Genomic DNA, 57,671 nt, shown 5'->3' with positions numbered 1-57,671 from the left:
ACCAGCCTGGACAGATAAATGTCTTGGACCATGCCCGTAAAATGGGGCTTGCCGTCTTGGTCAACCGTCCCTTGAACGCCATGGCAGGAGGCCGTTTGGTGAGGCTGGCCCTGGGCCCGGCGGAAACGGCTCCGAGCCGTATACAGGTAATTGAATCCATCATGAATCTGATGGATTCGGAAGATCACCTTAAAATGAGTCTTATCTCCAACCTGGGATTTGATGTTGAAACCGAGGCTTTGGTGCTTAATGATCTGAGCGTGGGCAAGACTTTGGTGACAACCTGGCAGCAGATGAGCGGGCTGGAGCATTTTCAGGCTGTGGAATCCGGTTATCTGGCTCCCAAGGTAAACCAGGCCCTGGGTCTTTTAGCCCGCAGACTTGCCGAATCCAAGGAAGGAATCATGGTTTTGGAGCGGCATGTAAAGATTTTGCGGGCTGCTTTTGATCAGGTGGCTTTGTGGCACAAATTCCAGGATCGGGAGATCTCGGCCAAGGTATGGCAAAATGCAACCGCGGCTGTGCCTGATTGGGCCAAGGCCGGTACGCTGGGGCATATGGCCGTGAGAGCGGCCCGATGCACCAAAGGGGTGACTTCAGTCTTGATAGGCATGCGAAAACCCCAGTATGTAGTGGATGTTATAGGTGAGTTGGCCCAAAAGTGCGGACCGCCCGCCGATGCTCGCACCTGGTCTGATCTGGTGGATCTGGCTCATGATTCCCTGGCTGTGGATCAATGGTGAAATTTAAAGTATTACTTTAATTATTGCGGGGCCGAATTGTGAGCTCAGGGGAATTTACAGGTTTTTCAGATGATTGTTTAAATTTTTTAGCAGACCTGGCTAAGAATAATAACAAAGCCTGGTTCGAGGAAAATAAACCACGTTATCAAGAATCAGTGCTTGAACCCAGTCGCGCTTTTGTCAGGGCACTGTCCAGGCGGTTTCCCGGGGAGTTGAGATCCGGCCTGGTGGCTGACCCCAGGATCAACAAGTCACTCTTTAAAATTTATCGTGACACCCGTTTTTCCAAGGATAAAACGCCGTTTAAAACCCATGTGGGGTTGTGGTTCTGGGAAGGCGACAAAAAACGCATGGAATGGCCGGGGTTTTATTTTCACTTGGAGCCCAACCGGTTTTTTGTTGCCGCAGGCATGCATCATTTTCCCCAAACGATTCTCCCTGTTTACCGCAAGGCAGTGGTCCATGAAAAATTGGGTGCGGCCTTGTCCGAGCTGGACGCGGAGATGAAAAAGAAGGGTCTTGAGTTGTCCGGCAGGCATTACAAGATGACTCCCCGCGGATTTGATAAAGAGCATGTAAACGCAAAATTTCTTTTGTTTAACGGCCTGACCCTGGGCCGGGAAAGCCTGCCTGGACCTCTGGTGAATCAGGCGGGCCTGGTGGATCATTGTCTGAAAATCTGGCAGGAGATGCTTCCTTTGCATAACTGGCTTCTGCAGATGCTTAAAACCGTTTAACCTTATATCCCCTATAAATCGAGATTATCCATGGGGCGTGACCGTCGGCTTTAGGGCGCCCGGCTAGACCAGTCGTGCTCCGCCGTCGACCGCCAAAGATGTTCCGGTGATATAGGCGCTTTTCATGAGATAGATAAAGGCGTCGGCTACCTCATCGGGGGAGGCGATTCTTTTGGCAGGGAAGTTTTGGGCTAATTCCTCCACTTCCGGGGGCTTTGGCGCCACAAATCCGGGGCTTACCAGGTTCACCCTTATTGGAGCAAGCTCAACGGCCAGCGACCGGCAGAGAGCCTCAATTGCACTGTTGATAATGCACATGGTTGAATGGTTTCGGAATATTTTTTCACCGGCAATGCCCGAAGTCAGGATGATGCTGCCATAGGGGTTGATGCGCCCCTTTTGGATAAGCCGGTAGGTTCCCCAAAATTTAGTATTGAATGCTTTTTGGGCCTCTTTGAAGTCTGTTTCGGCAAAGGGACCCGGAATTATTTCAGGCCTGGTGGCCACGGCCAGGTGATCGATATCCCCGATTATTTGCCAGAGCGATTCCGGTTCGGCTGTCACATCAAAAGAACATGTTTCGATCTCATGGCCAATGAGTGATGTCAACTCCTGTTGCTTTTCCGCGGCGCTTCGGGAAGCAATCATGACTTTGCCTCCAGCCTTGCAGGCTTTTTGGGCCACTGCCAGGCCGATCCCGGAACTGCCGCCAACTATGAGTATCTTTTTATTTTGCAGGGAATTGTCCATGTTTAATGCCTGGAAGGGATTAACCCAAATTAGGCCGTTGTCGCCGCTATTGTGAAGACCCATAGGCAGAGTAGACACCATGGCAAGGTCAACGACTTTTTTACTCACTGAGATGGCATGAAAATTCGGGGAAGGAATTTCGCCCCTGACCGGAGCAGTGTAAAATATTTTTTCCCCGGTCAATTTCTTTCGCCTTTTGCCCTTCATGCCAGGTAAAAAGGCCTTGAAGCCTCTCTGATGAGAGGTTACGGCCTTTTTTGGTCTCGATAATGGCCTATAATCAGGCTTTGACCACCTTTTCATGGTCTTTAAACACGCCCCTGCTGTCTACAATGCAGTTGGCGTGTTCCAAAAGAAGGTCATAGTCATAGGCATCATGATCTGTCACCAGAAGCAGGCAGTCATAGCTGCTGATCACCTCGGCAGTGAGATCAACCGAGGTCATATCCCGATACATGCGCCTGGTTTTGGGGAAAGCCGGAATATGCGGGTCTGAATAGTCCAGTGTCGCGCCCTTGGCTTCCAGAAGTTCGATGACTTCCAGGGCAGGGGATTCACGCATATCGTCTACGTTTTTCTTGTAGGCAATACCCAGAATCAGGATTTTGGCCCCTTTCAGGGCCTTGCCCTTTTCGTTTAAGGCAGAAACAGTCTTTTCAACCACATACTGGGGCATATTGTTGTTGATCTGACCGGCCAGCTCAATGAACCTGGTGTGTACGCCGTATTCCTTGGCCTTCCAGGTCAGATAAAAGGGGTCAATGGGAATGCAGTGGCCGCCCAGTCCAGGACCGGGGTAAAAGGCCTTGAACCCAAAAGGTTTGGAAGATGCAGCCTTGATAACTTCATGAATGTCTATATCCATGCGGTCGGCCACCATCTTAAGCTCATTAACCAGTCCTATATTCACGGCCCGATAGATATTTTCCAAAAGTTTGGTCATCTCGGCCGCTCTGGGAGAACTGACCGGCACAACCTTGGCTATGGCCTGCTCATAGAGCTGTTTGCCAACCTCCAGGCAGTTGGGGGTCATTCCTCCCACCACCTTGGGGATAGTCTTGGTTTCGAAGTTGGGGTTGCCCGGATCTTCCCGTTCCGGGGAATAGCCCACGAAAAAGTCCTGGCCCGGAATGAATCCGCGTTCCAGGATATGGGGCAGAATTACTTCTTCCGTGGTTCCGGGATAGGTGGTTGACTCAAGGGAAAGGTACTGGCCTGCCCTGAGATGGGGGGCAAGGCTCTTTATGGTGCTGATTACATAGGAAAGGTCGGGCTCCATATGCTTGTCCAGAGGTGTGGGGACGCAGATCAAAAGAACGTCCGCTTCACCGGCCCTGGAAAAATCATCAGTAGCCTCAAATCCCCCTGTTTTAACAGCCTGGGACAATTTTTCTGAGCCGATATGCTGTATATAGCTTTTGCCTTGGTTCAGGGAATTGATTTTGTTTGCATCAATATCAAAGCCCACCACCTTGAAACCGGCTCGATTAAATGCCAACCCCAAGGGGAGTCCCACATAACCCATACCCACAATACCGATCAGGGCTGACTTGTCATTTATGGCTTTCAGTAACTTTTCCAAATGCATATACAATCCTTGTGTATTGACCAACTTCGGAAATATAAACTAGATACGCAAGAAAAGCCAGTCCCATACAGCAACAGATCGGGAAAATTAAGTCTACTTGAACAGTCTTGTTCCAAAGGAAAGGTCAATCTCATGGAGTTAAAAACAGTTTCCTTGTCGGGGGGGGGCTGTCAAAATTTATATTAAATAATTTAACCCGCCGTTTTTTATTGTTGGCGATGGAACAGATAAGGGGTGTCAAGGCGCTTGTGATAGAAAACGCCTTAAAACCCCTTCTATGAAAAGTTTTTTTCGCTAAGCCGGGCCTTGCAGCTCAAATCACGGTTACTCTTCAAATAACCTTTTATTATTTTCCATGGGTTTGGGCAATGCGTTCAAACATGGTGACCAATCCGGCGGTCAGGAAATACAGACCGTCGGTTATCAGGTTTTCCGTGGCCGAGACATCGAACAGAAGATTCAAGTTGGAATCCAGGCCGTCTTCAGGCTTGCTATATGAAATCAGCACAGGAACCTTGGGCACGGGATATACAATCATGGCCAGGTCGGCGGGGTATTCATCTGTCACATCCCTGGCCTGGAATATGCTCAGCATAAAGCTGATCATATCAAAATAGTTGTCTATGATGTTGTGCAGAGGCTTTTCTCCCCTTTGGTAGAAAAGCCGGTACCAGTCTCCACCACCGGGGAGCTGGCGCAGGGTGACCCATTCGCCCTTTGGCTCCACCCCCTTGCCGTGGCAGGCATAGGCCAAAAGAACCACGGACAGCCAGGGGTTTGTATGGCAATCCGCCGAGATCACGCCCTGTTGATTCACATAAAAAGGTTTGCCCAGCATATCCACTCTTAATTTACCGTCTTTATAGGGCAACCCCAATCGCTTCGCAGCCTGGGCAAGATCAATTTTCTTTATCTCAGCCTGCCATTGTTTAACCACATCCCTGACGTCTTCTTCATTGGCGGAAGATGTCTTTTCTATACCTGCGAATAAATCAGCCGCTTCATCCGATACATAGGGACAGCCGGTAATGGGCCTGGATCCCTGAGACACGGCTACGGCAAATGCAACGCAAGTAGGCAGGCCACACTCTTTACAATTGGTTTTATTCAGATATTTGAATACATCCAGATAAGCAACCTGGGCTGTCATGGTGCGCTCCTTTTTCATTTTTTCACCTGGGTAATTAGATAGCAAAGCCAGAGAAATGGCAAATCCCCCAAACGGGTGAGGTCAAAAAAATACCCGGCCAACCCCTTACCGGCTGACCGGGCAATTAACACGGATTTGTTAGATTAGATATTTACAGTAATAATCCCCGCCGCCTTAACAGCATTAAAGGCAATGGAAATCCCAACCACCATGACCACGCCTGCGCTGAATATGGGCGCCTTCTGAATCCAGGCCTGGGATTCGCTGAAGCGGGCGGTTAGTTTGGAAGCAGTGACCGTGAGGATGCCGATCAGGATCAGCACCGCGGCCAGGCCCAGGCTGAAGAACAGGATCATCAAAAGCCCCAGTGATATGCGGTTAAGGGCAACCGCGGCCAACAAAACCACCAGGGCGGTGGGGCAGGGGACCAGACCGCCTGCCACACCCAGGGACAAAAGGCTTCGCCAGGATACACCCTTTTGATCTTTTGCTGCGCCGGAAAAAGGCGTTTCATGGTGATGGGCCCCGTCTGACCCGGAATGAGGGTGGTGATGGCCGGGGCCGTGATGGTGATGAGTATGGGAGACTGCATGCAAAGCCCTCTGAGCCAGCATCCAATAGCCCACCAGGAAAACCAAGGCCCCGGAAAACACCCCCAACCAGGGGAAAAGATCTTCGGGCAGCACATATTGGGAAAGGAAAAGCGCCACCAAACCCAAAATGATCACGCTGACCACGTGGGTGAAGGTCATTACTCCGCCTAAAAAAACCGCGTCTTTTATGCGTCCCCGGGATCCAATGAGATAGGCCGCCACCATGCCCTTGCCATGACCAGGGCTCAAGGCATGCAAAGCTCCCAACCCGGCGGCCAGCAATAGGGCGACACCTGCCAGAGCAGGGCTAAGGCTGTCTGCCTGGAGGTATTTTTTCAGTGCCGCCCAATCATCCTGGTCATGTTGATCCATACCCTGATGAATCCCCTCAACCCGGTTGCTCAGATCCTCGGCGGATAGAGCGGGGTGGGGCTGCATCAAGCCCATAACGAGCCCCATGCCCAGGAGTACTAAAAAGAATTTTGTTAATATTTTAGGGAAGTTCAATAATGAATGACCGGGACGGTGCTTTCGGCGCAAATCTCCGCCTGTTTTTGCTAAACCCTTCATGGTTTTGCACTCCCTTTCTTAGGAAGCCTTTGAGCACCTTTTCAAGGCGCCGGTTAAGGTTTGAGATTATTCCTGAAAGCCTTCTGGCTTTCCATTTTGTGAACCCTTCTTGGGCCCGATTACTTTAATTTTAGAGGGGTATTCAAGGGAAGTCAATTAAGAAGAGTTAACTGTTTTAAGGGTTTCTTATCTTTGAAATTAAAAGGAAGGAGGCCCGCCGGTATGGGAGGGAACCGACGGGCCTCTGTACTTGGGAGGGTGGAATGCTATTAGCCCGGCATTCCGTCGGGAGATTAAAATCAGCTAGTATTCCAGGGGATAGCCCGGCTTTTCAATCACCCTTTTGGCAATGCGCTTGTTCAGCTCAATTGAGTTCAAGGGCTGATATTTCAAAAGCTTTTTAAGCCCCATCAACTGGGTGCGCAAGTCATCTCCGTCCGCCACATAGGCTACGGCGTTTTTCGCCCAGTTGTCAATCCTGGGTATGGCCTGATCTACATAGGCCTTGACCACATCCAGGTGGAAGGAGGCCTTTTCCTCGCCCAGGGCGGCCACTGCCTTTTTGGCCCGGATAACCGCGGCCTCCATGGCAAAGACTTCAATAATCATATCAGAAACACGGGCCAGCAGTTCCTGTTCGTGAGCCAGTTTTTGCATGTATTTCTGCAGTGCCACACCGGCCACAAAGATAACCGCTTTTTTGCTCATTTCAACCATATGTTCCTGAAGGGCCAAAGGCTCGTCAGGCAACTCAACCATCATGGGCGAGTAATCCATGATTTCGCCCAGAAGTTTCTGACCGGCGGCCATCAGAGGAAGTTTGCCCTTGACAGCTCTTTTGAGAAGCTCGCCGGGAACCAGAAGACGGTTGACTTCGTTGGTTCCTTCGAAGATGCGGTTGATGCGGGCGTCTCTGTAGAAACGCTCGGCTTTGAATTCAGCGGTATAGCCGTATCCGCCATGTATCTGTACAGTCTCATCCACAACGAAATCTAGAATTTCAGAGCCCAAGACCTTGCAGATGGCGCATTCGATGGCAAACTCCCGTATGGCTTCGCTGGCTTGTTCGGCATAGCCCTCGGCGTTCATGTCAACGCCTTTGAGGGAATTTTCGATTAGCCCCACCGTACGGTAGTTCACCGATTCAGTAACATATATCTTTGTGGCCATTTGTGCAAGCTTCTCTTGCATCATGCCAAAGCCGGAAATGGGCCTTCCGAACTGCTGGCGCTCGTTGGCATAGTTAACCGCCAGCTTAAAGGCGCCCTTGCAACCGCCGACCGTGGCTGCGCCGAGTTTATAACGGCCTATGTTAAGGACGTTAAGGGCAATGTGATGACCCTTGCCCTGCTGGTAAAGCAGGTTTTCCACCGGCACCTGGGCGTCTTCCAGAATAATGGTTGTGGTGCTGCTGCCATTGATGCCGAGCTTCTTTTCTTCCGCCCCGGTGGAAACGCCCGGGAAATCGCGCTCCACTATAAAGGCCGAGAAATCCGTGCCATTGATTTTGGCGAATACGATAAAGTAGTCCGCCCAGCCGCCGTTGGTGATGAAGAGCTTCTCACCATTCAAGACATAGTGCTTGCCGTTTTCGCTTAAAACGGCCTTGGTGCGGCAACCGCCGACCGCGTCCGAACCGGCGCCGGACTCGGTGAGCCCATAGGCGCCTATCTTGTTGCCTGCGGCCAAACCGGGCAGGTATTTTTCCTTTTGCTCTTGATTACCGTAGTACACGATAGGCAAGGTGCCGATGCCTGTGTGTGCGCCAAAGGAAACCGCCAGAGATCCGGCGTCACCCATGGCTTCGGTGATCACGCAGGTGGAAACCTTGTCCAGGCCCAGGCCGCCGAAATCTTCGGGCACGTCCGAACCCAGGAGTCCCAGCTCACCTGCCTGGTCGAAGATGCTTCTTACCAGTTCTTCGTTTTTCTGTTCTATAATTTCGTCTTTAGGCCAGATTTCGTTGGTTACAAAGTCCCTGGTTGTCTTGTAGATCATGCGGTGCTCGTCTGAGAGCTCCTCAGGAGTGAAACAATGCGCCTGATCAAGCGGAGTGACAATAAAAGCGCCGCCTTGGGGCTTTTGGGCTTCAGACATGAACATGACTCCCTTCTGTATGAAACCGGCCGGTTTTCAAAGGCGGCCGGTTTTTTTTAGTCTTCTTTTTCAAAAATACCGGCTGCGCCCATACCAAAGCCGATGCACATGGAGACCAGGCCCCAACGGCAGTCCGAGCCTCTGCGCCCCATTTCATAGGCAAGCTGGGTGGTGAGTTTCGCCCCGGTGCAGCCGAGGGGGTGACCCAGGGCAATGGCCCCGCCGTTTACGTTGGTTATATCCATGTTGATGCCCAGCTCGCGCACGCAGTAAATCGCCTGGGAGCCAAAGGCTTCGTTCAACTCGATCAGGTTCATGTCATCCATAGTCACCCCGGCCAGCTTAAGGGCCTTGGGAATGGCGGCAACCGGGCCTATGCCCATGTAGCGGGGATCCACCCCGGCCACTGCATAGGAACGGTAGGTCAAAAGCGGCTTCAACCCCAGCTCCTTGGCCTTTTCCTTGGACATGCAGACCAACATGGACGCGCCGTCGGACATCTGTGAAGAGTTTCCGGCCGTAATGACTCCACCCTGTTTAAAGGCGGGTTTAAGCTTGGCCAGCCCTTCCATGGTGGTGCCCGCCCTGGGGCCTTCGTCTGTGTCGAAGACCTCTTCATAGATCTCAAAATGGCCGTTTTTCTTGGGGCGCTGTTTTTTAATGGTCAAGGGAACGATCTCGTCCTTGAACTTGCCTTCCGCAATCGCCTTGAGGGCCAGTTCATTGGAGCGGACCGAAATTTCGTCCATCTCTTCGCGGCCGATATTAAAATCAGCGGCCACGTTTTCCGCGGTCATGCCCATGCCTTCATAGGCCCAGGGGCGGTCAGAGGCCAGGTCCGGGTCAACGCTCATCATATTGCCACCCATTGGAATCATGCTCATGGATTCCACACCGCCGGCCACTATAACTTCGGCCATGCCGCACATGATGCGCTCGCAGGCAATGGAGATGGTCTGGAGTCCCGAGCAGCAGAAACGGTTCACCGTCATGCCCGGGACTTCATCAGGCAATCCGCTTTTGGAGACCAGCACCCTGCCCAGGTTGAGGCCCTGTTCAGCCTCCGGAAAGGTGCAGCCCACAATAACGTCGTCTATATCCTTGGGGTCAAGGCCCGGAGTGCGGTTCAACACCTCTTTCAGCACCACAGAGCCCATGTATTCTGGCCTGGTCAGGCGCAGGCTCCCCCTGGGGGCCCGGCCCACTGCGGTACGCACGGCCGAAACAATCACGGCTTCTCTCATTTGTATCCTCCCAAGGCTTGGTTAAAGCCTTTTAGCCTCATGGGTGGAAATGGAAGAGGGCCTATGGTTAACTTCCCGCTTCCCATGCCACCATTCGATGGCCCTCTTCCATTTCGTTTCTGGATCAATTGCGCAACGGTTTGCCGGTCTTGAGCATATGGGCCATTCTGGCCTGGGTCTCCCTGGTTCCGCAGAGGCTCAAGAAGGCCTCCCTTTCCAGATCAAGGAGATACTGTTCGCTCACATAGGTATCCGGCAGGACCTTGCCGCCTGTGATCACCTCGGCCACCTTGGTGGCCACGGTTACGTCGTGATCGGTCACAAATCCCGCTTTTTGCAGGTTGTATATGGCGTATTTAAAGACGCCCATGGCATCCTGTCCCATGACCCTTATCTTTTCCAGGGGCTTGGGCGGGGTGTAACCGGCCAGGTTCATGGCCAGGACATTGTCCTTGGCCGCCTTGATGCGGTAATCGCCGTTAATGGAGATTTTGTCCGTATAGCGCAAGATGCCCATCTTCTGGGCTTCCTTGGCGCTGGTGGCCACCTTGGCCATGGCTATGGTCTCAAAGGGCCTGGCCGCAAAAGGCAGAAGGAAGGGCTGCTTGGGATAGAGGCCTCCTCTTTCCACCTTGAATACGCGCTCGTGAGTGTTTCTTATGAGCAGCTCCTTGGTGCCGCCGCCGGCCGGGATCACGCCCACGCCGACCTCCACCAGGCCGATATAGGTCTCGGCCGCGGCCACCACCCGGTCAGAGGCCAGGCAAACCTCGCAACCACCGCCCAAGGCCATCTGATGGGGTGCGGCAACTACGGGTTTTTCAAAGAGTTTCAGCTTCATAAGGGTGTCCTGGAATTTTTTGACCATGAATTCCAGTTCATCCCACTCTTCTTCCTGGGCGGTGAACAAGACCAGCATGAGGTTTGCCCCCACACTGAAGTTTGAGCCGTGGTTGGCCAGAACCAGACCGTCAAAGTCTGTTGCCACCTTTTCCAGACTCTTGTCCATCAAGGTGATGACTTCAGGCCCCAAAGAATTCATCTTGCTGTGGAACTCCAGGCAGGCGACACCGTCTCCCAGATCAATCAGGGAAGCTCCCTTGTTTTCGATAACCGTCTTGTCCTGATCCTTTAAGGATTTAAGGAGGATTATCTTGGGAGACACCTCGACCGGGAGATATGCCTTTTGGGCCTGGTCGTAATAGGAGAGCTTGCCTGCCTTGTACTGATAAAAGGATTCAAATCCGTTTGCCAGCATCTCCTCGACCCAGGAGGGCAGGGCGTAGCCCGCGTTTTTCATAAGATCGGCTGATTTGACGAGCCCCAGGGCGTCCCAGGTCTCAAAGGGGCCAAGTTTCCAGTTAAAGCCCCATTTCATGCCGTTATCTATATTAACTAAATCGTCGCTGATCTCAGGCACCCGGTTGGCCGCATAAATCAGGGTCTCTGCCAAAAGGCGGAACACAAACTCCCCGCCCTTGTCCTTGGCGTAGAACATGGATTTAAGCTTGGCGTTTACGCCGGATTTTTGCTTGGCTTCTTCCAGGGAGCCGAACTTGGCCTTTTGTTTGGGACGGTATTCCAGGGCCTGGTATTCCAGGGCCAGGATTTCCTTTTTACCTTCGGGCGTTTTGGTTTTTTTATAAAACCCGCCCTTGGTCTTGTTGCCCAGCCATCCCTTGGCGATCATTTCCTTTAGCCAGTCAGGAGCCTTGAAAACGTCTCGCTTTTCATCATCAGGGCAGTTTTCATAAACATTGTCCGCAACATGGCTCATGACGTCCAGGCCAACCAAGTCGGCCAGACGGTAAGTGGCCATTTTGGGGCGGCCCAATACCGGACCTGTCAGGGCGTCGACCTGCTCGATACCGAATCCCATCTCCTGCATGAGCTGGTTGGTATAGTTGCCGGCAAAAACACCGATTCTGTTGGCAATGAAGTTTGGGGTGTCCTTGGCGAAAACCACACCCTTGCCCAGGATCTTTTCCGCGAATTCAGCCATGCGTTCCATGGCGTCGCTGGTGGTCTTGGGGCCGCTTATGATCTCAAAGAGTTTCATGTAGCGGGGAGGGTTGAAAAAGTGGGTGCCAAGGAAGTTTTCCTGGAACTCCAGGCTCAAGTGCTCGCTCATGGCGGCCACAGAGATGCCGCTGGTGTTTGTGGTGACCAGGCAGTCCGGCTTTCTGACCGTCTCCAGCTTGGAGAAAAGGTCTTTTTTAATATCCAGCCTTTCCACCACCACCTCAACGATCCAGTCGCAATCCTTTAAGAGATCCAGATCATCTTCCAGGTTGCCGATGGTGATTAGATCAGCGTCTTCAGGCACATAGAATGCGGCAGGCCTGGCCTTCAGAGCGCCGGTCAATCCGTTTTGGGCAAACAGATTCCTGAATTGGGGAGAATCCTCTTTGACTCTTTTTTTTTGCAGCTTTTCGGGCATTTTGGGCGGCACGATATCCAACAGCACAGTGGGCAGACCCACGTTTGCTGTATGGGCGGCAATGGTGGCGCCCATGACACCTGCGCCGATTACGCCCACCTTTTTGATGGGTTGGCTCATATTAAACCTCCTTGGAGCTGTAAGCGGCCCTGGGGGACGAATAAATAAAAATCTTATCCAATTGCGACGTTTGAGTGATAAAAAGGCTTGGCTTGGAAAATTATGAATGAGTTTTCATTCATTTTTAGAGAATCTAGCATGGCCGGGCTTTGAGTGTCAAACTTTTTTTTGGTTTATGAATAGAAAAAATCTTGTTACGGAACCACTAAATATAGTAGAAAAAAAAGGAGGGATACAATCGGTGGTGTTTCTCGCGTGGTTTAAAATTGAAAGCAAGAAACAGATAAACAGTTTGCAAAGAAGCCCGGTTCCACTCCATTGCATACTTGAGGATGCAAAGCTGTCTGATCTCAGGTAAAGTCTCTTTCCTATGTTCTGTACTTAACAGTCACGCTACACATCGGTTGTTAAAGGGCCGCATGATATCGGGCCCAGGGCGATTTCAGCAATAGGCTGACTACAACTTTTGGTTGCCTGTTTTTTATACCCTGGTCATACTGGGACTGTGTTACATGTGGCGATTGTTAAAAATCTTCGGTTGTAACGGAAATGATATGCTCCCAATCTGTTTTTTAGCTGATAATCGCGGTTTGCTAATCAGGGCGATTACTCTTTCTTTTTTAGGGTTCTGTCTTCTTTTTTATCTTTTAATAACTCCCCGTATGGCTCATGCCGTTCAAGAAGATTCCGAACATAAAAACAAATCCCCGATATTTACCTTTTGCTATCAGGGAAAGGTAAGCGACTCCCGTTTTGTGGTGGTGGATAAAAGCAGGCAAAGCTTTATGGTCTTCCGATATTTGGGCGATCTGGAATTGGAATATGAATATCCCTGTTCCACCGGCAGCCGTCCGGGCGATAAACAGAAAGAAGGTGATGAAAGAACTCCCGAGGGGATTTATTTCACCACCCACCGCTATAAGGACAACAAGGTCACCATATTCGGCGACCAGGCTATTCATTTGAATTTTCCCAATCCTTTTGATCGGGAGCAGGGGCACAGCGGTAACGGCATTTATATCCACGGCACCAACCAAAAATTGAAACCGCGGGCCAGTAATGGTTGTATTGTCATGCGGAATCAGGATCTGGATGTTGTGGCTCCTTTAATCAAAGAGCAATTAACGCCTGTGGTGGTGGTTAAGAGTTTTCACCTGGCTGACCTGAAAAAAAGGGTGAGGTCCTGTAATTATCTGTTGGATTTGGAAAAGTGGGTTAAAAATTTTAATCTCGCCCCCAAAGGCCCCTCTCTGGCCCTGCGCAGCAGTAAAGGGCCCAAGCTTCCGGCCAAGCTGGCCTCCCTGGCCCCCAATTTGGCCCATCTGGGTAAAAACAGCAAAATTGAGCTTTCAAACAGGGGCATGATGCTTCTGGGCCTGGATTCGCATTGGATACTGGTGGCTGATCAGGTCATCAAAAAGTCAAGGCGCAAAGAAATACTGGTTACCAGGAGGTTTTTCTTAAACGGAAATGATCCCTCCTCTGCCAGTGCGTTAAAAGGGGACTGGGTGGTGTCCGATCTGACCCAGGCAAAGCGTTTGATTGCCCTGGCTCCCAAGGAGATTGTGCTGGCCACGGCCAAGTCACATGAACCTGCCCAGACCCCCAAAAAACCTGCCGCTATAAAAACTGAGCCAAAGGTTAATGCCAAAAAACAGATTGAAAGGATGCTTAAGTCCTGGATGCATGTCTGGCAGGCCAAGAAATTGAACCTTTACATGGGCTATTATGCCCGTGATTTTAAAAGCGGGAATATAAACAAAACGCAATGGAAAAAGCGTAAACGCTACTTAAATAAGGTTTACAAAGTAATACGGGTTCGGGCCAAGGACCTGAAGATAACGGTTCTAAACCGGAATCAGGCCCGAGTGGAGTTCATACAGCTCTACTCCTCGGATTGGCACAAGGATAGGGGCCTCAAAAAGTTGGAGTTGGTTTACCGCAAGGGTAAATGGCTTATAAAAAACGAGACCTGGACCAAATTATAGAAATTTTTACGCGGAAATCGGCTGATTAGTCCGGGCTGCCGCCCGGTTACACGACCCAATATAACCGATCTGGGAAAGACCAAAGGCAGGAGCATGGGTATTCAGAGAAAAATGCATTCAACTCTTTGTTATTTCTTTAAAAAACCCAACATGGGGGGGAGGACACGTGGGAAAAAAGGGAATGGACGTACTTCTGGTGCGCAAATCAGGACCGGTGCAGGCCGTGACCTTTAGAACCTGGTGGATATATTTTTTGTTCCTGGTGTTGATCCTGATGCTTTTGGGCATGGGGGCGGGCAGCTTTTTGCTTTATGGTCAGCAGGAAGCCTTGAAAAAGCTTGCTGACGACACCAGGTTGATCATGCTGCGCACCGAGAGGCTGGAGGCCCTGGTTCAGGAACAGGAGACCAGAGAAGTTCTGGCCATGCAGGCTGATATGGAAAAGCAGGCGGCGGAGAACGCCAAAAACGATGCCGCCCAGTCGGGAGACGATACTCCCCCTGAAGCCGGTAAATCTCAGCCTGAACCCGAGAAAAAAGCGCTCGATCCTGTTGAACCCAAATCTGCGGATACTGAGCAGATAAAGGACCAGGCCCAAACCACACCGGAGCCCAAGGCAGAGGCGGAGGAAAAGCAGGAAAAAGCCGATGAAATTACAGAGCCCGCTGAGTCTGACCAGGTCGGCATCAGAAATGTCCAGCCGTCGGTCGAGGCAAATGATCTGTTTGTGCTTTTTGATGTGGTGAATAAAACCGAATCTCCCTCATCCGAACCCTTGATGGGCTATGTTTCAGTTATCATGAGGGGGCAGAAAAGAGGCAATCCCTGGGTGGAATCCTGGCCTCCCATGCGTCTGACTCCTCAGGGCAGGCCAATGAACTACAGAAGGGGCGCTCCTTTTTCCATTCACAGGTTCCGCCGCATGAAGGCGAAATATGACGCCCTGGAAAAGAAACCGGAAAAGCTCGAATTTGTGATCTATTCCCGAGAAGGACAATTGCTTTTGGTGAGCTCCGCCGCTATAGATATGGAAACGAGCACACCTAAAGAAACGGAAAAAGAGCCAACCGAAAAAACAACAGAGGGGGCTGGTAATTGAAACCTGGTTTTTGGGTTTTTTTATGCATGTTTATCATGGCCGGGCTGCTGCCTGTAACCGCAACAGCCCAAAAGCGGCCGTGCCTTGAGCATAGGGTCTATTTTGACGGCACACCCAACCAGCTTGACGTTTACCACATAAGGGGAACTCATCCCGGCAAGACCCTGATGATATTAGGCGGCATCCAAGGCGATGAACCCGGTGGTTTTTTATCGGCGGATCTGTATGCCGATATCGCCCTTATCAAAGGCGATTTGATAGTTGTCCCCAGGGCAAACCTGTATTCCATAATTAAAAATCACAGGGGGCCGGACGGTGATATGAATCGCCAGTTCGGCGACCCTGTAACAGCCAGACGCCACAAGGAAATCGTATCTATATTAAAGAAACTCATCGCCCAAAGCGATTGTCTGTTGAATCTGCACGACGGCAGCGGTTTTTTCAGGCCAAAATGGGAAGGGCCCATGGCCAATCCCAAACGCTATGGCCAGTCCCTGATAGCGGATACCGATGTTTTTGTGAACCACAAGGGGAAAAAGCTGGATCTGAAAGGGATGGCCGAAGAGGTGCTGGCCAAGGTCAATCTCCAGATAAAGAACCCCAAGTATCATCTTTTATTTAATAATCATGCCACAGCTTCGCCCCAGACCCTGCATAAGGAGCAGCGCCGCAGCGCAACCTATTACGCCCTTATGAAATGCGGTATACCGGCCTTTGGTGTTGAATCCAGCAAGTCCCTGCCCACAGTGGGCATGAAGGTAAGGCACCATATCCTGGTGATAAACGCCTTTATGGACCTTTTGGGGATAGAGCGGGAAAATCCGGCTTCCATGCTGCCCAAACCGGTTTTGCAGTTTGTGCTTTTAAGCGTGAACGGAAAAGACCCTGTAATGGTCTCTAAAAATCGCACCTTAGCCATACGCCCCGGCGACAAGGTGAAGGTGCTGCATATTGAGGCCAATTATGAAAGGGGTTTAACCTGCGACTTCTTGGGGGTGGGTTCCATAAATGACCTCAGACGGGATGTCAGGATAAACAAATCCACCACCTTGGTGGTGCGTAAGGATAACGCCAGGCTGGGAAATGTGAAGATCAGGGTGCTTAGTGGCGAAGAAACTCTGTTTACCACAGTGCGCTCGCCCATCCTTTATTTTTTAGTTGAAGTGGAGGGGCAAAGACGCGTCCTGGCCAATGGCGAGGAGTTGAAACTCATCAGGGGGGACAACTTTAAAATAGTGGATGTGCTTACCAACCTGCCTTCGCCCAACAGCCTGACAGTGAACCTCAAGGGTTTTGTACCGGCCGTACCCGGCAAAAACCAGGGAGAGGACAGGGGGTATGAAGTCCGGACAGCCCGGGATCTGATGTCACGATTTTCCCATTGTCCGGCATCCTATAATAAGGATTTAAGTTGCCACCGGGTCCTGGCCAAACAGGGCAACCGCATCTTAGGTGAAATTACCGTGGTCTTAAGGCCGGCCAAACTGGATTATCTGGTTCTCAAAAGAAAAAACGGCGGTAAGATGGTTTACCATGACGGTGAATCCGTCAGGGCCCATCCCGGTGAAAAACTGGAAGTGGTGGACCTTAAAACCAATCTTTCCTCTGGTCGGGGATTGACCCTTGCCCTGCATAAAAGCGGAAAAAACGTGAATTTAAAAGGGAGGCTGATTGACACCTCCCGGGATATTTTTAAGAACCCGAGGCCGAAAAAGTCTGACAAAGTTAAACTGGTTGTATTGCGCGCGGATCAGACCATAGGACATATCCGTTTAGATATTGGAGAAAAGTAAATTGGATTCCAATAGTCTCACCCTCCTTGCACCGGGAACCATGGTGCGGGGCGATATCTTCAGTGAAAACATCTTGGTGGTGGAAGGCGGGGTGGAAGGCAACATCAGAGGAAATCGGGTGTTGGTCAAAAGTTCCGGCTGGGTTCATGGCAATCTGGCCTGCCGTTCATTAAGCATTGAACCCGGTGGACTGGTAGACGGCTATATAAAGGTGGCGGAGATGCCTTCTTTACCACCCGGAAAGGCTGGAAATCAGGCTCTTCCCGAATCCAAAGAGGAAAATAATGAGCCGTACAGCCTGCCTTTAATGGATGAAAATGCAGAAGGTCAGGAAAAAGAGCAGTCAAAAAAAGACACCGCTTTAGATGAAAAAGACGCCTTGCCAGACGAATAGGCCGGGCTTCGAAAAATGTATTTCAAGCTGGAGTGGTCACTAAAGACCACTCCATTCTCATTTAGGGAGAGTGAAAATGGCAACTGTTCTAGTTTGTTATTATTCCAAGGGGGGGAACACCCGCAAAATGGCCGAAGCCCTGGAAAAAGGGCTCATTGAAGCGGGGTGCCGGGTGAATCTCAAAAAGGTGGACCAGGTTCAGCTTGAAGACCTTAAAAACGCAGACGGCGTCATGGTCGGCTCCCCCTGCTACTTCGGCAGCGTAGCCGCGGAAGTGAAGAGCTTTTTGGACAAGGCGGTTCAGCTTTTCGGAACAGGCGATCTGGAGGGCAAACCAGGGTCCGCATTTGTGAGCGGCGGCAGTATCGGCGGCGGCGGTGACCTGGCCATGATGACGATCGTGACGGGCCTTTTGGTATACGGCATGGTGGTGCAGGGCTACAGAAAGACCGGGCACCTCGGCACCCTTTCCATCGGCGCTCCGGACGACAGGGTTTTACAGGAGTGCCATGATCAGGCGACCAAGTTTGCCGCCTTGGTCAAGAAATTGGCCGAAAGGTAGCAGTCAGCCTTGACTACAGACAAACAAGCAATCTTGATCAAGGCCAAGGGACTGGTAGGTGTGGAGCCTGATGTAGAGAGCCCCCATGTGTTGATTGAAAACGGGGTTATCAAGGCCCTGGGCAAGGAGGCCCAGGCATGTCCGGCTGAAGAGGTTGATCTTAGCGATCTTTATCTTTCTCCGGCAGCCCTGGATGCGCATGTACACCTTTGGCTTAAAGGCCCGCCCGAAAAAAGCCTGGCAGCCTATCAAGAGGCGGCAGTGGCCGGGGTCAGGGATATGGGCCGGACCAAAAAGGCGGCTGACAAGACCTATGAAAAGCCCCAGGACGGGCCATTGGTCCTGGAGGCGCGCATGGGCCTCGGCGCCAAGGGTGAAGCCAAATACTGGCTGGCCCAGGAATTTAAGGGTGCGGATGAGTTTTACAAAGCCGCCCTTAAACAGGCCCGGGACGGCGCGGATTTGATAAAGGTCTTTGTCACGGGTTTACTGGATTTTGACAATCCGGGCCAGGTGGAGCACCCTCTGGCCGTGACGGAAAAGGAAATGAAGGCCGCGGTCGAGGCGGCTAAAACCCATGGGCTCAGAGTATCTGTGCATGCCAGCGGAAAAGCGGCGGTGGATGCCGCGCTTAATGCGGGGGTGGGTTCTGTGGAACACGGGTTTTTCATGGGATCTGAGAATTTGGCCCGTATGGCGAATGAGGGAGTGTACTGGTCTCCCACCTTGGCGGCCTGCAAGGTTCACGCAGATGACCCGGAAGGACGCCACCCCGAACAGATACGGGAAAATATCGGTAAAATCGTGAAAAGCCAGGTGGATGCCCTGAGAGAGGGGGAAAAACTCGGGGTTCCTCTGGTTCTGGGATCGGATGCAGGCTCCTATGGAGTGCCCCACGGCAAGGCTCTTTTCATGGAGATCGAGGCTTGGCTATGGGCCGGTATTGCAGCAAAAACCGTGTTTGAAGCGGCTACAAAGACCGCTGCCCTTGCCATGGGCCGGGCCGATGAACTTGGTGTGATCAAAAAGGGAGCCCTGGCCAGGCTGGTGGGTTGCGGGGCGTCTCCTCTGGAAGACCCCACCGAGCTGTCCAGGCCCATGTGGCGGTCATTTTAAACTTACAGGGTAAACCCCCTGGGATAATAGAACACATATTCCCGGGCCAGTTTCTCCTGTCTTTCCCTGGCGATTTCGTCCAGGGTTTTGAATAGTGTGTTAAGGCGGTTAAGGGGAGCCACCCTGCGTTTGAAATCCATTAACTGGGCTTGGTCCTCCAAAAGAGGCAGCATGAACCGGTTGGCTCCCCCCCGCCAACTCAAATCAAGGGACTTGGAGAGCTTCTCCACTTCACCATAGACCCGTCGAATAAGGTCTGTGCGCAGGATGTCGCAAGGGGTGTTGACCAGGGTCTCCATTAATGCGGCCAAAAAACCAACCTTGATCAGGTCCTCCTGATTATGGCGATGCCTCAGTACAGCCAGGGCTGTTTCATTGAGCCCGTTTGTACAGGCAATGTGGGCCGGCATTTTTCCGCCGGGCTTACGCCCTTTTTTAATCAGCTCCGCCCGGTAGTCTTCATAACCTGCTGCGCTCCTGACATGCACCTGTAGAATATTGGTGGTGCGCCAATCGCCCCACTTTAGCCTCATGGGCGCATCAGTAATCACATTGTCGGGTTGTTTAGGCTTATTGCCTGGAAAATCGATAATATGGCTCAAGATAGCTCCTGTGAAGCTTGATTATAATCAGGAGTTAGTAGGGTATCAGAATCCACTCTCGGCTTAAAGGGGAAAGGCGGCTCAATTGACTGGTTCGGTTCTAAGGCTCACTCCCACTCATAAACGTTTCTTTTTGTGTTTTGGCCTGTTTTTTTTCGGCAGTTTACTGCACGTGTCTGTTTCTTTTGCCGAAACCGCCATTTTCAATCCCCTGCGCGTTTATTTGCTTGAACAGGGCTTTAAGACAAAACAGGTGGATTGGGTCTTGAGTCATGAAAAGATGCGTTTTGAGGCTAAAATTCTGGCCCGTATGTTGAGCGTCAAGGAAAGCAAGCTCAACTATGGCCGTTTTTTGTCTGAAAAAAGCCTTAAAAGGTCGCGGGATTTTCTGGTTAAACATAAAGGACCTTTAAGCCAAGCCCATAAAACCACAGGCGTGCCTCCGGAAGTAATAGTGGCCATATTGAATGTGGAGACTTCCCTGGGGTCCTACACCGGCACTCACAATACCATGAGCATACTGGCCAGCCAGGCGGTTTTGGATACAAAAGAAGCCAGAAAGCGCCTGGCCGTTTATTGGCCCAAGGACCGTACAAAGGAGATAAGCTCCCGTAAAAACCTTAAGCGCTTTATAAAAAGAGCCCATTGGGCCAAGGGCGAAGTCGCATCCCTGCTGAAATTGTCTCAAAAATGGCGTAAAAACCCCTTTGCCTTTCAGGGGTCGCCTGCCGGAGCCTTTGGCATGAGCCAGTTTGTGCCCACAAGCGCCTTGAAATGGGCCAAAGACGGGGACAATGACGGCCGGGTGGATCTTTTCACCAGCACAGATGCCATTTTCAGCGTGGCCAATTACCTTAAAGCCCACGGCTGGCAACAGGGACTGGGCCAAAGAAAGCAAAAATCGGTTATACTCACCTATAACAAAAGCACTCCCTATGCCCGAACCGTTCTGGAATTGGCCCGGAGGCTTAAATGAGTTCACCTGTAAGTCAGGCTTTTGTTTTCCCCTCAAAAGCCGCCCTGGACCAGACCCTGGCAGAAATGACCCGGGAAAGTCCGGGCGGTTTTTTGCTTAAACCGCCTTTTTACACCTTTGATTCCCTTTTACCCGCTGTATTGGAGCAAACACCTTTACCCGAAGGATGTGCACCGTTATCGCCCCAGGCCGGCCCCATGCTTTTGCAGGCTATTTTGCGCAAGGCCAAGGATCATGAGGATTTGTTTGCGGGCATGGCCAAGGGCAGGCGTTTTCCGGACCGCTTGTGGCGTCTATTGGTTGAGATCAAGGCGGCCGGGCTTTTACCTGAACAGATTCGGGAGCTGGAACAGGCTGACTCGGGCGGCAGGTTCCTGGCCCTGACCGAGTTGTTGGAGCTGTATCAGAAAAGGTTGGATGATCTGGGCCTGGCAGACCAGGCCGATCGTCTGAAGCACCTGGAGGCTTCTCTGGAGAAGGGATTCAGGCCAAAGCTCATTTCCTCCTGGCGGAAATTGGAGGCCCTGGAGGTGCTTTGGTTGCGCACCCTGGACCTGGGGCTTTTACGCGCCCTGTCCAAGGCTATAAAGGTGAGGGTCAATTTCAGCCTGCTGCCGCCTGATGACGAGGGGCCGGTAAGGCTTTTCAAACTTCTCAAGGCAACTGAGCGCCACATAATTGAAAATATGTCCCAGGTGGAGATTAACTGGCACGAGATTGAGGAATTCAAAGGACCCTTGGCTCCCCTGGTTCAGGCGCGGCTTGGGGGGGAAACCGCACCCTTAAGTGAGGACTTTGAGGATTGCCTGGAGGTTTTAAAAGCTCCGGGCAGGTACACTGAAATGGAAGACCTGGTCATAAGGGCAGGGGATCTGCTTAACTCGGGTGTGCCGCCTCAAAAACTTGCCATAGTGCTGACAGACCCTGATATTCAGGGGCAGATGGCCCTAAACGTTGCCCAGAGAATGGGAATTTCCCTTGATTGGTCACCGTCTTTGCCCTTGACAGCTACTCCGGTGTGCCGGGCCTTTCTTTTACTTTTGGAATTGCCCCTAAAGTCCTTTTTACGTAAAAAGCTTATCCAGGCCTTTGAATCTCCTTATCTTTTTCCTGCCCTTGCCCCGCTTATCTGGGAAAATGACCCTCTGCCCGCATCCCGGATCAAGTCTCTTTTATCCAGTGCCGGGTATTTTGACGCAGCGGAAAACGAACCCTTGTTTTATTTGCAATCTGCTTACCACCGCCTGGGAGAAGGTGCCGAAACTGCTGTTTATTTAGGTCAATCCCTGGAAAAACTTAAAGCTTTACTTGAAGAATTTAGTTCTCCGGGCAATCTGCATTCATACCTGCGAGAAGTGCAGGAGCTTTGGCGAAAATTAAAAATAGGCCAACATCTTTTTTTCGGACTCAACCCGGAAAACAAAAAGGAAAGTCAGACTATTATCCAGGATATGGCCGCCTTGGGAGCCATGGACCAGGCCCTGGAGGAGTTGGTTTTAGCCGCTTCTCAGATAGAGGATGTTGATCAGCTCTCAGCTACCAGGCTGTTGGCCGGATTTCGCCATATGCTGGCCCAGTACCAAGTTCACCCCTTGAAAAAAGGCCCCATGGGAATCAGGCTGGTTTCCTTGGATCAGGCAGGCGCCCTTGATCTTGATTACGCCTTTGTGGCCGGACTGAATCTGGGAGATTTTCCCTTAAAACCCCAGGCCAGGCATTTTCTGGGCGGCCAGGACCTGGTCAGATTGGGGATAAAGGCCAAGGCCCCGGTCTGGCGCACCGACGAGGAGGAATACTCCGGCCAGATTCTTAACCTCTTGCGCCTCTTGGCTAAAACCAGGCATAAGGTTATCCTTTCCCATGCCGCAGCCGACGCAAGCGGCCAGGAAAAAGAGCCCGCCCTGGAACTGACAGTCATTGCCTCTTTGGGAGGCGTGGAAATTTCCCGGGCAAATGGCGGGGTCTACGGCTCCTTGCCCGGCCTGGAGCAGTGCCACGATCCTTTGGGGTTGTGGGCCGGTTTGACCAGGGGCCTGTTGAATCCCCTGGCGTTTGAACAGGAAAATCACCTGGCCAGGGAGGTTTTCACCTGCCTGTCTGAGCAGGACCCGTATTTTATACCCAAATGGCGCGATATCCGGGCCAGGGTGATGATAGAGGCCCGCAGAAAAGAGCTCAACCGGCTTGATCTGAAGGAAAGGCCATTAAATTCAGATGCCTATAGTGGAAGCCTGAATTCTTCCCAGATAATCGGACGAATCAGGGAGCTATTGACCGGCTCCCAAAGCCGCCCCCAGTCAGCCAGCAGTTTCGAGCAGTATGCGGCCTGCCCAATGGCCTGGTTTTATGGCCGAATTTTGGGGCTTACCCCTCAGGACGAACCTGAGCTGGATCTCAAACCAAGCGATGAAGGCTCTTGGGTGCATGAGGCTTTAAGGCTTTTCTTTGAACCGGAGGAGTATGACCACAACTGGTCTGATCAAACCCGCAGGCAAAGGATTAATGATTGCCTGGAGCAGGCCAGGGCAGAGCAAAAGGCCGGGGGAAATAAAGGCCATGACCGTTTGGCCGAAGCCAGAAAACCGGTATTGAAAAAAGCCCTCGCAAAGGTGGTTGAGCTGGAATGCCGGGAAATGGGTGAGGCAAGGCCCCGGGGCGTGGAGTTGTCCTTTGGAAGCAAGAAAAATCCCTTTGAGATCAAGGTTCCGGGCTGGCCGGATCTTAGGTTGGCAGGCAGGGTTGATAGGCTGGATAAGGGCCCTGATTTTATACGCATTGTCGATTACAAGCACACAAGCAACGATGCGGGCTTAAGAAATGCGGTTTGCCGGGAAGAGTGGGGTGTAAGCGCCTTTCAGTTGCCGATTTACCTGGCTTTCGCCGCCTGTCAAGCCCCGGAACCGGCTTTGCGTTTACTGGCCCGGCTAACGCCAACCAGAAAATGGTTTGAATCGGAAAAGCTCAGAAAACCAGTGGAGCTTTTGGCAGATGATCCTTTTTTAAATAGGGAGCCCGTTCTCTCTGATCAGGAAGAACAGCCGATCAATCTGTACCAGGCCTTGGCCGGTTTGTGGAAAAACATGCTGAATGGGCGATTTTTTGCCCTGCCGGATAAACAAACCTGCCTTTATTGCGATTTCAAGAGGATTTGCAGGGCTGAATCTCATGCGGGGGAAGACAACAATGGCTGATTATCCAGTCCTGGAAAACAGGTTGTGTATAACAGCCGGGGCAGGCGCAGGCAAGACCAGACGCCTGGTGGAGACCTATCTGGGGCTTTTAACCGGAGCGGGTGAGCACCAGGCCCTGCAACCCAACCAGGTGGTGGCCATAACCTTCACCGAAAAAGCGGCCAATGAAATGCGGGCCAGGGTGGCCTCTCAACTAGCCGAATTGGCAGCGAAATCTCAAGGAAAGCCCCATAACCCGGACTGGCAGGGCATGCTGGCCCAGGTGGAATGGGCGCCTATCAGCACTATCCACAGTTTTTGCCGCAGGCTTTTAATGGAGTTTGGTGCGGCCATGGGCCTGGACCCTGATTTCAGGATTCTGGATCAAAACGAGTTTGCGGAGCTTTTGGAAGAAGTCATCCAGGAGGTGCTGCGCACGGAATTGGTTGCTCCCGAAGGGCTTCTCGACAGGCTGCTGGCCCAGAAATCCCTTAACGGGTCTTATGGACTCTCCGGGTTGTTGGCGGAGTTTTATCATCATCTGACTACCTTGGGGGTACGCCCCCGTCAGGCTTTGGATGCCACCCAACAGGCCCATGCGGATGAGGAAACCAGACAACAGGAGCTTGGCAGGCAATTTTGCCTGAGCATAAATGAATTGGCCGACGCCCGCATCGGCGAGTTGGCCAAGAGTAAGGCCAAGTTTTTGGTTAAGCTGGATAAACTGCTGGCCAGATGCAGGGAGCTAGGCCTGGATAAGGACGCATCGGTCCTTAACCTGAACAGGCTTAACGAGCTGGAACCCCTGCTCAAGGGAAACTGGGGCAAGACAAATGAACTGCGCAGACCGGCCATTGAAGCTCTGCAGGAACTGAAACTTTTGATTGCAGTGCCCATGTCGGCCCAGTTGACCGGAAACGCACTTGAGCTGCTTGCCAAGGTGGACCTTGCCCTGGAAAAAGAGTTGGCCGGCAGGGCGGCCCTTTCCTTTGATCATCTTCTGCTGAAAGCCAAGACCCTGCTTGAGACCAGGCCGGAGGTGCTTTTTATTCTAAGGCAGCGTTTCCAGGCGCTTTTGGTCGATGAATTTCAGGATGTAAACCCGGTTCAGGGCGATCTTATGCGGTTTCTGGCTGGTCTTGAAGAGCCTTTGGATCCTGATAGCGCGGATCAGGACGCCCCCTTGCCCAGGTTGCTGGTTGTGGGAGACCGTAAGCAATCCATCTATGCCTTTAGGGGGGCGGATGTGGGGCAGTTCAGCCAGACCATGACCGAATTTGAGGCAGGGGTCGGAAAAGTGGAAGCCCTGCCTAATAATTATCGCACCTGCCATGAGCTGGTCTATTTCTTTAACCGCCTGTTTGAAAAGGTTTTTTCTGCCCATTCCTTGGATGACCCGGAACTTCTGAGACTCTACCTTAACTTTAGGCCGGATGACGCCCAAAACCCGGCCAGGCAAAAGCAAGAGGGGCTGGATCACCCTCTGGAGGTAGTAAAAATAACAGCTCCCCCTGAGGCAAAGGCGGATAAATGGCGCACCCTGGAGGCCGGGGCCCTGGCATTATATCTTAAGGATTTGGTTTTAAATCAAGGTGTAAACCCCGGTAATATTGCGGTATTGTTAACTAAACTAACCTCTGTCAATGTGTATGAAGACGCCTTGCGCAAACAGGGGGTTGGATTCTATACGGTCAAGGGCAGGGGCTTTTTTGCTTGCCAGGAAATTTCAGATATTTACCTGGCCCTGCAAAGCCTGCTTCACCCGGAAGACGATTTGGCGCTCTGTGGATTTCTGCGCTCAGGGCTTCTAGGGTTGAGCGACGAGGCTTTGGTTGCCTTGCGGGCCGGGTCGGCTAAGCAAGGCTGCCTGATGCCGCAGGCCATGAAATCGGGTTTGAACCTGAGCTCCACCCTGGAGGGAGAACAAGCTGACCGCTGGGACAAGGCCTTAAATATATTTAAGAAATGGTCTCCTCTAATCAGGCGTATGTCGCCTTATGCCATAATGGAAAACATCCTGGCTGAAACGGATGTTATTCCCCTATTGGCTGCAGACCCGGATGGTGAGCAAAAAATAGCCAATATCCGTAAATTATTGGAAATGGCCAGGGAGGCGCAATCAGGTCCGACCGGTTGTGTGGAAGATTTTCTGGTCTGGCTGGGTGAACGCCTGGAAAATCCCGGCCAAGAGCCCCAGGCCCCATTGATGGGAGAAGAGGCCCAAGTGGTGCGGTTCATGACCGTGCATCAGGCCAAGGGACTTGAGTTTGATGTGGTGATTCTGGCGGACCTGGACTCCACCATAAACCAGGGGAACAGTCTGCCGAGCCCCTTGCCCCAAGGAATTTTCGCAATTAACCCCCTGGATTTTGACACTGGTGAAGTAATCAAATCGTCTATATATGCTAAATTGGCCAATAGACAAAAGGCTGTTTATGAGGCGGAATCGGCTCGTCTTTTCTATGTGGCCTGCACCAGGGCCATGGAAAAACTGGTTTTTTTGTTCCGGGAAAAGGAAAAGGGCAGGTCCGGTCTGTGGAGCAAATGGGTCTCGGAATTTGTGCTTGCAGACGAACTGACCCGGCAGGTGTCTGTGGATGACCTGGAAATCTTATTTGAGGATAAAGATCCCGGCCATATGATCGATTCGGGAGATACACCGATGGATCCGGCCGGGGAATGCACGGGACATGCAGTTGAAATAATTGATCATTGCCTGCAAGATAACCAGCCCGCCCCCAACCTGATTACTGAATCCGTCTCCAGCCTGGAAAATTTTCTCCATTGTCAAAGGCTGTATTTTTTTACCAGAAGATGGGGGCTTGATACTGCCCAATTAGCTGTAAATATTAATGGAAACGGAGAACCTTCCCAGGGGGCCCGTATTGGCAGCCTGGTGCACAAATTGCTTGAAAACGCCCGTTTTTCCAACGGGCCGGATTCATTGAAACAGGCGGCTGATCAGATGGCCCTGTGCGGACAGGCGTCAGAGCTGGAAGTTCAGCGGGCCAAGGATTTGGCTTTAAAGGCTTGGGAAACAGATCTTCCGGATATTATTAATGAATTTCCGGAAGAACACCTCTTCAGGGAGCAAGGGTTCAGGCTTTACTTAAAAGGTAATGGCGCATGCCCGGACCTGGAGGTGATAGGGGAGTTTGACCTGGTCCTGGTGCGGCCCGGCCGACACCTTATTGTGGATTACAAGGTGAGCGAGGCGGTGCATCCGGAGAACTATCAGACCCAGCTGGGTATTTATGCCCTGGCTCTGGGCAGGACAGATCCTTCCAACCCGCCTGAAACCAGGCTTTGTTATTTGAACTCCAAGGGGGGAACCCTGCTTTCCCTTGATTGCAATGAGGCTTATCTTAAAAAACTGGAACAGAATCTCCTGGCAGCCGCTTCAGGCATCAGCCGCATTCCCTTAAACGCAGACCCCTGGACCTTGCCGGTTTCTCCTCTTTGTTCTGCTGCCTGTCCTTTGCAAAAAAGTGGTTTTTGCCGGGGCAAGGGGGCGGAATAAATGCAAAACCAGCTCACCAGCCTTACCGGAACCGTAAAAAGGATTACCTTTCATAATCCTGAAAACGGTTATACCGTGGCGCGGCTTGATACTACCCAGGGGCTTTTCACGGTAGTGGGCATTATGCCCGGGCTGGATCAGGGCCAGGAAATAACCGTAAAAGGCAAATCCATCTTACATCCCAAATTCGGCCCCCAGGTGGAGGTCGAGAGTGTTTCCGTGAGTTTGCCCACAGACGAGGAGGGTGTGAAAAACTACCTCGCTTCCGGCCTGGTAAAGGGAGTGGGACCCAAGTTGGCCGAGCGCATTGTGGAGCACCTCGGCCCCAAGGCAGTTGAAGTAATACTTGAAGAACCGGAAATGTTGGCCCAAGTGCCTGGTATTGGTGATAAAAAGGCAGAATCCATAACCAAGGCGGTTCAGGACCACGGTGTATTAAGAGATGCCATGGTGTTTTTACAGGGTCACGGCATTGGGGCCTCGACCGCCTTGAGGATTTACAAACATTACAAGGGAAACACCCTGGCTATAATGAAAACTCAGCCCCATCGTCTGGCCGCTGATGTGCGGGGCATTGGTTTTGCCACAGCCGACCAAATTGCTTCCCGCCTGGGCATTGCCCAAGACGATCCCTCCCGTCTGGAGGCGGGGATTCTGCACACCCTTTCCCAGGCCCTGGACCAGGGACATCTTTTTTTACCCTATGAGGAACTCATGGAAAACGCGGCCAACATTCTCAAGGTTGACCGGGGGCTTTTGGGCCCGAGTTTTGTGAAACTTCATGTAGGGCTCAAATTAACTGTTGAAGAAGATGAAAAGGCTAAGAGGGTTTACTTAAGCTCCATCTACAGCCTGGAGCAAAGAGCCGCTCACACCTTGGCCGGCCTCGCTAAAAATTCGGGCCTTTTGTCTGAACAAAGGGCGGCCAAGGCAGTGGATTGGGTGTCTGGACAGCTTAAGGTCAAGCCCTCTTTGCCCCAGCAAAAAGCACTTTCAAAGTTGCTCACCGCAGGCCTTGCCGTACTCACCGGAGGCCCGGGCACCGGTAAAACCACTTTGCTCAAGGCCTTGATAACCATTGCCAAGCGCATGGAACTCAGCGTGGCCCTGGCCGCGCCCACTGGCCGGGCGGCCAAGAGGCTCAGCGAATCAACCGGTCAAACCGCCTTGACTTTGCATCGATTACTGGAGTTTAGCCCTAAAGAGAATCGTTTTGCCCGAAATGCCAACCGACCTGTGGAGGCTGAACTTTTAGTTGTCGATGAGTCTTCCATGATAGATATCTGGTTAATGGCCAACCTGGCCGAGGCGGTTGGGCCGGAATGCAGGCTGATACTGGTGGGAGACGCTGACCAGTTGCCAAGCGTGGGACCGGGTTTGGTGCTGCGCCAGATCATTGATTCCAAGGTGATAAAAACCGCTCGCATAACCGAGATTTTCCGTCAGGATCAGGCTGGCCTCTTGGTCAAAAACGCCCACCTTATCCTGAACGGCAAAATGCCTGAATTGCCTCGTCAGGGCGCGGAATCGGATTTTTATTTTATAGACCAAAAAGATCCGGAAAAAAATTCCCGTTTGGTGAAAGACCTGGTCTGCCAAAGGTTGCCCGGCCACTACGGCTTTGATCCGGCCAGGGATATCCAGGTGTTGGCTCCCATGCACAAGGGAACCCTAGGTTGCCGTAATCTAAACCAGATTCTGCGAGAGCAACTTAACCCCGCCTCCCGGGGAGCGGTTGGATTTCAAGCTGGGGACAAGGTTATGCAGGTGCGTAATAACTACGACCTGGAAGTCTTTAACGGAGATCTGGGTTTTGTGCTTAAAAGCGAGGACGCCGGTTGCGTTGTGGCCATGGGCGACAGGGAGGTCGAGTATTCCCAGGCTGAACTGGATGACCTGATCCTGGCCTATTGTGTGACCATTCATAAATCCCAGGGAAGCGAATATCCGGCTGTGGTGGTGGTCTTGGGCATGGAGCATTTCATCATGCTGAATCGGCCTCTGCTTTACACCGCCGTGACCAGGGGTAAAAAGCTGGTTTTGGTGGTGGGGGATGCCAAGGCCCTGAAAAGAGCCATAAGGGAAAACCAGCCGATTCATCGCAATGCCCGCTTGGATGTGGCCCTGGGCAAGCTTTATCAGGCAAGTTTAAAGTAAATTTATCTTAATATTAAAGTAATCTTATGGCAGAGCCTTTTATCGGATAAAGCTCTTTACCAAAAAGGAAAGCGGACAAGGCTAGAGAATAAGCCTTGCCCGCTCGTTCTGGGGGGTGACGGTCATATGAGCCTGGTTATATAAACTACCGACCGTCTATGGTTTGGATGGTCCAGCGTCCCGGACCAGGGAACCCGATTTTGCTAAAGGCCTGGTATAAGCCTTTCAGGCATAGGTTTCAGGAATCAAATTACTTTCCACCACAGCCTGCAGTTCAGAGAGTTTCCAGGACGGCGCCTGGGCAATCATGGGGGCCAGCTTTGTGATCAACCCCCTGGCCTCAGTAAGATTGAGATCACTTTCGCCCCCGGTTTTGACAAAGGCAGTGGCAAACATAAGGCTGCCCATGATGAACCAGGTCGCATCAGACCAGTAAAGCGATGCCACGGTTTTTCTGGTGACTATTCCGGTGCAGATAGCGATCAGGCCGATACAAAAAGCGACCATGGGAAGGGGAATTGCCTCGGTTAAAAAACAAAGCACCACAAAGGCCACCGTGGCGATTGCGGCCTTTACATGAAAGCCGGCTCTGTCTGCCTTTTTCCTTTCCAAAGGAGTCAGTTGATCATAATTTATACCTTTTGTCTTTATTTCATGGGCTCGGCTTAGAAGCTGCTCGAACTTCTTGGAATCAATATTTTTTACATGTTCTTTGATGGTCTGTAGCTGCCCTTGGGAGAGCTTGATTTTATTGGTGTGCGCCCACTTCAAATTTCTCTTTAAAAAAGCCTTCTTGCTGTAGGCCGATTTGCTTTCACTGGCCACCATCAATTGGACCAGGTACATCTGCCACTGGGTTAATCCATCGAATTCATTATTAAAAAGTTCTTTGGCCAGGTAGGTTTTCTCATATCCCGGCCCCAGTGAATATTCTATACCCACCTGGAGCATTGAATCCGGCGTGGGTATTATTATTATCAAAATAAACAGAACAAGTGGTATGCTGAACAGCTTCCAGTTGACATATCTGTCGTAACCGGTTGGTTTTTGCGGAGCATTGTCCCGGGTCATACTCGCACCTCGCCTTTTCTAACGTGTTGGACATCTTTTTTTTTACCCACAAACAAGCTTTCTCAAAAATTAAAGTGCTCAAGTAAAGTGCTCAGGACAGCCATAGCCAAGGCAGCGAAAAAAAAGAACTTTCTTTCAGCCTTGGCACTGTAGCGCCATATCCATTTTTTGTTTTTCAAGTGTTTCTCAGCCATTTTCAAGGCCTTGTTAGGGTGAACGGTCAGGGCTCTTCTACCTGTTGTCTCCCTCGTGATTTTCTCTCCAAGGCAAATTCAATTTTTTCCAATAAGGTTTCCAAGGGGCACGGTTTGATCAGGAAATCAAAGGCGCCCTGTCTGAGACCTGCCAAGGCCGAATCCACGGTGGCATGCCCGGTGAGCATGATCACCGGAATCCCCGGCCAGGTCTGTTTAATGGTCTGCAAAAGTTCCAGTCCGCCCATGCCCGGCATTTTTATATCCAGCACAACCACATCGATCTGCCGTGCCTGCAAAACAACCAGGGCCTCTTGACTGTCCGGGGCTGAATGCACTTCATAACCTTGACGCTCCAGCAGCTTGGCAAAGGTTTTCAGCAAGCGTTTTTCATCATCAACCAAAAGGATCTTTGGGCTTGTCACCTTAAACCTCTTTTCCCCAAAGAGTGTTTTCTCAGTCTATGAGGGGCAGGGTGATAATAAAGGTGCTTCCTTTGCCCAAGGTACTTTGCACCTTGATGCTTCCACCCATTTTTTCCACGATCCCGTAGCACACCGGCAGGCCAAGGCCAGTGCCTTGCCCCACGGGCTTGGTGGTGAAAAATGGGGTGAATATACGTTTTAAATCTTCGGAATTAATCCCCTTTCCATTATCTTTAATACTTAAAAGAGCCTGGGCTTCTAAAGCCTCCACATTTACGGTGACCAGTCCTTCTCCCTGGCCTCCGTATTTTGCCTCCACTGCGTCAAAGGCATTGTTCAAAAGGTTTAGGACCACCTGTTGCAACTGACCGGGATCGGCGTTAACCCAACAGGGCTGACTGGTATTTTTAAGCTCCAACGAAACCCCGCTGACTTGGGCCTTTTTACTGAAAAGTAAAGAGGCCTGGCCCACAAAGTCAGCCAGGTTCAACCTCTGGGGATTGGGGTCTGTTTTGCGGGCAAATTTGAGCACTGACTGAGTAATTTGGGCGCAACGATCGATCTGTATCTGGATTTGATTAAGGGATTCAATCAGTTCGTTAAGGTCTTCACCTTGAAGTAAATCCCCCTTTTGAACCATCTCCTGCATGATGGTTTCCATGAGCTTTTGCTCGGCGCGGATAACCTGGAGGGGGTTATTGATCTCATGGGCAAACCCGGCGGACATCTCACCTATCTCCGCCAGCCTGCCTGCCACAATAAGTTGTTGATCCAGTTTTTCCTTGTCGGTTTCGGCTTTTTCAATCTGGGTGATAAGCCGATTTGTTATATAAAAGGCAAGCCCTATAATGAAGACTATGCCCAAGATGCAGATCAGGATAACCTGGATCGAGGCATCGTTAAGTGCCTGAAATGCATCTTCTTTGCCTTGACGCACAATCAGAAGCCAATTGTCGTCGTTCAGCCAGCAGGTTGCGTAGAGATATTCCTCGCCTTTTGTGTCTGCCTTAAGCAGGCTTATGGTTCCCTGATGAGGTTTCAAAAGGCTGTCGTCATCCGGGCTTTTGGTGAGTAACTCACCGCCGGAACGACGTAGGGTCTGGAATATACCTTCATTATTAAGGATATAAGCTTCACCGCTTTTACCTATGCGGACCTTGCGAACCATTTCGCTGAACAGGTATGTGTCAATGGTTGCCCTGAGAACCCAGGTGTGGCCGTTTTTCTTTTGGGTTATGGCGATTATGAAGTGAGGTATCCTGCGAAATCCCAGGAACACGTCGCTGATAAAATATTGTGAGGTTACGGCCTTCTTAAACCATTGTTCTTTGGCATAATTTTTACCGCTTAATTTATAGGGCCCCTTATAGGCAAGATGGTTGCCTTTTTCATCAAAAAGCCCCAGATCCACAAAAGCACCTGATTTTTCCTTGAGGAGTAAAAGTGCGGCCCCCAGGTTATCCGGTTGAATCAGTTCCTGGTAACTATATGTTTCTGCAATTAAATTCAGATCACTCTTACGTTCGTCCAAGAACATCTGAATCATGGCGCGATGGTCTTCGGCGATCCTTTTAATCTTGTCGACATTATTATTTTCCAGGGATTTTGTGAAATAGGAGTAACCAATAGCCAGGGCGACTATAAAGGGAATCAGGGGAACAATAATTAATAGAGCCAGAACCTTATTGCGCAATACCTGGTAGTGGTTTTTCTTTTCCTGCATAGTTTTTCCCTGGTTTTATTCATTTTTGCTGTCTATGCATGGTACTTGGAATTAAAAACCAGGAAAATAGAGGCAAAGGCTCAATAATCTGAGTTTAGCTCCCTAAAACAAAACAGTTATTACACCCCAAGGATTTTAGTGGTTCACCCCTTTTCCCGGAGACAAACCACCTATAGTTGAGTCGGATAATCCCCCCCCAAAGAGTTACCTTTGTGATATCCTGGCGATTTATTTAGATAACTATTTAAAATTAAACATTTTTTTAAAAGGATCGGTTCTGGAAGGCCGTTTTGGGAAAGGGCGGAAGGGGACGAAAAAACCGGCCCAGGTTTTGAAATCCCGGGCCGGTTTAAAGTCCAGCTTTAAATTAAGATAAAACGATATAACCGATTGCAATATAACAGATTTTTTCTGGTGTCGTTTAATCCCAAAACACGGTTTCGTTTTTCTGGGGGCCCTTTTTCTCTATTTTCATCCAGCGGATATCAATACCGCCTGTTGCCGCGTTGGTGGTGTTGACAATGATCCTTTGATAGGTCTCCCCGGTTTGGGTGTCCACCATCAAAAGGCCGCCATAGGGCTTGGGTGCTTGAAAAATCTGGAAGCGGGGAGGGGCGCAGCAGTTGCACGCGCTACCGCGCATGGGAGCCTGTACAGGTCCCTTTGCCCAGGCATATCCCGCCAGGGTCAAAAGGGTCAGGGCAAGCAAGGGAATAATGATTTTTTTCATTTTCACTTCCTCCGGATGATCTGCGGTTGCAATGACCTTGGAACGTTCATCAGGCGTCTTTGCCAAGGCCTGTTTCAATGGGACTCCCACCAATCCCTGAAGCGATTTAGACCTACCTCGCTTTTCAAATCAATGATTTTGCCTTGTCTGCACCAGGCAAGTGCCTGATCAAGACTGAGAAAACACAGATCCGCCCCTTCTTCCATGGGGTGGCCGTCTCCTTCCGGCGGCTGTGCTGCCGCCGGGTCCACCCGGGCGGTGAAAAAATGCAGCCTTTCAGTGCACAAGGCCGGGGCTGAAAAGGGGGGCTCGCCCAAGGAAACCAGATCTTCATCCTTAACCCTAAAGCCGCCTTCTTCCCAGGCCTCTAAAACCGCCCTGCCGGAAACACCGGCACCGTTATTCTCCAGATCGGCGGGCTCAACCCCGCCGGCGGGTAGTTCCCACATTACGCCGTTTAAGTTTTCACCATCCAAATCCCGCAACCTGGGTTCCAGGGATCTGAAAAAGGCCGCCGGCCGGGCTGCCTTGCGCAAAAGAATCCTGGGAGGCTGATCAGTATCAGGCGCGGCATACAAAACCAGGACAACTGCATCCAAAAAAGGCGGGGCGGCTGTTTCAACGTCGTACCAGACACTGGTATCGCCGTTTGCGTATATGTTTCGCACCTGTCTTTTATTTAGAGTGAGAAAATTCCCTTTGCCGACAAGGGTGGGGGCCTGCCTGGTTTCCAGACGGTTCAGTATCTTTGTTTTTTGGCTCAAATTTCGTTTCGTTTCTATTCTGATTCCGATTCGGAACTAACACTCATTGCAACGCCTGTAATCAATGAAGCCGCCAAGAGGCCGATCAGCAGGCTGACATCTGAAATCTGCGCTGCGCCGTGGAAAAAAGAAATCACCACCGTTAAACCAAGGCCTAAGGCAAAGGAAAGGTTGATTCTGTTCATCTGGCAACTACCTTTCACTGTGTGTGATTTGCCTAATGGTAACAGTATAGAGGGTTAGTGGTCCAAGACTATTTATGAAAGCAACAAGGCATAAGCTTAATTTCTTGGTTCTTATAGTCGCGCCCGGTACGAAACAAGCCGGACATATTTGCAAAAAATTGGGAGAAGGGCCTTGAAAGGGGATTTGACTAGTTCTAAGTATGGGTTGAGCAGGTTGATTGTTAAAAGCCTGGCAGAGGGGTTTTCCGGGGGATTTTATTTTTAAAGTAAAGGCTTAAGTTTTTTTGTCCAAAAGGGTGCCCAACATCTCGTCATAAGTCTGCACCGCCTTCAGGTTTGCTTCAAAGGATCTTTGGTTGACTATCTGGGTGGTAATTTCGGTCAGATAGTCAGTGCCGGAAGCCTGGATCATGCCTGAGGCCAGGTTGCCGTGCCCCTCGACACCGGGATTGGCGTTAACCGGCGGGCCGGAGGCTTGGGACTCCCTGTAGGCATTGCCCCCCAGCGCTTCCAGGCCGCCGGGATTGGCAAAAGTCGTAGTCTGAATCTGTCCCTGGGCCAGGACCTCTCCATTATTATCCAGCGCCTCTATGCGACCGTCTGACGTGACAGAGATATTGGTTGCATTATCCGGTAGTTGGAAAGGAGGACGCAGGGTTCTGCCCTGGTTGTCCACAACCTGCCCCTGGTCGTTGAGCATGAACTTGCCGTTCCTGGAATAGACTACACCGCCGTCGCCATCGTCCAAGGCAAAAAAGCCGCCGCCGTTTACGGCAAGGTCCAATGACCTGCCTGTGCTCACCAGGGGGCCGCCGGACATCTGAGTGGATCCGGTTATCTGGGCTCCGCCTCCGGCCGTATCTGCCTGTTCAAGGCGTCGGGGTTGAAAACCGGATGTGGAAGCATTCGCCACATTATGAGCCGAATTGGCTATTTTTTTCTGGGCCACTCGCATGCCGGATACTGAGGCCCAAATTCCTTGGATGGCCACTCTATGCTCTCCTATGTGGAGCCCCTAAGGGAAATACTTGCACCGTAATGGTAATTATACAAATAAACGATCGAATACGCCATTGGGGCAGGTTTTAAAGAACCAAAGGGGCGAGAAGGGTGAGAATAACTCGGCGATCAAGCTTGGAATGTAAATCCCCCACTGCCTGACCCATGGCCGGAAGATCCGCCTTCAGCCTGGCCAGGGCCTCTTCGGCTTCCTCTGTAGTGGGAGGCAGGCTGTCCAGGGCTGGACGGTTTTCATTGGATATAAGATCCACCATATCGGTCGGCTGTTTAAAGGACTTGGAGGAAACAGGTGCCGCCCCGGGCGCAGTGGTTTCCCGGCCTGTAGCTGAGGCCTGTTCCGTGGGAGCAGAGGGCTTGACCTGTTTTTTGGTGCGCTGGGGCGCATCTTTGTCATGCCCGTCCACCCGTTTGGCGGCGTTGTTTACAACCAGCCTGACATATGGGGGGAATTCGACCATAATCCAGAAAATTACCTTTTTCTTGTTAAGTTACATTTCTTCTATTACATGTATCGACCATCAGGGCCTTAAACTTTAAAAAAAAACCTTTCCAAAAAATTTTATTTGTCTTTAGCTGTGGAAACAGGGGGTTACATGAATAATAGAAGAGGGTGGAATTCAGGTAGCTCATAGAAATTATTAAATAAACACTTCAAATAAAAGTATAACGATAGAATTTTATTGACAAATAAAAATACTGTAATCAGAAGGTGCTGATTTGCCAGAACCTAAAAAATAATACGAAAGTGCCAAGAAAAGAAAAAAGTATCACCAGTATTTTTGTAAGACGTTTTAATGTTCTTGTTGGTGATTCTGGCGGGCCGCCTAGGCCGGACACTAAAAAACTTGTGTATTTAGGTAGTTATCCGGAATAAACGGCCCGAGCTTTCTCCTAGCGCCAGGTAATGACAGGGGGTTTTCGCAAAGGAAGCCGCTGGTATCCGATTTTGGGATAGCCCACCATCTGCGCACCTTGACTGACATGTCCCTCGGGAAGGTTCAGGCGATCCATTAAGGGTTGCCATAAGTTGGCAGCAGTATTAAAGAAACCCGCCCAACATGAACCCAGGCCCAGGCTGGGGGCAAATAGTTCCAAATAGGCCAGGGCAATGGTGCAGGCTGCGGGCGCGGTTCGTTCATCTTTATGGGCATGGGCCACAATCAAGTGCGGCGCTCCTCTCAAGATGCGGTCGACTCCCTTATCCCACAGCTCAATTATCTTATCCATCGACAGGGTTCTTGCTATTTTAGGTTTATTTTCAACCATATAGCGCATCCAGTCACATACCAGACCACCTATGGCGTGCATTTCGTCCGCATCTTGAATGACCAGCCATCTAGCAGGTTGGATGTTATGGCCACTTGGCGCGTACCTGGCTACATCTATAAGCTTTTCCAGCTTTTCTTTTTCAATCGGCTCATTTTTATAGACCCTTATGGAACGTCTCTTGCGCAAAAACTCCTCAGCCTGGTCCTGATCCCAATTCGCATTTTTTTCCAAGGGTGGACAGTCGTCAGGCGACATGGTCCGCTGGGTTATGGCGGTTGTGGGACAGACCGCCACGCAATGGCCGCAGTCAATGCAGATATCTTCGCCGCCGGAGACTGTCTGGGGGAGATCCTTGGGTTTTCCCAGAATAATGCCCATGGGACAGACCGCTGCGCAAAAACCATCTTTTTGGCATAGCTCCTGGTCGATCTCAATATAAGCCATCGTTTAAAGCCTCCTTGGAAAAATTTGCCTGTTTTGCGGAAAGGGAGTCATGGCCGGTCACCAATGACTCGGGATAAACTTAAAAAGATAGTGTACCTGGTTTTACCTGTCTTTTGCACCAAAGGTCTTTAACTTCCAGATCAATCCGGTTTCAGCCCAAACAGGGTGGTTTGCCCCGAATTTGTCTTTTTCTTAATATTAAGTCGCATAAGATATATTATGTAAACCTAAATATCAAAATAACAGTAATTACTGGTTTGCCGGGCGGTTTAATTGGGTTTAAGTGGCGCTTTTTTATTTAGGACAGGCTATTGACTGGCCTGTAACACAAAGGCTACAGTGTTGATGTGTTGGTGTTGACTTGGCTGTACCTTGCGTTATTTCTCAAGCTTTTTGAGGTGTTACTAACGTGAGACCTGGCCGGTTTTCACCTCGTTTAAAGGCGTGTGGAGCAAAACTGGACTCAAGGCGCCGGTTTAAACGGCCAGAACCGAAGGATCGGGCCGCCTGCCTTAACTATTTCGACAGGAAGAACCGATTGCTTTGATCCAAAGAAGAGGGTCAGAAACGGAAGAATTCGCTTTCTCCAGGGGTGAGGTCTCGTTTTCATTCCCCTCTCCCCTGGTGAAACAACAAGGGGCGGTCAGGCATGACCGCATAAGCATGGATAGGAGTTCCCATGTTCGAATTGAAAAAAGGCATCGATATCACTACGGACATCGGCGGAATTAAAACCGACGCCGAGGTGGTGGAAATCTTCAAACAGAAGATGGAAGCCTCTGAATTTGACAAAATCCAAAAAATCAAGTCCCAAGAAGCCCGCCTGAAGATAGCCAATGCTATTGCCTTGGGGCAGCCTGACAAAGTCTTCATAAATACCGGCGATGAAAAAGACAAGGCCCGCATACGTCAGATGTGCCTGGACCTTGGCGAAGAAAGCGCGCTTGCGATCAATGGCCACACCCTGCATTATGACTTGGCCGAAGAGCAGGCCCGTATTGTGGACCGCACATATTATATAGCCAATGACGACGAGACCGTAAGCTCCCTGGCCCAGCGCATCAGCCGTGAAGACGCCTATGACTACGTAAAAAAATACATGGTCGGCTGCATGAAAGGCATGACCCTGGTGGTGGGATTCTATTCCAGGGGTCCTGTGGGCGCCAAGGCCGCCATCCCGGCGATTGAGGCCACCACAAGCCTTTATGTGTGCCACTCGGCGGAACTCCTTTACCGCAACTGCTTTGAGGACTTTAACGCCGAAGTTGACCGTGTCGGCCACTTTTTCACCAATATCCATTGCCAGGGCCCCAACCGTCCCGAAGACCTGCCGAACGCCAGGGTTTTCATGGACCGCGCCCATCAGACAACCTTTGCCACCTTCTGCACCTATGCCGGCAACACCCTTTTGCTGAAAAAAGGCAACCATCGCTTTGCCGTGGACCGGGCCACTTATTATCGCCGAGGCGAAGAGTTGAGCGAGCATATGTTTATCACCGGGCTTAAAGGTCCCGGCGGCAGGGTGACGTTTTTTGCCGGAGCGGCCCCTTCGGGCTGCGGAAAAACCACCACAGCCATGGTGGGAGACGAATTTATCAGCGACGACCTGGCCCAGATCTGGATCGCGGACGACGGCACCATCCGAAGCATCAACCCGGAGACCGGAATATTCGGCATCATCGAGGATGTCAACTGGACCGACGACCCGGATATCATGAGCATTCTGCGGGAGGAAAAGGCCGAGGTCATTTTCTCCAACGTGCTGGTGGACGACGAGAAAAAACCCCATTGGATCGGCAACGGCGAATCCCATCCGGACAAGGGGTTCAACTTCCAGGGCGACTGGTTCGAGGGTAAGACCGATGCCAACGGCAAGGCCGTCCCCCTCTCCCACCCCAATGCCCGGTTCACGGTCCGGGCCGAATCTTTGGCCAACTACAGCCCCAAACTCACCGACCCGGCCGGTGTGGTGACCAAGGTCTTCACCTATAACGGCAGGGATGCGGACACCATGCCTCCCATCCGCGTAGCCAAAGACCCGGACGAAGGTGTGGTGATCGGCGCTTCCATTGTGAGCAAAGCCACTGCCACCGAGGTGGGCGCCACGGGCGTAAAACGTCAGCCCTGGGCCAACCAGCCCTTTATTCCCGGCGCTTTGGGCGACAACATGGTGGCCCAGTTCGAGTTCTTTAACAGTGAGAAAATCAAACCGGAAAACCGTCCCATAATGGCCGGCCTCAACTACTTCCTCACCCATGAAGCCAGAGGCGGCGCGGGTCAGGGCCTTTTGGGCGAAAAACGCGATGTCAAGGTCTGGATGGGCTGGCTGGACAGGCTGGTCTACAATGAAGTCGAGGCCATAGACACGCCCATCGGTCTTTTGCCCAAATATGAAGACTTGAAAAACATGTTCAAGGATATCCTGGGCAAGGAGTATCCCAAGGAACTTTACGAAAAACAGTTTGCCCTCTATACGGACAAGATCATCGCGCGTATAGACATGCAATACGAGGCATTTAAAAAAGAAGACAACATGCCTAAACGCCTTTTTGAAATCTATGAAGAGCAGAAAAAGGCTATGCAGGAACTTAAGGAAAAATTTGGCGCGGTGATTATGCCCGATCAACTTTAAACTGATTAATGACCCCTCAAAAAAGGCAGCTTCGGTCACCTGTGGGCGAAGCTGCCTTTCCCTATTTCTGTTTTGCTTGACTTTCCAAAATATAAGTGATATCAATACTTTTTTCCTCGCAAACAGTTCAAGTACCTGATTGCTGCGGCCGGTCCTTGATCTGGATTTTTCTAGAGTTACTGTGGGAGGATATCATGGGAAAGCCTGCAAACCCGCAAGGGGTTAAAATCCTGAATACCAACCAGATTGCCAAGGCAATCGACAAAATCGCCCTTCAGATACTGGAAAAACACCCGGATCCCAGAGACCTTTGCCTGGTGGGGGTGCACTCGGGCGGGGATCTTTTGATCCGCAGGGTCGAAAAGGCGCTTAGTGAAAAAAGCGGGGTTAAGGACCTGGATCTGCCCAAGGGTATGGTGGAGATCAGTTTTTACCGGGATGATTTCACCCGCCTTTCCCAGGTGCCGGTGCACCAGGCCACCAATATTCCCTTTGACCCGGATGATCGCACCATCATCTTAATAGACGACGTGCTTTTTACCGGTCGCACCATCAGGGCCGCCCTGGAAGGTCTTTTCAGCCAGGGGCGACCGGGCAAAGTGGAGCTTGCCGTTTTAATCGAACGGGCTCATCGGGAATTCCCCATTGCCGCCGATTATGTGGGGCTTCCCCTTAAAACCGACCGCCACCAATCGGTTAATGTTTACCTGCACTTGGACCCCCGTGAAGACCACGCCATCCTGGAAGATCACAAATACCGCACCAGTCGGGCTTCTTAAAGTTTTTACCTTTAAATTTCAAAAAGTTATCAACACCCTGGGAAAATATCCCTCTCGGGGTGTTGATCGGCCCTTCTGCCTTTGGGCGGCGCTCACTTCCAGGCAAGCTCCTCAATATCTTTGATAAATGCGCCTGCACCGATTTCAATCCGATTTGTTAGGGCATCCGTGTCACTGAGGTTAAAACTGGAGGCCAGATCACACTCAATAATTGAATCTACTCCTCTACCTGGTGTGACTATGCGATATGACGGCCAATTTTGATCCTTAAACAGTTCCCAATATTGTTGGTTTACTTTCTTGTTTCTTCCTGCGAGCCAAACTTCAAAACGAAAAGCCTCATAATTAAAAACAATGGCAACCTTTAGATCACGTTTTTTGAACGACTGAGGAGAAATTGCGAAATAGGTCATATCCATATATCCCTGATAGAGGGCCGATACTGAATAATCCGGATAGGTGTTTTTGAAATGGGTTCGCAATTCCATCATGTAAAATACCAGCGCCCTGTAAGCCCTTTGGATAGCCCCATTTTTGAGCTGCTCATGCAATTTTTCCAGATCTTTCTGCAATGAGTGCATAATTCCCCCTTTTTCAAAGTAACTCAACACGTATTTTACAACTAATTCAAAGAACAGAGGGCATCCTATTAGCGTTCTCGCCACCGGGGTCCCCAAAAAACGCAGTTTTTTAGGGGTGGTCTCCGGGGTCCCCTAAAAACGCAATTTTTTAGGGGGCAGAGTAGTGCTTGGGTGTCCATTTTTGCCGCCTCGACACTCAGGGAATGGAAAGCATTTCCCAGCAGGACTGCGGCAAGAATACCCCCTTGCCCTGCCCTTACTGCCCTGCCCTCCCTATCTATTAGAAATAATTGCTTATTTATTATTTTTTACATTTCCTTTGCAGATGGCATGCATGTTGCTGTATAGGCTGGTGACTCCCAGGTGGAGAAGAAAGAATGAAGATATACAGCGATTTCAGGTTGGGCGAAGTAAGTCTGCCCACAAAAAACAATCAGCCAGACCCAGGCAGCAAGGCCGGGAGTTTTGCCAAGTTCCTGGAACAGGCAGTGGAGAAAAACGGTTTGGCCACACCTCAGGCCGGGGAAGTCACCCCCAATGAGGCGGCTACTTCCGCTGCCCAGAAACCATTGCCGGTGATGTGGCACCAGGTCAATGGCTTATTGGATACTCTGGAGCGTTACGGCCAGGCACTGGGCGATGAAAACTGTTCCCTGCGGCAGATCGAACCCTTGATCCAAAGCATGGAACGCCAGAGTCAGGCCCTTAAAAATCAGGCAGGTTTGAATACAGATGAATCCCTGGCCGGGGTGGCTGAAGAAACCATGGCCCAGGCCCAGGTTGAGATCATCAAATTCAGGCGCGGCGATTTTGTCTGATCATCTGCTGATTGGCGGTTAGGGTATGAATATTATAAACATAGCCGGTCTTAACAGTCTTGCCTCGGACTATTACTCACGCCTGTCCGACAAACAGGTGGATAAGCCTGATGCGGACAAAGAAAAAGACCAGGCCGAAAAAGAGCAGCTGACCCTGGAAAAGCTGCACAATGCCAGGATTTTAAGCCGCAATCTCTTACAGGTGGACCGCCGCATCGCCCTCATGATGTTCGGCAAGCTCAAGTCACCGAGCTTGAAATCGGTTACTCTCATCATTATTTTGATTATTTCTCCCCTCACCATGTTCATGTCCGACCACGCACTGGCGGCCATGTTTTTACCCATAGGCATTGTGTTGTATAAGACTTCCACTGCGGCCACGGGTAAGGATGACCCTGAACTGGCCAAAATTCTTATGATAACCATTGCCATGGCCTGTAACTTGGGTGGTTCGCTCTCCCCTTCCGGCGCTGCCCGAAACATCATCATGATGAGCTACACAGAAGACATGTTCGGCATATCCATGGGCTTTGGCCAGTGGATGATTTACTGTGTGCCTATGCTCATATTCACTATTCCGATAACCTGGCTGGTAATCAACTGGCGCTTCAAACCGGCCGTAACCGACCTTGGCCCCTCCATCAACATAGTCAAGCAGGAAGTAACCAAAGACGGAAACGGCTGGACACGCAAACAAAAAGTATCTGTGGCCATCTTTTTAGTTATGCTTTTTTGCTGGATCACGGAGAAAAACCTCATCCTTGAGCTCACCGGCATTCGCTTTGGCATAGGTGTAATTGCGGTGATGGGCGCCTTGGCGTATGTCCTTGCCGGAATCGTGAACTGGCGGGATTATCAGACCAAGGTTGACTGGGGCGTGGTCTGGCTTTATGCCGGAGCTATAATCTTTGGCAGAATCCTTATCCAGACCGGCGGAGCCTATTGGCTGGCCAAAACCATTGTGGAATGGACCATACCCCTGGGTCTGGGAGAGGGATATGGCCTTTTGTTAAGCGGAAATATTATAACCGGCCTGTTGACTCAGCTCATGGCCGATGGTCCTGCTTGTGCCGCGGTGGGTCCGGTAACCCTGGCCATGGCCGGTCTGGTGCATCCGGGGACCAGCATAATTCCCTTTACCGCCATGAGCACCTCCATTGCCTCCTCTTTGGCCTATTGTCTGGTTATCGGAACTCCGCCCAATGCCATTGTATATGCCAGCGGATACCTGGAGCCCAAGGATTATATCCGCGCAGGCGCCATTCTCTGGTTTACCAACATGGCTGTATTGCTTTTATTATCTTATAGTTATTGGCGTTGGCTCGGTTGGGAAGGACTGCCCGCCTTTTAAGGCGCGCCTAAAGCGGGAGGCTATGCAAAATGATGCAAAAAATTAAGGTGTTAATGGTGGATGATGAAAAACAGTTTCGCACCACCACCAAAAAAATATTGAACCGCAAGGGCTTTGAGGTGTTGCAGGCCGCCGACGGCGAGCAGGCCCTGGCCATGATGGAAGAAATGCCCCAGGTTGTGGTTTTGGATATCAAAATGCCGGGCATGGACGGGCTAAGTGTCTTGGAAAAGATTAAAAAACTGGCCCCTGATATTCCGGTGATCATGCTTACGGGCCACGCCTCCCAGGTTTCGGCCCAGGAAGCCCACTGGCAAGGGGCTTTTGATTACCTGGCCAAGCCCTGCGATATTGATCTCCTGGCCGGGAAGATCAACGAAGCTTTTCACAGCAGGTCCCATGAGGATCCGCGGGCGGAAAAGCTGGTAAAGGATGTCATGGTGCCCCTGGAGGAATACACCCAGGTGAACACAGATAATACGGTTGGTGAGGCTGTGGCCGCCTTGAGAAAGTCTTTTGAGGCCAAGTTGAGCACCGACACCCTTATGGAGACCGGACACCGCTCCATGCTGGTGATGGACAGCCAAAAAAGAGTGCAAGGAATCCTTTGCATTATGGATTTAGTGCGCGCCACCATGCCGGTTTACCTAAATGCGCCCAAACCCTTTTTGGCGGATGCCATTCAATATTCCCCCATGTTTTGGCGAGGACTTTTCACTAAAGAAATCTTGAGCTTAAAAGACAAAACAGTGGGCGAAATTATGAGTGAGCCACCTAAACGGATCAAGTATACGGCTAATCTTGCACAGGCTTCTCACGGCATGCTTCAGGAAAACTGCCGTCGCATGCTTGTGGTAAAGGAAAATACACCTGTCGGGATTTTGAGGGAACAGGATCTGTTCTTTGAAATGGTCTCAATTATCAGGGAAAGTGAATAAAATCCACCAAATAGACTGGGCCGGGGCTTGTCTCCGGCTCAGTCTGCCGCCTTAAAGCTAAGGTTTAAGTTCTTCCTGAAATCTTTTTTATCCAGCAAATCAATACGCAATCTGTTTGCCATTTCCAAATGCAAAAAACGCCCTTGCCCGGACTGGTTAAGGGCCCGGCCAATTGTGTTTTGGGTGCCGCCCAACTCACCCACTTCTTTGGGAAAAGCCTTAACTACATATCCGGGCAAGGCTTTTTTGATTGCGTCCGCCTGCTTGGAAAACCATTTTTCAGGTTCACGAAGCCCGGAACTGAGGATCAAATCAGCCTTTTCTCCTTGAGAGGTTTTGCGAAAGCCATTCACGAAACTATGCAGCTGGATGACTTTTCCCTGCGGGTTCACCTGGCTGTAAGCCAAGGCCAAAGCTGTGAAAAAACTATTTTCAAGATGGGCCAGATCGCATGGCTCGGTCTGTTTTCTGGTCCGGCGGGGATAGGTGTTCCAAGAAACCACCGAGAAAGATCCCTCCAAGGCCAGATACAAGCCCAGCTCGCCGGTGTACCAATCCTTGAAGCTGTGGGGCAATTGCAGACAGGGAGCTTGCAATGCTTCCATATTAAACAGAAAAAAGCCCTTACCACAGGCTTTACCCTTTGTTTCCGTTATGATTAGCCAGACGCCCTGTTTTGTTTCAAGGCGTTGGCAGGAAAAACCCAATTCTTTGGCAGTTAATTCAAGTAAAGGTTTAAATTCACCTGCAAGTATTTGTTTAAAAAGGTCTTTTGCCTGTAAAACCTGAATTGCCTCCGGAGCCCTGAAAACATCTGTCTGTTGGGATTCATAGAGCAGATGCGGCAATACCTTGGCCAAATCAGACCAGACATAGGCATCTTTAGTCTTACAGACCTCATCTGCCATGGTTCTGGTAATTTTCCAGGGCCTTTCCGGAATGAGCATTTAAATTATACAGCTCCGGCGGTTTTAAGCAGAGTTCCCTTTTCCGGCCACCAACGCTCAAGCAGTCTGGCCGCGGCTATTGAACCGGCCAGGTTACAGGTGCCGCCTTTGTATTCCACACTGAAAAGCCCTTGGTAGCCGTTTCTGCGCAAAGCCGCCAGGGCCAAGGGGTAACCCAGCTTTACAGCCTTGGGCGCGGGATGGGGGTCATGGGTGGAAAAATGCACATGAACAGCCTTGGGCGCCAGCATGGTGCAGGCCTTTTGACATTCTTTTTTGTGATGAAAATTACCAATATCCAAACAAACTCCCATATTGTGACCAGTCAGCTCCACCAGGGACAACAGGTCACCGGGATGGGTGGTAAGCCCAAAATGGTTCTCTATGCCCATAGTTATACCCATTGAACTGGCGCACTTTGCCAAGGGTTGTAGTAATTTGGCTGCGATTTTTAATTTATCGGGGTTTGCCAGGGATGATTGGACGGCTTTTTTCCGGTTCATAACCAGGCAGGCCATGAGATAGGCCGCCTTGCCCGCCCTGCCTAATGGACGAAGGCTCCTGCGTTTGGCGCTGGAAAGACGGTCCACAAAAAGCAGCGCCCTGCTTACGCTTAAGGGCCCATTGCCTCCCACAGAGACCCTGACGGCTTTTACATTCAAAACCCTGCTTAATTCCAGGATCTTAATGGCCCGTTTTACCTGTTCTGCGCTGGTTGCCTTATCACCTGTCAACTCCAGGCTAAGACTCATGGCGGAATGTTTGAGCCCTGCCCCTTTCTGTGCATCTGCCAGGCTCTGCCATTTGGAAAGGTCAAAGCAAGGCATATGGCGGTCCAGCCATTCCACCCCGCTAAAACCCGCCCGGACAGCCAAGGCGGGAAGCTCGGCCAATTTTAAAGAACCGGTTAAAAGGGCTCGATTTACACTGACGGCATGTAAAAGGATCTCCATTATTCAGACCCATTCCAGCCCAAATAGCGCATTACTGAAAAGAGATCCGAAAAAACCGCCTTGGCGCTGCCAAGGTGACTGGAGCTTAAGGTTGTTGTAACAGCCAGACATTGTGCACCGGCGGCCAGGGCGCTTTGTATTCCGGCCGGCGCGTTTTCCAATACAATACAGTCCCCGGGGTTGAAACCCAATGCGTTCGCGCCTGCCAGATAAGGATCAGGATAAGGTTTATGCCTGGCCACATCTTCCGCGGTCACCACGGCGCTGAAACCGGCTAGAATATCCGGGGCAAGGCACCTTTCAACCAATGGTCTCCTACTGCTGGTAACCAGAGCCGTTTTCTTGCCGGATTCGGATAAGAAGCTTAAAAAACGGCGAATACCCGGATAAACACTCACCCCGTAGGCATACTCATCCAGATAAAGCCGGGCCTGGGTGTCTAAAAGCCTTTTCATGGCCTGTTTGGCTTCTGAAGAGGGCAATATCTTGTTATTCTTGGCAAAAATTTCAATTAAGGTCTCTTCGCCGAGGGATCCTTCATTTTCGAAAATAAATTCCAGGGAAACCTCCACCCCTTCTTTTTTAAAAAGACGCTCCCAACTGGCCGCATGTTGACGCATGGAGTTGAGAACCACGCCGTCCATATCAAACAAAACCGCCTCATAGGCAGATAGGTTCATTAATCAGATCTCCCGGGGTGGCTTAAATGCCATCCCCTGCAACACACCATGGCAACGACAGGCCGAAGCGATCAGCCATTTGCCTGGGTGTGCAATTATTTTTGCTCGTATTTCAAGAAGTTTTTCCGCCTTGAAACCGCCAACCCCAGGAGCCAGTTGATGACTGCGCAGGGTGGCGTTTTGCCAACCAGGCGAATTTATTGCGGCCAGGCGCTCAAAAAGCTGAAATTTTCTCTTCCGGCCCGTGTGAAAACAATGATCAAGAGGCTCCGGGCAATCATCGGGACACAAAAAATCAGCCATACTAAAATATAGCTGATTTTCCTTCCCATTGATAACGCTGGTTATATCGGCCAGGTCCATTTCAGGCAAAGGCATGATTTCAGGTTGTAAAAAATCCAGCTCCAGGAAGAGCCACTTAGCCAGAAAATGAACCGGTACAGCCGGAACCAGCCATTTGGGAAGAGAATCCTCCCTTAAAAGCGATACCGCGGTTTCCACAGCATCGGCCTCAATAACCTTTACATCCTTTTTATATAAATACGGCGTGGAACTCTTTTCCACCACCATGGCCACTCTTTTGCCCAATCTGTCCACCGCCAGGCAACCAAAACGGCCGCCTCCCAGCACAACCACATCCGGCTTTTGCTGTTTGCTTTTTTGCATCATTTGATTAACCCAAAACCTGCCAGCCAGATAGACAAAATTGCACACTTAAAGGGGCATGCGGCTCCTTAAAGATTGAACTATGATTGATTATGCGCGTAAGCCTTGAATCGGGCAAGGCCAGCCTGATTTTCTATTTATTTAGATTGTGATGGAACTTCTGAAAAGTTGTCGAAAGGCTTTCTGCATATGCCATGTAAATTAAGGTCATGTTTGCCTGTGCAAAAAAGCCGCAGACGCATTTTTACTAAATTATCTTGTAATTTCAATGAGTTATTAGTTTATATAGGCTGTTTTTTTAAAACGCGCACTTTTTAAACAACAGAATAAACCGGAAAGGATAAATATAATCCGCTAACTCAAGTGAATCGCTCGGTCAAATGTTTTTATTCTCATCAGGCTCGGCCGATTTTTCGACTTTTCTTTCAAAGGGCTGACCGGTAAAGGTGAGCACTCTTTGGGGGAAGGGTATTTCGATTCCGGCCTTGGCAAATTTTTGATGTATGTTTCGATTGACCAGGTGCTCAATCCTTCCCTTATCCGCAGGTTGCCTTATCCAAAAAAGCAGCTCGAATTCCAGGGCGGAATCGCCAAATGAACGAAAGCGCACTCTGGGCGGGGGATTTTGTATTATCTCGCTTATGCTCCGGCAGGCGGCTAGAAGCTCCTCTTCCACCTGGTCCAGGTTGCTTTCATAGGCAACTCCAATTTTTATTCGCAGTCTAAAACGGTTTATGTGTCCGCTTTGATTGACTATTTTGGAGTTAGCCATAATGGCGTTCGGTAAAGTTATCAACACATCATCCCTGGTTAGTATTCTGGTGGAGCGGATACCAATGTTGACCACCTCCCCTCTTTCCCCGCTTTCCAAAATGATGTAGTCGTTGATCTTGTAGGGGCGGTCCACAAAAATACTTACACCGCCGAAAAAGTTGGCCAGGGTGTCTTTTGAAGCCAGGGCCACTGCGGCGGTGACAATTCCGGCAGAAGCGACCAGGGGGGTGACGTTTATCTCCCACAAGTGCATAACCCAATAGGCTCCATGCACCAGGAGAACAATCATGATCAGATTGTTAACCAGGGGGAGAGTCTGAACCAGGGCTGAGTCTCCCCTTCTTTTTTGAATCACCAGGTTGAAAAAGGTGCGGGAAGCCCTGATGGCCACCCAGGTCCATAGGCAAACCAACAGGGTGAAAAGCCCTGAAGATGCGTAGTTTTGATATGTGTCATCCTCTATAAGGGCGGAAAGGGCCAAGAGGGCTCCCAAACTGACAACAGAGATCTGAACCGGCCTGTGGATCTGATTTATGAGCTGGTTGTCCAGGTCGGTCTTGGTGCGGGCCGCTATGGATTTTAAGACCTTCGCGAAGAAATGGTCCAGCAGCTTGGCCATGATCAGCGAAAGAACCATGATGCCGATGGCGAACACATAGGCATGGCCATAGGCCCAATCCCACGCTTGCGTCAGGTTCTGTGTATTCATGTAAGTTTCCACCCGGTTAGTTTTTTGGCAGCTAAGTGCGTTTTTAAAGTAAATCCAGCAAGATTGCCTATAAGAAATTCCGTAAAAGCCAAATTCAGGCAGGGAAAGGCCCAGGCAGCCTTTTTAAAATACCCTGATAGTTTATCACCAAAATCAATGGGATCATATTTAGCCTTTGCATAGGTGTCAACCATCCGGCTTGTGTTTTGACTTTTTATTGCGATAATGTTCAACTGTCATTGAAAAGAGGCCGTTATCGAAAGTGGAATATACAACAAGATGGGCAATTGCCGTCCGGCGACCTGCCCAAGGCGGCGGTGATGAAGAGCAAAAAAAAGCGGACAACTGGCAAAAATACCGGATCTTTTTTATTTTTTTCTATTTTCGCTCTACTTGCATTATGTTACGTCCTGGGTTGCTCCCCCAAGACCGTCCCGCCTCCCTCTGGCCATTCCAAAACCGCAGCCAAAGGCACATTTAAACCTTACACTATAAAAGGCAAAACCTATCACCCTTTAAATTCGTCAGTTGGCTTTGAAGAGGTGGGATATGCCTCCTGGTATGGGCCTAATTTTCATGGCCGCAAGACCAGCAACGGCGAGGTGTATAATATGGAAGCCATGACAGCGGCCCACAAAACCTTGCCCATGAACACCTGGGTTTCAGTAACCAATCTTCGAAACGATCTCAAGGCTGTTGTAAGGATTAACGATAGGGGACCTTTTGTGGACGGCAGGGTTATAGATCTCTCCAAGGCCGCGGCCCGCAGTTTGGGAGTTTTGGGGCCCGGAACGGCGAAAGTCCGGCTGGTGGCCTTGGGGTATAAAAAGGCAGGCACCGGTCAGGGGAATAAACCGGCCAGATATATTCCCCCCGCTTCTTATCAAAAAGGGCCCTTTGCTGTTCAGGTGGGGGCTTTTACCAGCGAAAGCAATGCCTGGCGCCTGGCCGCGTCCTTGCGGGTTAAATGGCAAACCGTGCAGGTGATTCGTTTTGACAGGGGGGACAGGGTGTTTTTCCGGGTTTGGGTGGGCAAAACGACAAATTTGGTTCAGGCCAGGGAAATGCAGGCCAAACTGAGAGAACAAGGCTTTCACAAGGCCTTTGCAGTGGCCTGGTAGCAATAGAAAACAAAAAACCGGCAAAGGTTCGGAAAATTATTCCGAACCTTTGCCGGTTAAGCATTCACACCAAGGGCCAATGGCCCTACTTTTTTGATTTATCCTTTACCTGATATATAACCGGAATATTTTCAAGGCTGTAATTCCGGTCCGGTTAACCGGCATAATGTCCATTATTTATGTTAGTCCGCAGCACGCCGGATACCTTAAATACTACCACTTTCCTGGCTCTTAGTTGAATATCCTGTTTGGTTTGCGGATTGCGGCCCCTTCTGGGTTGTTTGCGTTTAACCACAAACTTGCCAAAGCCGCTGAGTAATACATCTTCACCTGACTCCAAGGCTGACTTTATGATTTCCAGAGTGTTTTCAACTAGTCTGCGAGATTCACTTTTTGGGATGTCAATCTCTTCAAACAAAGCCTCTATTATTTTTTCCTTGGTAAGCGCCAACTCCAACACTCCTTTAGACAACGGTTGACAGTTCTTTATATCTGCTTATGGTTTTTCATAACTACGGTCAACCCAGGTGAGAATGCGTATGTTTGCAGGCGTATTGGATAAACATATACCATTACCATTATCTTAAGATATTATGTGTATCCCCACGTTCTTTGGCGTGGTCTTGTCCCTACATCCCCCCTGATTTTCAAGCATTTTAATTTATATTCGTTTTTTGAGAATGCCAGGCAATTATATTAATGAACCTGAGTGCTTCTTGCAAGAAAACAATTAAACTACCTGTAAAAAAAATCTTTTTAACTATTTGGTTAAAACCATTTACCTATAAGTAATTGGCATTTTGACAAGTTATTGATTTCACATGCAGCGCCCCTTCAAGTGAATAGAATCACATATGCCCACCTAGGGTCTAGACCCTAAGGTGATTAGGGGGGCGGTGATCATCTTTTGAAATCGAGCCCTTATACCCGTATGCACAAACTCGGATAAATTTTGGTAAAAGGCGGTATGTCGCCATTTGTCGGGTGAATTGAGGAGGCCATTCAGCGAGGTATGAATGGACCCGCATTTGTGAAATTTTGCTCAGCTGTATGACAACCTACATGCATCTGAACTGAAACACCTATGAGGAGTTATGACCATGGCAAAGAATCATGAAGTTAACGGCGCCAACGTATCCAGACGCGGCTTTTTAAAGAAAGCCGGCGGCGCCGCCGCGGGTGTGGGACTGGCAGCAAGCGGTCTTATGTTCTCCGGGAAACCGGCCCAGGCGGCTGAAGTCCCCAAAAAGTGGGACAAAGAATACGACGTTGTAGTCATCGGTTCCGGTTTTGCCGGTCTGGCGGCTGCAATTGATGCCAAAACCGCAGGCGCAAGCGTAATCGTATTGGAAAAAATGCCGGTGCCTGGTGGTAACTCCATCATCAACGGCGGCCTTATGGCTGCCGCCGGCACCCCTCTGCAGAAAAAAGAAGGCATTAAGGACTCTCCTGAACTGATGATGAAAGACACCCTCAAGGCCGGTCTTTACATGAACCATCCCGAGTTGGCCCGCATTTTCGTGGACGATTCCGCCGCGGCCGTGGAATGGACTATCAAGCTCGGCGCCAAGTACAAAGATAGGGTCACCCACTTGGGTGGTCACACCGTGCCCCGTTCCTACTACACCACCAACAGCTCCGGTGCAGGTATTGTGCGCCCCATGCTGAAGAAGGTTAAGGAAATGGGCATCCCCCTGCAGAAGAAAACTTTATTGGAAAACCTGATCATAGACGGCGACAAGGGCGTGGTCGGTGTCAAGGTCCGCGAAAAGTACGCCTTCCCCAAAAAGGACAGCGGCAAGGTCGTTTACATCAAGGCCAAAAAGGGCGTGGTCATGGCTTCCGGTGGTTTTGCCAACGACGTGGCCTTCCGCACCATCCAGGACCCCAAGCTCGATAAGAGCGTGGACTGCACCAACCATCCCGGCGCAACTGCCGAGAGTCTGTTGGAAGCCTTCCGCTGCGGCGCCACTCCCGTACAGGTTTCCTGGATCCAGCTTGGCCCCTGGGGCTGCCCGGATGAAAAGGGCATGGGCATCGGCTACATCTTCGCCATTTCCGGCGCATTCCCCTTCGGCGTGATGGTGGATCCCAAAGACGGCAAGCGTTTTGTGAACGAGCTGGCCAACAGAAAGATCCGCGCAGATGCAATCTTGAAGACCGGTCACTATGCCATCGGCGTTGCCGATCAGAACGGCGTGAAATATACTGCCAAGTTGGACAAGATGCTTGAGCGCGGCATCGTCAAGAAATTCAATACCCTGGATGAATTGGCCGCCTACTATAAGATCGACAAGAAGGGCCTGGAAAAGACCGTCAAGGACTACAATTCCTATGTCAAGAACGGCAATGACAAGGAATTCGGCAAGCCCCTGCGCAAGTCAGCCAAGCCCATTGCAACTGCTCCGTTCTACGGTATGAGGCTGTGGCCCAAGGCCCACCACACCATGGGCGGCCTGCAGATTAACCCGAAGGCCCAGGTTCTGGACTTAACCGGCGAGCCCATCAAGGGTCTGTACGCTGCCGGCGAGATCACCGGTGGTGTGCACGGAGCCGTGCGCCTTGGTTCCAACGCCACCACAGACTGCATTGTGTTTGGCCGTATCGCGGGACAGAATGCGGCTAAAGGTTAAATAACACAAATCCGTGGATTGGCTGCATAGATCCACTTAAGGGCAAAAGGGGGGAATTTTATCCTTCCTCCTTTTGCCCTTTCATAGAAAAATCAGGGGAGAAGACGCCTCCCCTACATGGCAAAAGAAAACGCTCGAAAGGCTAATGATCGATATGGAACCAATCCGGAGAAAAAGGCCGCAAAACTTCGTTAATTTCCTTGCCTTTCTGGCTTTGGCCGCTTTTTTGGGACTGGTCATGGCTTCCTCCACCCTGGCGAAGCAAACCTCTGAGCCTAAAAGGCTGACCAACGCCAAAGGCGGAGACTGTGTGGCCTGTCACGGCCAGGCCCAGGTGATGCCGGAAGGTCATGATGACACCAAGGACATGACCTATGAAGATTGCCTTGCCTGTCATGACGGCAAAGAAACAGCAAGCCTGCGCACCAATATACCCCTGGGGCATATCCACCATTTGCAGGGCGTTTCATGTCAGGATTGCCATGGCGATTCGGGCGAATATAATGCCCTGGAAACTGACGAATGCTTTGCCTGCCATGATTCGGGCGAAGGCGTGGCCAAGCTGACCGAAGGCCATGGAGAAGAAAACCCACATAATTCGCCTCACTACGCTACAGATCTGGATTGCGAGCTGTGTCACCACGTTCATGAGAAATCGGAAAACTACTGCGCCCAGTGCCATGACTGGGCCTTAGTCGTGCCCTGAGCCTCTTAGTTGGATTGAATTTGAGATTACCTGTCTTGTTGTCGGGCGGGTCGGTGAAAAATCGCCGGCCCGCCCTTCCCTCTTTATCTCTTCACGTGATTCAGTTAATCGTGTTGGGGACTTGCCCCCAATGCCCAAAGGCTATATATTTCACTTAGCAAGATGAACAAACCGAAAGGGGGCGACAAGGTTTCGACGGGGATAGTTGAGATTTAAGTGGCATGTCGGGATCCTGCTGGCCCGTTATCCGGCGGGAAATTAAAGTAATCGCAGACGATTACGCATACGCTGCGGCAGCTTAATGCCGTTGTCCGCCCAGCCTAAGCCTGCGGGGTTGGGATCGGGCATCGATTAGCGGGCTAGGAAACGAATCTCGCCTTGTGGATTCGGGACCGAAACTTAAGCAAGGCTGGCTTGGAAGAAACCCTGTTCGTGGGGGCTCGGCCAGGCGAGATTTAAAACACGAACTAAGCATGTAGAGGCTTAGGTTGAAGATTTCCGGACGGGGGTTCGATTCCCCCCGCCTCCACCAGGAAAACAAACAAGAACAGGGAGTTACTTCGGTAATTCCCTGTTTCTATTTGTCCCCAAATTGTCCCGCCCTATAGACTGTTTTTCCCTTATAGATGTAGCCAGCCTAAGTTAAAACCCCATGATAGTATCCAGAATTTCTCGCCTTTATTTTTAGTAGCAAGTCACTTACACGTTTAACTGGAAAGAGATTCGGGCTTTTCTTGTATAATTACAATTCCTCAAGGTTTCGTTGCAATTGTTTCGACTGCGGCAAGGCGGGAAGGTTCAATGCACCTAAAATCCCAGGTGGGGTATGGCTCTCTCTCCTTGAAAACTTATCGCAAAGTTCCACAAGCGGAGCCTTGTCTTCAATGCCAAGAGCGACCTTCATTTTTTTGAAATATGATGATGATTGAGAGCGAGCAAATACTTCAAAGGGAGCCCCCCTATCTGTTGCGTAAAGTGTTGTGACCGGAAACCAGTTATCAAAATAATCGTCAGTACTATGCAGGAAGCTGTATATAAAAAGAAAAAAGTCAGCCTGCATGACATGCTCAAAGTCGATATATTGTGAGACCTCAGCTCTTTGTTTCAACATGTCGGCATGTAGTGAATGCCTTCTCAACTTTAGGCGTTGATTTCGAGTTCCATCTATCGAGTTAAGGTATTTTCGGTATGCAGTATATGGCTTCATGGGAGGAGATGAGTCATGGGGGCTCACATAATAAAAATCTTGCAGCAATTCAGGCACTGCTGTGAATTTTTCTTCTTTCAAGGCAATAGCGACTGCGTACAAAAATAACTCATGGAGAAAAAAGTCGATAATTATCGGCAGAAGCCGCCAGCCATTGATTTATTCCCTCGGGGCACTGGGTATATAAGGGTATATTTTCTCCCAAAAGCGGCAAAGTGTTTCACCGGCCTGCTGTGGGGGAAAGTACCGGATCAGCGCCGTGAAGAGCTGCGCCAGCTCATTTTTAGGCTCCTCCAGCATTTCAATGCTCTGAACGATGCGGTCATCCAACTCGCCTTCCCCGTCGGCCTCCACTCGAAAACACTTCAGGTTTTCAACCACCGTGTCAAAGTAATCCCTGCATGCGCCCGGGGCATTGGCCTTGCCTTCTTGGATCGCATGCAATGCCATCCTGTGCTTTGAAGAACTCCCAAGAGTGATGACTTCATCCTTTAAAATAAACGCCGGGGCCTTGCCCAATTCAGGTTTCTTAAACACGGGCTTGTTGTATATGGTTCGCAGGAGCTGTTCGAATCCTTTGCCGAAAAGTTCGGGGCTGGACATGTCTATGTGGTTTCTGCCGGAAAGGAAGGTTGGGCAGCACGCTTGATCATGCTCATCACACTCCATGAGCACCGGGACAAACTGTTGCTCCTTGCCGGCAGGGTCTGCCTACCTATATAATTCGGGGGGATAATTAACGTCTCCGTCCCTACTCCACCTTTGCGATTATCCGCTTTCTCAGCGTATGCCTTGTCGCACAGTATCAAGACCTTACTGATGGACTTGTCCGTGACCATTTTCTCCATGTAGGCATTGATCTCGGCCCCTTCGACCAAGTCCCACTTATCCATGACCACATCAACGCCCATTTCAACGAGCTTTTCAGCAAGAGCAACTACCTTCTCCCCATATTCATGGGTCGTCCAACTGTAAGAGATAAATACTTTGGGATGCTCAACAGTTTCGTTACTCATGCTTGACTCCTTTAAGACGGCACCTTGCCGGTCAGAAATTGCTGCACGAGGCCTTTCTTGAGCTGCCCTTTGGCCGCAATGAGAGCTTTGTTTTTTATTATGGCGCGGTCCCAGTTTTTTGTGCTGCAACCTCAATGCCAGGGAATTGTATTGGACAAATGTTTCATCTATGAAGCAGTTCTATACCTGAGTTGTTTTCACCCACGAGATGTACCTCTCCAGTACTCAGAAACCTCACGTGAGGGGGCCCCCAGAGTTTAGAGTTGCCAATTGACCAAGTCGTATTGTGGGTTTATTCATTCCCCACTTTCCTTTTTATTCTCAATCGCCTTCACGGCTTTGGCAAAGTCCGACTCAATGCGCTGGGTTTTGTTGAACCTTTCGTACTCGGAGTGGGCCTTGGCGTCGGCCTGTTTGCGGGAGACGAATCCATATCCTTCCAATATCTTGTATTCGTTGAAGTCCAGAAAGCGGTTCACGCTGTCGGCGAAGGCCTGCATGGTGAAGGAGTTGCGGCTCTCAATGATCCGCTCAATCTAGTCAAAGAAGCTTGAGACGGTGCGTTCCAGCTGTTTGATCTCGTCCTCGGCCAGGTAGTTCTTTCCTATCTTCGTGTCCGAGAGTAGCACCCGCCCGTCCGGTGCGTTTTTGTAGGTTTGCATCCCCATAAGCGGCTTGTCCGCATCAGCCCTCTGATGGATCAGCTCGCTGGCGGTCTGGCCGGTAATGGCGAAGTGAAACTTGTCCTGCACATGGGCGTTGAATTGCAATGTGACCTCCGAATGATCTTCCCCCTATTTTGTGGACACGTAGTTAAGCAGCCATGCGGTTGTAAAAGACCTCTGTATATTCAAAGATATCGGCTTTAGCCTGCGTTTTTGTTTGATAATCTCTATGCATCACCAATTCAGTTTTCATGGAATGAAACCAGCTTTCCATGGGGGAATTATCCCAACAATTACCTCTCCGGCTCATGCTGCCTATCATGCCGTATGACTTAAGCTTTTGCTGATAATTATTACTTGCATATTGACAGCCTTGATCTGAATGATGAATCAGCCCAGGTTGTGGATGGCGTCGGCCTACAGCCATTTGAAGCGCATTTAAAACCAGCTTTTCGGTCATGCGGCTTGACATTGACCAGCCTACAATCATCTTGGAATAAAGATCCAAAATGGCAGCCAGATACAGCCAGCCTTCACGGGTGGGGATAAAGGTAATATCTGCAAGCCATTTTTGGTTGGGAGCTTCTGCTCCAAAGTTACGCTGCAAAAGATTGGGGCTCACCGGGTGATTGTGCTTGGAATTTGTAGTGGCCTTGTATTTTCTTTTCTGCTTGGCCTTAATGTTGTTTTTACTCATTAAACGGGCCACCCGATTTTTGCTCACCTGCTTTTTACGGTCCTTGAGTTCCGCGTGTATCCGGGGACTGCCATAAACCCCACGATTTTGTTTGTGTATGGCTTTGATCTCACAAACAAGCTTTCGGTTCTCGCGTGCCCTTTGGCTCTCAGGCCGATGAAGCCAAGCGTAATAGCCGCTAGGTGACACCTCCAAAACTCGACACATAAGCCTGATCTGGAATTTCTTGTTATTATCCTTAATAAACTGAAATTTCATTTGGGCACCCGCGAGAAGATGCCGATGGCCAACTCCCGTCTGAGACGGGCCAATTCTTCATTTTCCGGTTTTAGCTTCCCCTTTCCGGGAAATGCATGCTCTGAATTATCCTCAAATTGCTTTTTCCAACGGCCAAGCACTGTTTTGTCTATCCCAAGGTCCCTGGCTGCTTGAGAAATGCTAAGCCCTCCCTCAAAAATCAAGGATACCGCTTCCAGTTTGAATTCACGGCTATAACTTCTGCGTTTCTTGCCCATAAAACACCTCCAAGCAATTCATATCATGCTTTTTAAGGTGTTCTCTAAT

49 protein-coding genes, 1 other RNA gene and 1 pseudogene (1 of these 51 running past the window's edge) are annotated in these 57,671 nt (G+C 50.5%); 21 read left to right on the top strand and 30 right to left on the bottom strand.

Annotated features, from left to right (window positions below):
* On the top strand, positions 1 to 743 hold the final stretch of the coding sequence (locus X474_RS09605) for an aldo/keto reductase (protein WP_082464278.1). It extends 784 nt beyond the left edge of the window; only the last 743 of its 1,527 coding nucleotides appear in the window; the start codon falls outside the window, past its left edge; its stop codon occupies positions 741 to 743.
* Positions 744 to 781: 38 nt separating this feature from the next.
* Positions 782 to 1,480, top strand: a complete 699-nt coding sequence (locus X474_RS09600) for a DUF2461 domain-containing protein (protein WP_052515059.1) — start codon at positions 782 to 784, stop codon at positions 1,478 to 1,480.
* Between the two features lie 63 nt (positions 1,481 to 1,543).
* On the opposite strand, the gene X474_RS09595 is transcribed toward X474_RS09600, so the two are convergent.
* The 7 genes from X474_RS09595 to X474_RS09560 all read right to left on the bottom strand — a co-directional run bounded on the left by X474_RS09595 (position 1,544) and on the right by X474_RS09560 (position 12,032).
* Positions 1,544 to 2,230, bottom strand: a complete 687-nt coding sequence (locus X474_RS09595) for an SDR family oxidoreductase (protein ID WP_044348540.1) — start codon at positions 2,228 to 2,230, stop codon at positions 1,544 to 1,546.
* 280 nt (positions 2,231 to 2,510) lie between these two features.
* On the bottom strand, positions 2,511 to 3,818 hold the full coding sequence (locus X474_RS09590; protein WP_044348505.1) for a nucleotide sugar dehydrogenase: 1,308 nt from the start codon (positions 3,816 to 3,818) through the stop codon (positions 2,511 to 2,513).
* Positions 3,819 to 4,164: 346 nt separating this feature from the next.
* Positions 4,165 to 4,986, bottom strand: a complete 822-nt coding sequence (locus X474_RS09585; protein WP_052515058.1) for a DUF3786 domain-containing protein — start codon at positions 4,984 to 4,986, stop codon at positions 4,165 to 4,167.
* Between the two features lie 125 nt (positions 4,987 to 5,111).
* Positions 5,112 to 6,131 (bottom strand): nickel/cobalt transporter, encoded by a 1,020-nt coding sequence (locus X474_RS09580; RefSeq protein WP_197282049.1) that lies wholly within the window; start codon positions 6,129 to 6,131, stop codon positions 5,112 to 5,114.
* Between the two features lie 303 nt (positions 6,132 to 6,434).
* Positions 6,435 to 8,228: an acyl-CoA dehydrogenase FadE gene (locus tag X474_RS09570; RefSeq protein ID WP_044348500.1), complete on the bottom strand. Its 1,794-nt coding sequence runs from the start codon at positions 8,226 to 8,228 to the stop codon at positions 6,435 to 6,437.
* 56 nt (positions 8,229 to 8,284) lie between these two features.
* Entirely contained in the window at positions 8,285 to 9,472 is a 1,188-nt protein-coding gene (locus X474_RS09565) for a thiolase family protein (protein ID WP_044348498.1), read from the bottom strand.
* Positions 9,473 to 9,596: 124 nt separating this feature from the next.
* Positions 9,597 to 12,032: a 3-hydroxyacyl-CoA dehydrogenase/enoyl-CoA hydratase family protein gene (locus tag X474_RS09560; RefSeq protein ID WP_044348497.1), complete on the bottom strand. Its 2,436-nt coding sequence runs from the start codon at positions 12,030 to 12,032 to the stop codon at positions 9,597 to 9,599.
* 662 nt (positions 12,033 to 12,694) lie between these two features.
* Here X474_RS09560 and X474_RS09550 point away from each other — a divergent pair.
* The 6 genes from X474_RS09550 (at position 12,695) to X474_RS09525 (ending at position 18,984) form a co-directional block, all read left to right on the top strand.
* On the top strand, positions 12,695 to 14,020 hold the full coding sequence (locus tag X474_RS09550; RefSeq protein WP_231688315.1) for a L,D-transpeptidase family protein: 1,326 nt from the start codon (positions 12,695 to 12,697) through the stop codon (positions 14,018 to 14,020).
* Positions 14,021 to 14,186: 166 nt separating this feature from the next.
* Positions 14,187 to 15,119: a cell envelope integrity TolA family protein gene (locus X474_RS09545; protein ID WP_044348493.1), complete on the top strand. Its 933-nt coding sequence runs from the start codon at positions 14,187 to 14,189 to the stop codon at positions 15,117 to 15,119.
* Positions 15,116 to 16,912, top strand: coding sequence for a M14/M99 family metallopeptidase (locus X474_RS09540; RefSeq protein ID WP_052515055.1), 1,797 nt, complete (start codon positions 15,116 to 15,118; stop codon positions 16,910 to 16,912). Before X474_RS09545 ends, X474_RS09540 begins: the two co-directional genes overlap by 4 nt.
* Before the next feature lies 1 nt (position 16,913).
* Positions 16,914 to 17,306 (top strand): bactofilin family protein, encoded by a 393-nt coding sequence (locus tag X474_RS09535; protein WP_044348491.1) that lies wholly within the window; start codon positions 16,914 to 16,916, stop codon positions 17,304 to 17,306.
* Between the two features lie 76 nt (positions 17,307 to 17,382).
* Positions 17,383 to 17,868, top strand: a complete 486-nt coding sequence (locus X474_RS09530; RefSeq protein WP_044348489.1) for a flavodoxin family protein — start codon at positions 17,383 to 17,385, stop codon at positions 17,866 to 17,868.
* 9 nt (positions 17,869 to 17,877) lie between these two features.
* Entirely contained in the window at positions 17,878 to 18,984 is a 1,107-nt protein-coding gene (locus tag X474_RS09525; RefSeq protein ID WP_082464275.1) for an amidohydrolase family protein, read from the top strand.
* A gap of 2 nt (positions 18,985 to 18,986) precedes the next feature.
* On the opposite strand, the gene X474_RS09520 is transcribed toward X474_RS09525, so the two are convergent.
* Entirely contained in the window at positions 18,987 to 19,586 is a 600-nt protein-coding gene (locus X474_RS09520; RefSeq protein WP_044348487.1) for a hypothetical protein, read from the bottom strand.
* 85 nt (positions 19,587 to 19,671) lie between these two features.
* Here X474_RS09520 and X474_RS09515 point away from each other — a divergent pair, with 85 nt between their 5' ends.
* From X474_RS09515 to recD2, 4 genes are read left to right on the top strand one after another with little or no spacing between them, the layout of a single operon-like run.
* The gene (locus tag X474_RS09515) at positions 19,672 to 20,562 is read left to right on the top strand and encodes a lytic murein transglycosylase (RefSeq protein ID WP_052515054.1); all 891 of its coding nucleotides are present in this window, start codon (positions 19,672 to 19,674) and stop codon (positions 20,560 to 20,562) included.
* Positions 20,559 to 23,753 carry a PD-(D/E)XK nuclease family protein gene (locus X474_RS09510; RefSeq protein ID WP_044348486.1) on the top strand — a complete coding sequence of 1,065 codons (3,195 nt, stop codon included), beginning with the start codon at positions 20,559 to 20,561 and terminating at the stop codon, positions 23,751 to 23,753. The genes X474_RS09515 and X474_RS09510 overlap by 4 nt, the downstream gene beginning before the upstream one ends.
* Positions 23,746 to 27,252 carry a UvrD-helicase domain-containing protein gene (locus X474_RS09505; protein ID WP_044348484.1) on the top strand — a complete coding sequence of 1,169 codons (3,507 nt, stop codon included), beginning with the start codon at positions 23,746 to 23,748 and terminating at the stop codon, positions 27,250 to 27,252. The genes X474_RS09510 and X474_RS09505 overlap by 8 nt, the downstream gene beginning before the upstream one ends.
* The gene (recD2, locus tag X474_RS09500) at positions 27,253 to 29,409 is read left to right on the top strand and encodes an SF1B family DNA helicase RecD2 (RefSeq protein ID WP_044348482.1); all 2,157 of its coding nucleotides are present in this window, start codon (positions 27,253 to 27,255) and stop codon (positions 29,407 to 29,409) included.
* Between the two features lie 225 nt (positions 29,410 to 29,634).
* Here the strand turns inward: recD2 and X474_RS09495 are convergent, their stop codons facing one another.
* The 9 genes from X474_RS09495 to X474_RS09460 all read right to left on the bottom strand — a co-directional run bounded on the left by X474_RS09495 (position 29,635) and on the right by X474_RS09460 (position 37,234).
* Complete coding sequence (locus tag X474_RS09495) at positions 29,635 to 30,480, bottom strand: anion permease (protein WP_052515053.1); 846 nt, start codon at positions 30,478 to 30,480, stop codon at positions 29,635 to 29,637.
* A gap of 220 nt (positions 30,481 to 30,700) precedes the next feature.
* Entirely contained in the window at positions 30,701 to 31,099 is a 399-nt protein-coding gene (locus X474_RS09490) for a sigma-54-dependent transcriptional regulator (RefSeq protein ID WP_044348480.1), read from the bottom strand.
* Positions 31,100 to 31,130: 31 nt separating this feature from the next.
* Positions 31,131 to 32,822, bottom strand: a complete 1,692-nt coding sequence (locus tag X474_RS09485) for a sensor histidine kinase (RefSeq protein WP_044348479.1) — start codon at positions 32,820 to 32,822, stop codon at positions 31,131 to 31,133.
* Positions 32,823 to 33,243: 421 nt separating this feature from the next.
* A complete protein-coding gene (locus X474_RS09480) occupies positions 33,244 to 33,552 on the bottom strand; it encodes a hypothetical protein (RefSeq protein WP_156360709.1) in 309 nt (102 codons plus the stop codon).
* Between the two features lie 74 nt (positions 33,553 to 33,626).
* Positions 33,627 to 34,316 (bottom strand): NUDIX hydrolase, encoded by a 690-nt coding sequence (locus tag X474_RS09475; RefSeq protein WP_044348475.1) that lies wholly within the window; start codon positions 34,314 to 34,316, stop codon positions 33,627 to 33,629.
* 14 nt (positions 34,317 to 34,330) lie between these two features.
* Positions 34,331 to 34,501 (bottom strand): hypothetical protein, encoded by a 171-nt coding sequence (locus X474_RS26095; RefSeq protein ID WP_156360708.1) that lies wholly within the window; start codon positions 34,499 to 34,501, stop codon positions 34,331 to 34,333.
* Positions 34,502 to 34,775: 274 nt separating this feature from the next.
* Positions 34,776 to 35,492, bottom strand: coding sequence for a flagellar hook-basal body protein (locus tag X474_RS09470; protein WP_052515052.1), 717 nt, complete (start codon positions 35,490 to 35,492; stop codon positions 34,776 to 34,778).
* A gap of 94 nt (positions 35,493 to 35,586) precedes the next feature.
* Positions 35,587 to 35,979: a hypothetical protein gene (locus tag X474_RS09465; RefSeq protein ID WP_044348473.1), complete on the bottom strand. Its 393-nt coding sequence runs from the start codon at positions 35,977 to 35,979 to the stop codon at positions 35,587 to 35,589.
* A 433-nt stretch (positions 35,980 to 36,412) separates the two neighbouring features.
* The gene (locus X474_RS09460; protein ID WP_044348471.1) at positions 36,413 to 37,234 is read right to left on the bottom strand and encodes a nitroreductase family protein; all 822 of its coding nucleotides are present in this window, start codon (positions 37,232 to 37,234) and stop codon (positions 36,413 to 36,415) included.
* A 679-nt stretch (positions 37,235 to 37,913) separates the two neighbouring features.
* Here X474_RS09460 and X474_RS09455 point away from each other — a divergent pair.
* Positions 37,914 to 39,866 (top strand): phosphoenolpyruvate carboxykinase (GTP), encoded by a 1,953-nt coding sequence (locus X474_RS09455; RefSeq protein WP_044348469.1) that lies wholly within the window; start codon positions 37,914 to 37,916, stop codon positions 39,864 to 39,866.
* 194 nt (positions 39,867 to 40,060) lie between these two features.
* The gene (pyrR, locus tag X474_RS09450) at positions 40,061 to 40,645 is read left to right on the top strand and encodes a bifunctional pyr operon transcriptional regulator/uracil phosphoribosyltransferase PyrR (RefSeq protein WP_044348468.1); all 585 of its coding nucleotides are present in this window, start codon (positions 40,061 to 40,063) and stop codon (positions 40,643 to 40,645) included.
* A 92-nt stretch (positions 40,646 to 40,737) separates the two neighbouring features.
* Here the strand turns inward: pyrR and X474_RS09445 are convergent, their stop codons facing one another.
* A complete protein-coding gene (locus X474_RS09445) occupies positions 40,738 to 41,226 on the bottom strand; it encodes a DUF7000 family protein (protein ID WP_044348467.1) in 489 nt (162 codons plus the stop codon).
* Positions 41,227 to 41,603: 377 nt separating this feature from the next.
* On the opposite strand from X474_RS09445, the gene X474_RS09440 reads away from it, so the two are divergent.
* The 3 genes from X474_RS09440 to X474_RS09430 are packed head-to-tail and all read left to right on the top strand — an operon-like array spanning position 41,604 to position 44,333.
* A complete protein-coding gene (locus tag X474_RS09440) occupies positions 41,604 to 42,044 on the top strand; it encodes a hypothetical protein (RefSeq protein ID WP_044348466.1) in 441 nt (146 codons plus the stop codon).
* Positions 42,045 to 42,069: 25 nt separating this feature from the next.
* The gene (locus X474_RS09435; protein ID WP_082464273.1) at positions 42,070 to 43,395 is read left to right on the top strand and encodes an SLC13 family permease; all 1,326 of its coding nucleotides are present in this window, start codon (positions 42,070 to 42,072) and stop codon (positions 43,393 to 43,395) included.
* Between the two features lie 29 nt (positions 43,396 to 43,424).
* On the top strand, positions 43,425 to 44,333 hold the full coding sequence (locus tag X474_RS09430; RefSeq protein WP_044348465.1) for a response regulator: 909 nt from the start codon (positions 43,425 to 43,427) through the stop codon (positions 44,331 to 44,333).
* A gap of 38 nt (positions 44,334 to 44,371) precedes the next feature.
* Here the strand turns inward: X474_RS09430 and X474_RS09425 are convergent, their stop codons facing one another.
* The 5 genes from X474_RS09425 to X474_RS09405 form a co-directional block, all read right to left on the bottom strand.
* Positions 44,372 to 45,280: a hypothetical protein gene (locus X474_RS09425; protein WP_044348464.1), complete on the bottom strand. Its 909-nt coding sequence runs from the start codon at positions 45,278 to 45,280 to the stop codon at positions 44,372 to 44,374.
* Positions 45,281 to 45,285: 5 nt separating this feature from the next.
* Positions 45,286 to 46,233: a sugar phosphate isomerase/epimerase family protein gene (locus tag X474_RS09420; protein ID WP_044348462.1), complete on the bottom strand. Its 948-nt coding sequence runs from the start codon at positions 46,231 to 46,233 to the stop codon at positions 45,286 to 45,288.
* Positions 46,233 to 46,913, bottom strand: coding sequence for an HAD family hydrolase (locus tag X474_RS09415; protein ID WP_044348460.1), 681 nt, complete (start codon positions 46,911 to 46,913; stop codon positions 46,233 to 46,235). Before X474_RS09415 ends, X474_RS09420 begins: the two co-directional genes overlap by 1 nt.
* Before the next feature lie 3 nt (positions 46,914 to 46,916).
* Positions 46,917 to 47,582, bottom strand: coding sequence for a hypothetical protein (locus X474_RS09410; RefSeq protein ID WP_156360707.1), 666 nt, complete (start codon positions 47,580 to 47,582; stop codon positions 46,917 to 46,919).
* A 373-nt stretch (positions 47,583 to 47,955) separates the two neighbouring features.
* Positions 47,956 to 49,062: a mechanosensitive ion channel family protein gene (locus X474_RS09405; protein WP_052515051.1), complete on the bottom strand. Its 1,107-nt coding sequence runs from the start codon at positions 49,060 to 49,062 to the stop codon at positions 47,956 to 47,958.
* A 320-nt stretch (positions 49,063 to 49,382) separates the two neighbouring features.
* Here X474_RS09405 and X474_RS09395 point away from each other — a divergent pair, with 320 nt between their 5' ends.
* A complete protein-coding gene (locus X474_RS09395; RefSeq protein WP_052515050.1) occupies positions 49,383 to 50,183 on the top strand; it encodes a septal ring lytic transglycosylase RlpA family protein in 801 nt (266 codons plus the stop codon).
* Between the two features lie 154 nt (positions 50,184 to 50,337).
* Here the strand turns inward: X474_RS09395 and X474_RS09390 are convergent, their stop codons facing one another.
* Positions 50,338 to 50,634, bottom strand: a complete 297-nt coding sequence (locus X474_RS09390) for an integration host factor subunit alpha (protein ID WP_044348457.1) — start codon at positions 50,632 to 50,634, stop codon at positions 50,338 to 50,340.
* Between the two features lie 649 nt (positions 50,635 to 51,283).
* Between X474_RS09390 and X474_RS09385 the strand changes: the two genes are divergently transcribed.
* The 3 genes from X474_RS09385 to ssrA all read left to right on the top strand — a co-directional run bounded on the left by X474_RS09385 (position 51,284) and on the right by ssrA (position 54,054).
* Complete coding sequence (locus X474_RS09385; protein ID WP_044348527.1) at positions 51,284 to 52,816, top strand: flavocytochrome c; 1,533 nt, start codon at positions 51,284 to 51,286, stop codon at positions 52,814 to 52,816.
* Positions 52,817 to 52,970: 154 nt separating this feature from the next.
* Positions 52,971 to 53,522, top strand: a complete 552-nt coding sequence (locus X474_RS09380) for a cytochrome c3 family protein (RefSeq protein ID WP_052515049.1) — start codon at positions 52,971 to 52,973, stop codon at positions 53,520 to 53,522.
* A 177-nt stretch (positions 53,523 to 53,699) separates the two neighbouring features.
* Positions 53,700 to 54,054: a transfer-messenger RNA gene (gene ssrA, locus X474_RS25575) on the top strand.
* A 210-nt stretch (positions 54,055 to 54,264) separates the two neighbouring features.
* Here ssrA and X474_RS09375 read toward each other — a convergent pair.
* The 6 genes and pseudogenes from X474_RS09375 to X474_RS27600 form a co-directional block, all read right to left on the bottom strand.
* A complete protein-coding gene (locus X474_RS09375) occupies positions 54,265 to 54,831 on the bottom strand; it encodes a hypothetical protein (RefSeq protein WP_056009602.1) in 567 nt (188 codons plus the stop codon).
* A 57-nt stretch (positions 54,832 to 54,888) separates the two neighbouring features.
* Entirely contained in the window at positions 54,889 to 55,332 is a 444-nt protein-coding gene (locus X474_RS09370) for a hypothetical protein (RefSeq protein WP_044348455.1), read from the bottom strand.
* Between the two features lie 2 nt (positions 55,333 to 55,334).
* Positions 55,335 to 55,745, bottom strand: coding sequence for an SEFIR domain-containing protein (locus X474_RS09365; RefSeq protein ID WP_082464271.1), 411 nt, complete (start codon positions 55,743 to 55,745; stop codon positions 55,335 to 55,337).
* Positions 55,746 to 56,041: 296 nt separating this feature from the next.
* Positions 56,042 to 56,530, bottom strand: a pseudogene (rhuM, locus tag X474_RS26780) (RhuM family protein); the annotation flags it as partial.
* Between the two features lie 28 nt (positions 56,531 to 56,558).
* A complete protein-coding gene (locus X474_RS09355; protein ID WP_044348454.1) occupies positions 56,559 to 57,365 on the bottom strand; it encodes an IS3 family transposase in 807 nt (268 codons plus the stop codon).
* Complete coding sequence (locus tag X474_RS27600; RefSeq protein ID WP_044348453.1) at positions 57,362 to 57,622, bottom strand: transposase; 261 nt, start codon at positions 57,620 to 57,622, stop codon at positions 57,362 to 57,364. Before X474_RS27600 ends, X474_RS09355 begins: the two co-directional genes overlap by 4 nt.
* Between the last annotated feature and the right edge of the window lie 49 nt (positions 57,623 to 57,671).

Origin of the sequence: Dethiosulfatarculus sandiegensis, from assembly GCF_000931935.2 — a bacterium.
GTDB lineage: Bacteria > Desulfobacterota > Desulfarculia > Desulfarculales > Desulfarculaceae > Dethiosulfatarculus > Dethiosulfatarculus sandiegensis.
Note: the sequence above shows the minus strand (reverse complement) of the source record. Positions and strands in the feature narration are given on the sequence as shown.

Excerpts from the sequence above, each read along its gene's own strand:
- recD2 (WP_044348482.1), top strand. The coding sequence starts at position 27,253 with ATGCAAAACCAGCTCACCAGCCTTACCGGAACCGTAAAAAGGATTACC.
- X474_RS09565 (WP_044348498.1), bottom strand. The coding sequence starts at position 9,472 with ATGAGAGAAGCCGTGATTGTTTCGGCCGTGCGTACCGCAGTGGGCCGG.
- X474_RS09385 (WP_044348527.1), top strand. The coding sequence starts at position 51,284 with ATGGCAAAGAATCATGAAGTTAACGGCGCCAACGTATCCAGACGCGGC.
- X474_RS09440 (WP_044348466.1), top strand. The coding sequence starts at position 41,604 with ATGAAGATATACAGCGATTTCAGGTTGGGCGAAGTAAGTCTGCCCACA.
- X474_RS09355 (WP_044348454.1), bottom strand. The coding sequence starts at position 57,365 with ATGAAATTTCAGTTTATTAAGGATAATAACAAGAAATTCCAGATCAGG.
- X474_RS09370 (WP_044348455.1), bottom strand. The coding sequence starts at position 55,332 with ATGTCCAGCCCCGAACTTTTCGGCAAAGGATTCGAACAGCTCCTGCGA.
- X474_RS09550 (WP_231688315.1), top strand. The coding sequence starts at position 12,695 with ATGGCTCATGCCGTTCAAGAAGATTCCGAACATAAAAACAAATCCCCG.
- X474_RS09425 (WP_044348464.1), bottom strand. The coding sequence starts at position 45,280 with ATGCTCATTCCGGAAAGGCCCTGGAAAATTACCAGAACCATGGCAGAT.
- X474_RS09405 (WP_052515051.1), bottom strand. The coding sequence starts at position 49,062 with ATGAATACACAGAACCTGACGCAAGCGTGGGATTGGGCCTATGGCCAT.
- X474_RS09580 (WP_197282049.1), bottom strand. The coding sequence starts at position 6,131 with ATGAAGGGTTTAGCAAAAACAGGCGGAGATTTGCGCCGAAAGCACCGT.
- X474_RS09460 (WP_044348471.1), bottom strand. The coding sequence starts at position 37,234 with ATGGCTTATATTGAGATCGACCAGGAGCTATGCCAAAAAGATGGTTTT.
- X474_RS09570 (WP_044348500.1), bottom strand. The coding sequence starts at position 8,228 with ATGTCTGAAGCCCAAAAGCCCCAAGGCGGCGCTTTTATTGTCACTCCG.
- X474_RS09595 (WP_044348540.1), bottom strand. The coding sequence starts at position 2,230 with ATGGACAATTCCCTGCAAAATAAAAAGATACTCATAGTTGGCGGCAGT.
- X474_RS09560 (WP_044348497.1), bottom strand. The coding sequence starts at position 12,032 with ATGAGCCAACCCATCAAAAAGGTGGGCGTAATCGGCGCAGGTGTCATG.
- X474_RS09485 (WP_044348479.1), bottom strand. The coding sequence starts at position 32,822 with ATGCAGGAAAAGAAAAACCACTACCAGGTATTGCGCAATAAGGTTCTG.
- X474_RS09445 (WP_044348467.1), bottom strand. The coding sequence starts at position 41,226 with ATGCACTCATTGCAGAAAGATCTGGAAAAATTGCATGAGCAGCTCAAA.
- X474_RS09480 (WP_156360709.1), bottom strand. The coding sequence starts at position 33,552 with ATGAAAAAAATCATTATTCCCTTGCTTGCCCTGACCCTTTTGACCCTG.
- X474_RS27600 (WP_044348453.1), bottom strand. The coding sequence starts at position 57,622 with ATGGGCAAGAAACGCAGAAGTTATAGCCGTGAATTCAAACTGGAAGCG.
- X474_RS09420 (WP_044348462.1), bottom strand. The coding sequence starts at position 46,233 with ATGGAGATCCTTTTACATGCCGTCAGTGTAAATCGAGCCCTTTTAACC.
- X474_RS09435 (WP_082464273.1), top strand. The coding sequence starts at position 42,070 with ATGAATATTATAAACATAGCCGGTCTTAACAGTCTTGCCTCGGACTAT.
- X474_RS09415 (WP_044348460.1), bottom strand. The coding sequence starts at position 46,913 with ATGAACCTATCTGCCTATGAGGCGGTTTTGTTTGATATGGACGGCGTG.
- X474_RS09455 (WP_044348469.1), top strand. The coding sequence starts at position 37,914 with ATGTTCGAATTGAAAAAAGGCATCGATATCACTACGGACATCGGCGGA.
- X474_RS09590 (WP_044348505.1), bottom strand. The coding sequence starts at position 3,818 with ATGCATTTGGAAAAGTTACTGAAAGCCATAAATGACAAGTCAGCCCTG.
- X474_RS26095 (WP_156360708.1), bottom strand. The coding sequence starts at position 34,501 with ATGAACAGAATCAACCTTTCCTTTGCCTTAGGCCTTGGTTTAACGGTG.
- X474_RS09430 (WP_044348465.1), top strand. The coding sequence starts at position 43,425 with ATGATGCAAAAAATTAAGGTGTTAATGGTGGATGATGAAAAACAGTTT.
- X474_RS09365 (WP_082464271.1), bottom strand. The coding sequence starts at position 55,745 with ATGAGTAACGAAACTGTTGAGCATCCCAAAGTATTTATCTCTTACAGT.
- X474_RS09495 (WP_052515053.1), bottom strand. The coding sequence starts at position 30,480 with ATGACCCGGGACAATGCTCCGCAAAAACCAACCGGTTACGACAGATAT.
- X474_RS09465 (WP_044348473.1), bottom strand. The coding sequence starts at position 35,979 with ATGGTCGAATTCCCCCCATATGTCAGGCTGGTTGTAAACAACGCCGCC.
- pyrR (WP_044348468.1), top strand. The coding sequence starts at position 40,061 with ATGGGAAAGCCTGCAAACCCGCAAGGGGTTAAAATCCTGAATACCAAC.
- X474_RS09510 (WP_044348486.1), top strand. The coding sequence starts at position 20,559 with ATGAGTTCACCTGTAAGTCAGGCTTTTGTTTTCCCCTCAAAAGCCGCC.
- X474_RS09380 (WP_052515049.1), top strand. The coding sequence starts at position 52,971 with ATGGAACCAATCCGGAGAAAAAGGCCGCAAAACTTCGTTAATTTCCTT.
- X474_RS09395 (WP_052515050.1), top strand. The coding sequence starts at position 49,383 with ATGAAGAGCAAAAAAAAGCGGACAACTGGCAAAAATACCGGATCTTTT.
- X474_RS09410 (WP_156360707.1), bottom strand. The coding sequence starts at position 47,582 with ATGATGCAAAAAAGCAAACAGCAAAAGCCGGATGTGGTTGTGCTGGGA.
- X474_RS09585 (WP_052515058.1), bottom strand. The coding sequence starts at position 4,986 with ATGAAAAAGGAGCGCACCATGACAGCCCAGGTTGCTTATCTGGATGTA.
- X474_RS09505 (WP_044348484.1), top strand. The coding sequence starts at position 23,746 with ATGGCTGATTATCCAGTCCTGGAAAACAGGTTGTGTATAACAGCCGGG.
- X474_RS09530 (WP_044348489.1), top strand. The coding sequence starts at position 17,383 with ATGGCAACTGTTCTAGTTTGTTATTATTCCAAGGGGGGGAACACCCGC.